This window comes from Halobacterium salinarum DSM 3754, assembly GCF_008124605.1.
GTDB classification, from domain to species: domain Archaea; phylum Halobacteriota; class Halobacteria; order Halobacteriales; family Halobacteriaceae; genus Halobacterium; species Halobacterium salinarum.
The window spans coordinates 110,327-165,449 of sequence record NZ_VRYN01000002.1; the positions used below are offsets into that span (position 1 = coordinate 110,327).

The 55,123-nt window shown below is 67.1% G+C and carries 59 protein-coding genes (1 of these 59 only partly in view); 23 read left to right on the forward strand and 36 right to left on the reverse strand.

Going from position 1 to position 55,123, the window contains the following annotated elements; all coding sequences use genetic code 11:
- A protein-coding gene (locus APQ99_RS05615) for a DUF7409 domain-containing protein (protein ID WP_136361096.1) crosses the window boundary here: on the reverse strand, positions 1 to 406 show its 5' portion. The gene continues 281 nt to the left of window position 1, outside the view; 406 of the gene's 687 nt are visible here — the first part of the coding sequence; it begins with the start codon at positions 404 to 406; the stop codon falls past the left edge of the window.
- An 85-nt stretch (positions 407 to 491) separates the two neighbouring features.
- Between APQ99_RS05615 and APQ99_RS05620 the strand changes: the two genes are divergently transcribed.
- A complete protein-coding gene (locus APQ99_RS05620) occupies positions 492 to 1,352 on the forward strand; it encodes a 3-hydroxyacyl-CoA dehydrogenase family protein (protein WP_010902470.1) in 861 nt (286 codons plus the stop codon).
- Between the two features lie 26 nt (positions 1,353 to 1,378).
- Here the strand turns inward: APQ99_RS05620 and APQ99_RS05625 are convergent, their stop codons facing one another.
- Positions 1,379 to 2,422: a phytoene/squalene synthase family protein gene (locus APQ99_RS05625; protein ID WP_012289210.1), complete on the reverse strand. Its 1,044-nt coding sequence runs from the start codon at positions 2,420 to 2,422 to the stop codon at positions 1,379 to 1,381.
- A gap of 134 nt (positions 2,423 to 2,556) precedes the next feature.
- On the opposite strand from APQ99_RS05625, the gene APQ99_RS05630 reads away from it, so the two are divergent.
- Genes APQ99_RS05630 through APQ99_RS05645 form a run of 4 tightly spaced genes read left to right on the forward strand, consistent with a single transcriptional unit; the run spans position 2,557 to position 5,641 of the window.
- Positions 2,557 to 3,699, forward strand: coding sequence for an acyl-CoA dehydrogenase (locus tag APQ99_RS05630; RefSeq protein WP_012289209.1), 1,143 nt, complete (start codon positions 2,557 to 2,559; stop codon positions 3,697 to 3,699).
- Between the two features lie 45 nt (positions 3,700 to 3,744).
- Entirely contained in the window at positions 3,745 to 4,032 is a 288-nt protein-coding gene (locus tag APQ99_RS05635; RefSeq protein WP_010902467.1) for a DUF7111 family protein, read from the forward strand.
- Between the two features lie 41 nt (positions 4,033 to 4,073).
- Positions 4,074 to 5,261 carry a thiolase domain-containing protein gene (locus tag APQ99_RS05640; RefSeq protein ID WP_010902466.1) on the forward strand — a complete coding sequence of 396 codons (1,188 nt, stop codon included), beginning with the start codon at positions 4,074 to 4,076 and terminating at the stop codon, positions 5,259 to 5,261.
- On the forward strand, positions 5,258 to 5,641 hold the full coding sequence (locus APQ99_RS05645; protein WP_010902465.1) for a Zn-ribbon domain-containing OB-fold protein: 384 nt from the start codon (positions 5,258 to 5,260) through the stop codon (positions 5,639 to 5,641). Before APQ99_RS05640 ends, APQ99_RS05645 begins: the two co-directional genes overlap by 4 nt.
- Here APQ99_RS05645 and APQ99_RS05650 read toward each other — a convergent pair.
- From APQ99_RS05650 to APQ99_RS05660, 3 genes are read right to left on the reverse strand one after another with little or no spacing between them, the layout of a single operon-like run.
- Positions 5,618 to 6,550, reverse strand: coding sequence for an alpha/beta fold hydrolase (locus APQ99_RS05650; RefSeq protein ID WP_010902464.1), 933 nt, complete (start codon positions 6,548 to 6,550; stop codon positions 5,618 to 5,620). The two genes, APQ99_RS05645 and APQ99_RS05650, sit on opposite strands and share 24 nt — an antisense overlap.
- A 57-nt stretch (positions 6,551 to 6,607) precedes the next feature.
- Positions 6,608 to 7,582: a methylmalonyl Co-A mutase-associated GTPase MeaB gene (gene meaB, locus APQ99_RS05655; protein ID WP_010902463.1), complete on the reverse strand. Its 975-nt coding sequence runs from the start codon at positions 7,580 to 7,582 to the stop codon at positions 6,608 to 6,610.
- A gap of 1 nt (position 7,583) precedes the next feature.
- On the reverse strand, positions 7,584 to 8,000 hold the full coding sequence (locus APQ99_RS05660) for a cobalamin B12-binding domain-containing protein (protein ID WP_010902462.1): 417 nt from the start codon (positions 7,998 to 8,000) through the stop codon (positions 7,584 to 7,586).
- A 121-nt stretch (positions 8,001 to 8,121) separates the two neighbouring features.
- On the opposite strand from APQ99_RS05660, the gene APQ99_RS05665 reads away from it, so the two are divergent.
- Together APQ99_RS05665 and APQ99_RS05670 are read left to right on the forward strand one after the other, a co-directional pair.
- Positions 8,122 to 8,730: a DUF420 domain-containing protein gene (locus APQ99_RS05665; RefSeq protein ID WP_010902461.1), complete on the forward strand. Its 609-nt coding sequence runs from the start codon at positions 8,122 to 8,124 to the stop codon at positions 8,728 to 8,730.
- 17 nt (positions 8,731 to 8,747) lie between these two features.
- Complete coding sequence (locus APQ99_RS05670; RefSeq protein WP_010902460.1) at positions 8,748 to 9,227, forward strand: hypothetical protein; 480 nt, start codon at positions 8,748 to 8,750, stop codon at positions 9,225 to 9,227.
- A 5-nt stretch (positions 9,228 to 9,232) separates the two neighbouring features.
- Here the strand turns inward: APQ99_RS05670 and APQ99_RS05675 are convergent, their stop codons facing one another.
- From APQ99_RS05675 to cyoE, 4 genes are read right to left on the reverse strand one after another with little or no spacing between them, the layout of a single operon-like run.
- Positions 9,233 to 9,982 carry an ABC transporter permease gene (locus APQ99_RS05675; protein WP_010902459.1) on the reverse strand — a complete coding sequence of 250 codons (750 nt, stop codon included), beginning with the start codon at positions 9,980 to 9,982 and terminating at the stop codon, positions 9,233 to 9,235.
- Positions 9,979 to 10,875, reverse strand: a complete 897-nt coding sequence (locus APQ99_RS05680; protein ID WP_010902458.1) for an ABC transporter ATP-binding protein — start codon at positions 10,873 to 10,875, stop codon at positions 9,979 to 9,981. The genes APQ99_RS05675 and APQ99_RS05680 overlap by 4 nt, the downstream gene beginning before the upstream one ends.
- 40 nt (positions 10,876 to 10,915) lie before the next feature.
- Positions 10,916 to 11,572, reverse strand: a complete 657-nt coding sequence (locus tag APQ99_RS05685) for a DUF7546 family protein (RefSeq protein WP_010902457.1) — start codon at positions 11,570 to 11,572, stop codon at positions 10,916 to 10,918.
- Positions 11,573 to 12,901, reverse strand: coding sequence for a heme o synthase (gene cyoE, locus APQ99_RS05690; RefSeq protein ID WP_010902456.1), 1,329 nt, complete (start codon positions 12,899 to 12,901; stop codon positions 11,573 to 11,575).
- 157 nt (positions 12,902 to 13,058) lie between these two features.
- Between cyoE and coxB the strand changes: the two genes are divergently transcribed.
- Positions 13,059 to 13,826 (forward strand): cytochrome c oxidase subunit II, encoded by a 768-nt coding sequence (gene coxB / locus APQ99_RS05695; RefSeq protein ID WP_010902455.1) that lies wholly within the window; start codon positions 13,059 to 13,061, stop codon positions 13,824 to 13,826.
- Here the strand turns inward: coxB and APQ99_RS05700 are convergent, their stop codons facing one another.
- Together APQ99_RS05700 and APQ99_RS05705 are read right to left on the reverse strand one after the other, a co-directional pair.
- Positions 13,827 to 14,675, reverse strand: coding sequence for a biotin--[acetyl-CoA-carboxylase] ligase (locus tag APQ99_RS05700; RefSeq protein WP_010902454.1), 849 nt, complete (start codon positions 14,673 to 14,675; stop codon positions 13,827 to 13,829). It abuts the gene before it with no gap.
- Positions 14,676 to 14,724: 49 nt separating this feature from the next.
- The gene (locus tag APQ99_RS05705) at positions 14,725 to 15,582 is read right to left on the reverse strand and encodes a cytochrome c oxidase subunit 3 (RefSeq protein WP_010902453.1); all 858 of its coding nucleotides are present in this window, start codon (positions 15,580 to 15,582) and stop codon (positions 14,725 to 14,727) included.
- Positions 15,583 to 15,724: 142 nt separating this feature from the next.
- Between APQ99_RS05705 and APQ99_RS05710 the strand changes: the two genes are divergently transcribed.
- The 3 genes from APQ99_RS05710 to ctaD all read left to right on the forward strand — a co-directional run bounded on the left by APQ99_RS05710 (position 15,725) and on the right by ctaD (position 18,263).
- Complete coding sequence (locus tag APQ99_RS05710) at positions 15,725 to 16,087, forward strand: DUF7541 family protein (RefSeq protein WP_070807656.1); 363 nt, start codon at positions 15,725 to 15,727, stop codon at positions 16,085 to 16,087.
- A 41-nt stretch (positions 16,088 to 16,128) separates the two neighbouring features.
- A complete protein-coding gene (locus tag APQ99_RS05715) occupies positions 16,129 to 16,356 on the forward strand; it encodes a DUF6684 family protein (RefSeq protein ID WP_010902451.1) in 228 nt (75 codons plus the stop codon).
- A gap of 125 nt (positions 16,357 to 16,481) precedes the next feature.
- On the forward strand, positions 16,482 to 18,263 hold the full coding sequence (gene ctaD / locus APQ99_RS05720) for a cytochrome c oxidase subunit I (protein WP_010902450.1): 1,782 nt from the start codon (positions 16,482 to 16,484) through the stop codon (positions 18,261 to 18,263).
- Positions 18,264 to 18,320: 57 nt separating this feature from the next.
- On the opposite strand, the gene APQ99_RS12935 is transcribed toward ctaD, so the two are convergent.
- Positions 18,321 to 18,446, reverse strand: a complete 126-nt coding sequence (locus tag APQ99_RS12935) for a hypothetical protein (RefSeq protein ID WP_012289206.1) — start codon at positions 18,444 to 18,446, stop codon at positions 18,321 to 18,323.
- A gap of 20 nt (positions 18,447 to 18,466) precedes the next feature.
- On the opposite strand from APQ99_RS12935, the gene APQ99_RS05725 reads away from it, so the two are divergent.
- Both APQ99_RS05725 and APQ99_RS05730 read left to right on the forward strand, forming a co-directional pair.
- Positions 18,467 to 18,748, forward strand: coding sequence for a DUF7520 family protein (locus APQ99_RS05725; RefSeq protein WP_012289205.1), 282 nt, complete (start codon positions 18,467 to 18,469; stop codon positions 18,746 to 18,748).
- A gap of 54 nt (positions 18,749 to 18,802) precedes the next feature.
- Positions 18,803 to 19,546: a GNAT family N-acetyltransferase gene (locus tag APQ99_RS05730; protein ID WP_010902448.1), complete on the forward strand. Its 744-nt coding sequence runs from the start codon at positions 18,803 to 18,805 to the stop codon at positions 19,544 to 19,546.
- Positions 19,547 to 19,550: 4 nt separating this feature from the next.
- Here the strand turns inward: APQ99_RS05730 and APQ99_RS05735 are convergent, their stop codons facing one another.
- The 18 genes from APQ99_RS05735 to APQ99_RS05820 all read right to left on the reverse strand — a co-directional run bounded on the left by APQ99_RS05735 (position 19,551) and on the right by APQ99_RS05820 (position 38,041).
- Entirely contained in the window at positions 19,551 to 21,254 is a 1,704-nt protein-coding gene (locus APQ99_RS05735) for a methylmalonyl-CoA mutase family protein (RefSeq protein ID WP_012289204.1), read from the reverse strand.
- A 129-nt stretch (positions 21,255 to 21,383) separates the two neighbouring features.
- Positions 21,384 to 21,533: a hypothetical protein gene (locus tag APQ99_RS05740; RefSeq protein ID WP_010902446.1), complete on the reverse strand. Its 150-nt coding sequence runs from the start codon at positions 21,531 to 21,533 to the stop codon at positions 21,384 to 21,386.
- A gap of 98 nt (positions 21,534 to 21,631) precedes the next feature.
- Complete coding sequence (locus APQ99_RS05745) at positions 21,632 to 22,450, reverse strand: CBS pair associated ParBc domain-containing protein (protein WP_010902445.1); 819 nt, start codon at positions 22,448 to 22,450, stop codon at positions 21,632 to 21,634.
- 31 nt (positions 22,451 to 22,481) lie between these two features.
- Positions 22,482 to 23,915 carry a DHH family phosphoesterase gene (locus tag APQ99_RS05750; protein ID WP_010902444.1) on the reverse strand — a complete coding sequence of 478 codons (1,434 nt, stop codon included), beginning with the start codon at positions 23,913 to 23,915 and terminating at the stop codon, positions 22,482 to 22,484.
- 67 nt (positions 23,916 to 23,982) lie between these two features.
- On the reverse strand, positions 23,983 to 25,470 hold the full coding sequence (locus APQ99_RS05755) for an NADH-quinone oxidoreductase subunit N (protein WP_012289203.1): 1,488 nt from the start codon (positions 25,468 to 25,470) through the stop codon (positions 23,983 to 23,985).
- The gene (locus tag APQ99_RS05760; protein WP_010902442.1) at positions 25,467 to 27,026 is read right to left on the reverse strand and encodes a complex I subunit 4 family protein; all 1,560 of its coding nucleotides are present in this window, start codon (positions 27,024 to 27,026) and stop codon (positions 25,467 to 25,469) included. Before APQ99_RS05760 ends, APQ99_RS05755 begins: the two co-directional genes overlap by 4 nt.
- Complete coding sequence (gene nuoL, locus APQ99_RS05765; protein WP_010902441.1) at positions 27,027 to 29,105, reverse strand: NADH-quinone oxidoreductase subunit L; 2,079 nt, start codon at positions 29,103 to 29,105, stop codon at positions 27,027 to 27,029.
- A 1-nt stretch (position 29,106) separates the two neighbouring features.
- Entirely contained in the window at positions 29,107 to 29,409 is a 303-nt protein-coding gene (gene nuoK, locus APQ99_RS05770) for an NADH-quinone oxidoreductase subunit NuoK (RefSeq protein WP_010902440.1), read from the reverse strand.
- Positions 29,409 to 29,717 carry an NADH-quinone oxidoreductase subunit J gene (locus tag APQ99_RS05775; RefSeq protein WP_012289202.1) on the reverse strand — a complete coding sequence of 103 codons (309 nt, stop codon included), beginning with the start codon at positions 29,715 to 29,717 and terminating at the stop codon, positions 29,409 to 29,411. The genes nuoK and APQ99_RS05775 overlap by 1 nt, the downstream gene beginning before the upstream one ends.
- Positions 29,714 to 29,974: an NADH-quinone oxidoreductase subunit J gene (locus tag APQ99_RS05780; protein WP_010902438.1), complete on the reverse strand. Its 261-nt coding sequence runs from the start codon at positions 29,972 to 29,974 to the stop codon at positions 29,714 to 29,716. The genes APQ99_RS05775 and APQ99_RS05780 overlap by 4 nt, the downstream gene beginning before the upstream one ends.
- A gap of 57 nt (positions 29,975 to 30,031) precedes the next feature.
- Positions 30,032 to 30,493: a NuoI/complex I 23 kDa subunit family protein gene (locus APQ99_RS05785; protein ID WP_010902437.1), complete on the reverse strand. Its 462-nt coding sequence runs from the start codon at positions 30,491 to 30,493 to the stop codon at positions 30,032 to 30,034.
- Positions 30,490 to 31,545, reverse strand: a complete 1,056-nt coding sequence (locus APQ99_RS05790) for a complex I subunit 1/NuoH family protein (protein ID WP_012289200.1) — start codon at positions 31,543 to 31,545, stop codon at positions 30,490 to 30,492. Before APQ99_RS05790 ends, APQ99_RS05785 begins: the two co-directional genes overlap by 4 nt.
- Positions 31,546 to 33,234, reverse strand: coding sequence for an NADH-quinone oxidoreductase subunit D (locus tag APQ99_RS05795; RefSeq protein ID WP_010902435.1), 1,689 nt, complete (start codon positions 33,232 to 33,234; stop codon positions 31,546 to 31,548).
- Positions 33,231 to 33,938, reverse strand: a complete 708-nt coding sequence (locus tag APQ99_RS05800; RefSeq protein WP_010902434.1) for an NADH-quinone oxidoreductase subunit B — start codon at positions 33,936 to 33,938, stop codon at positions 33,231 to 33,233. The genes APQ99_RS05795 and APQ99_RS05800 overlap by 4 nt, the downstream gene beginning before the upstream one ends.
- Positions 33,931 to 34,341: an NADH-quinone oxidoreductase subunit A gene (locus APQ99_RS05805; protein WP_010902433.1), complete on the reverse strand. Its 411-nt coding sequence runs from the start codon at positions 34,339 to 34,341 to the stop codon at positions 33,931 to 33,933. Before APQ99_RS05805 ends, APQ99_RS05800 begins: the two co-directional genes overlap by 8 nt.
- A gap of 125 nt (positions 34,342 to 34,466) precedes the next feature.
- Complete coding sequence (gene purE, locus APQ99_RS05810; protein WP_010902432.1) at positions 34,467 to 35,078, reverse strand: 5-(carboxyamino)imidazole ribonucleotide mutase; 612 nt, start codon at positions 35,076 to 35,078, stop codon at positions 34,467 to 34,469.
- The gene (locus tag APQ99_RS05815; protein WP_012289199.1) at positions 35,075 to 36,229 is read right to left on the reverse strand and encodes a 5-(carboxyamino)imidazole ribonucleotide synthase; all 1,155 of its coding nucleotides are present in this window, start codon (positions 36,227 to 36,229) and stop codon (positions 35,075 to 35,077) included. Before APQ99_RS05815 ends, purE begins: the two co-directional genes overlap by 4 nt.
- Positions 36,230 to 36,295: 66 nt before the next feature.
- Complete coding sequence (locus tag APQ99_RS05820) at positions 36,296 to 38,041, reverse strand: flippase activity-associated protein Agl23 (protein ID WP_227970913.1); 1,746 nt, start codon at positions 38,039 to 38,041, stop codon at positions 36,296 to 36,298.
- Between the two features lie 96 nt (positions 38,042 to 38,137).
- Here APQ99_RS05820 and ribH point away from each other — a divergent pair, with 96 nt between their 5' ends.
- Both ribH and APQ99_RS05830 read left to right on the forward strand, forming a co-directional pair.
- A complete protein-coding gene (ribH, locus tag APQ99_RS05825; protein WP_010902429.1) occupies positions 38,138 to 38,539 on the forward strand; it encodes a 6,7-dimethyl-8-ribityllumazine synthase in 402 nt (133 codons plus the stop codon).
- The gene (locus tag APQ99_RS05830; RefSeq protein ID WP_010902428.1) at positions 38,536 to 39,678 is read left to right on the forward strand and encodes a pyridoxal phosphate-dependent aminotransferase; all 1,143 of its coding nucleotides are present in this window, start codon (positions 38,536 to 38,538) and stop codon (positions 39,676 to 39,678) included. Before ribH ends, APQ99_RS05830 begins: the two co-directional genes overlap by 4 nt.
- 123 nt (positions 39,679 to 39,801) lie before the next feature.
- Here the strand turns inward: APQ99_RS05830 and gdhA1 are convergent, their stop codons facing one another.
- Positions 39,802 to 41,055: an NADP-specific glutamate dehydrogenase GdhA1 gene (gene gdhA1, locus APQ99_RS05835; RefSeq protein ID WP_012289198.1), complete on the reverse strand. Its 1,254-nt coding sequence runs from the start codon at positions 41,053 to 41,055 to the stop codon at positions 39,802 to 39,804.
- A gap of 69 nt (positions 41,056 to 41,124) precedes the next feature.
- Positions 41,125 to 41,961 (reverse strand): HpcH/HpaI aldolase/citrate lyase family protein, encoded by an 837-nt coding sequence (locus APQ99_RS05840; RefSeq protein WP_012289197.1) that lies wholly within the window; start codon positions 41,959 to 41,961, stop codon positions 41,125 to 41,127.
- 73 nt (positions 41,962 to 42,034) lie between these two features.
- On the opposite strand from APQ99_RS05840, the gene APQ99_RS05845 reads away from it, so the two are divergent.
- A complete protein-coding gene (locus tag APQ99_RS05845; protein ID WP_010902425.1) occupies positions 42,035 to 42,508 on the forward strand; it encodes a MaoC family dehydratase in 474 nt (157 codons plus the stop codon).
- Positions 42,509 to 42,512: 4 nt separating this feature from the next.
- Positions 42,513 to 42,944 (forward strand): DoxX family membrane protein, encoded by a 432-nt coding sequence (locus tag APQ99_RS05850; protein WP_081422747.1) that lies wholly within the window; start codon positions 42,513 to 42,515, stop codon positions 42,942 to 42,944.
- 18 nt (positions 42,945 to 42,962) lie between these two features.
- Here APQ99_RS05850 and APQ99_RS05855 read toward each other — a convergent pair whose 3' ends face one another.
- Positions 42,963 to 44,732, reverse strand: a complete 1,770-nt coding sequence (locus APQ99_RS05855) for an acyl-CoA carboxylase subunit beta (protein ID WP_049892595.1) — start codon at positions 44,730 to 44,732, stop codon at positions 42,963 to 42,965.
- 90 nt (positions 44,733 to 44,822) lie between these two features.
- Between APQ99_RS05855 and APQ99_RS05860 the strand changes: the two genes are divergently transcribed.
- The 5 genes from APQ99_RS05860 to APQ99_RS05880 all read left to right on the forward strand — a co-directional run bounded on the left by APQ99_RS05860 (position 44,823) and on the right by APQ99_RS05880 (position 52,145).
- On the forward strand, positions 44,823 to 45,851 hold the full coding sequence (locus tag APQ99_RS05860) for an NAD(P)/FAD-dependent oxidoreductase (protein ID WP_010902422.1): 1,029 nt from the start codon (positions 44,823 to 44,825) through the stop codon (positions 45,849 to 45,851).
- 183 nt (positions 45,852 to 46,034) lie between these two features.
- Complete coding sequence (locus tag APQ99_RS05865) at positions 46,035 to 46,937, forward strand: S49 family peptidase (RefSeq protein WP_010902421.1); 903 nt, start codon at positions 46,035 to 46,037, stop codon at positions 46,935 to 46,937.
- Positions 46,924 to 47,865, forward strand: coding sequence for a hypothetical protein (locus APQ99_RS05870; protein WP_136361095.1), 942 nt, complete (start codon positions 46,924 to 46,926; stop codon positions 47,863 to 47,865). The genes APQ99_RS05865 and APQ99_RS05870 overlap by 14 nt, the downstream gene beginning before the upstream one ends.
- Before the next feature lie 120 nt (positions 47,866 to 47,985).
- The gene (locus APQ99_RS05875; RefSeq protein WP_010902419.1) at positions 47,986 to 49,623 is read left to right on the forward strand and encodes a potassium channel family protein; all 1,638 of its coding nucleotides are present in this window, start codon (positions 47,986 to 47,988) and stop codon (positions 49,621 to 49,623) included.
- Positions 49,624 to 49,775: 152 nt separating this feature from the next.
- The gene (locus APQ99_RS05880; protein ID WP_197535906.1) at positions 49,776 to 52,145 is read left to right on the forward strand and encodes a methyl-accepting chemotaxis protein; all 2,370 of its coding nucleotides are present in this window, start codon (positions 49,776 to 49,778) and stop codon (positions 52,143 to 52,145) included.
- Between the two features lie 168 nt (positions 52,146 to 52,313).
- On the opposite strand, the gene APQ99_RS05885 is transcribed toward APQ99_RS05880, so the two are convergent.
- Entirely contained in the window at positions 52,314 to 52,565 is a 252-nt protein-coding gene (locus APQ99_RS05885) for a hypothetical protein (RefSeq protein ID WP_012289194.1), read from the reverse strand.
- Between the two features lie 386 nt (positions 52,566 to 52,951).
- On the opposite strand from APQ99_RS05885, the gene APQ99_RS05890 reads away from it, so the two are divergent.
- Entirely contained in the window at positions 52,952 to 53,146 is a 195-nt protein-coding gene (locus APQ99_RS05890; RefSeq protein ID WP_010902416.1) for a DUF7692 domain-containing protein, read from the forward strand.
- 137 nt (positions 53,147 to 53,283) lie between these two features.
- Here APQ99_RS05890 and APQ99_RS05895 read toward each other — a convergent pair whose 3' ends face one another.
- Together APQ99_RS05895 and APQ99_RS05900 are read right to left on the reverse strand one after the other, a co-directional pair.
- Complete coding sequence (locus APQ99_RS05895; RefSeq protein WP_012289193.1) at positions 53,284 to 53,679, reverse strand: hypothetical protein; 396 nt, start codon at positions 53,677 to 53,679, stop codon at positions 53,284 to 53,286.
- A gap of 352 nt (positions 53,680 to 54,031) precedes the next feature.
- Positions 54,032 to 55,012 (reverse strand): hypothetical protein, encoded by a 981-nt coding sequence (locus APQ99_RS05900; RefSeq protein ID WP_010902415.1) that lies wholly within the window; start codon positions 55,010 to 55,012, stop codon positions 54,032 to 54,034.
- Positions 55,013 to 55,123: the final 111 nt, after the last annotated feature.

Below are 55,123 nucleotides of genomic sequence, written 5' to 3' on the forward strand. Positions count from 1 at the left end.
CGTCCGACGTGTCGGTCTGCTCGGGGGGCGAACCACCCCCGCCACCGGCGACCGCGGCCGCCTGCCAGTCCGACTCCGCGGCCGCCGCGTCCCCGCTCCCGTCGGCCTCGGCGTCCACGCCGTAGCTCGCGGCGACCCACTGGCGTTCGTCGTCCTGCAACCCGCGGACCTGCTCGGCCCGCTGATCGAGGTCCGCGCCGCCCTCGAACGACCACTGCAGGGAGTGCTCGCGGCGGATCCGCGCCGCCACACCCGGATTGACGCCGTACTCGACGAGCTGTGCGTGCGAAACGCGTTTCCCGGTGATGTCCGCTGGCACCACGTCCGCGGCCGCCAGCGCGTCGGCTGTCGACGGCCCGACGAACCGAAGCTCGCGGAGGCGCGCCCGCAAGTCAGGAGCGGACACAGTTGCATCGAAGGTGCAACTGAAGCTGCTTGAGTGTTTCCACGTTTCCGGCACGCTTAGGTTCCGGCCGCACCCACCACCGCCCATGCGATCACTCGCAGACACGGAGACGATCGGCGTTGTTGGCGCGGGCACCATGGGCGCCGGAATCGCGCAAGTCGCGGCGACCGCCGGCTACACGGTCGTGATGCGCGACATCGAACAGGAGTACGTCGACGCCGGCTTCGACAGCATCGAATCCTCGCTCGACCGCTTCGTCTCGAACGACGACCTGAGCGAGGCCGACGCCGACGCCATCGTCGACCGCATCACGGGCACGACCGACCTCGCGGAGCTCGCCGACTGCGACGTCGTCATCGAGGCCGCCGTCGAGGACATGGAGATCAAGCAGGACATCTTCCGCGACCTCGACGACGCCCTGCCCGAGGACGTGGTGTTGGCGACGAACACGTCCACGCTGTCGATCACCACCATCGCGTCGGTCACCGATCGGGCGTCCCGCGTCGTTGGCCTGCACTTCATGAACCCGGTCCCGATCATGACCGGCGTCGAGGTCGTCGTCGGCGAGAAAACCGACGCCGACGTGGTGGCGTTCGCCCACGCCCTCGCCGAGGACCTCGACAAGGAGACCTGGGAGTCCGACGACAAACCCGGCTTCGTCACCAACCGCATCCTGATGCCGTGGATCAACGAGGGCGTCCGGGCGTTCGACGAAGGAGTGGCCAGCAAGGACGACATCGACACCGGAATGAAACTCGGCACCAACGTCCCCATGGGACCCCTGGAGCTCGCCGACCACATCGGCCTCGACGTCTGCCTGGACGCCAGCGAAACACTCCACGAGGAGCTCGGCGACCGGTACAAGCCCGCGTACCTGCTGCAGCGAAAGGTCGACGCCGGCGACCTCGGGAAGAAGACCGGTGCGGGCTTCTACACGTACGACTGAGTCGGGCACTCAGACAGCGCCGCGGGTCAGGACAGCGACTCGGTCGCGATCCGTTCGCGCACGCTGTCGATGGCGCTGCGGTCGAAATCGTCGGCGACCAGGCCGATGACGGCGTGCACTTCCTCGCGGTCGACTTTCACGTCCCCCTCGCGGACGACGTCGGCGGGCCGGTTCCCGAGCTCCCGCATCGTGCCGACCGCAAGCAGGAACGGCACCGCCCACGCGGCGAGCGTGTTGCCCTGGCTGGTCGGCATGACCTCAAGCCAGCGCTGGGCGTCGGCGACGTAGCCGCGGGCGCGGTCGGTGACGCGCTCGACGACGGAGGCCACGCGGCCCGCGTGTTCGGGGTCGGCGACGTCTTCCGGGGCGAGGTCGTGGTCGTCGAGCCACTCCTGTGGCAGGTAGACGTTGTTCTCCTCCTCGTAGTCCGGGCGGACGTCTTTGGCGACGTTCACGAGCTGCAACAGCAACGCGAACGACCGCGCGTTCTCGCGCATGGCGGCGGCGGCGTCGCTGGGCGCGTCGCGGGCCAGCAGCTCCGTGACGAGTTCGCCGACGGTGCCGGCGACGTACCAGCAGTACTCTTCGAGCTCGGTTGGTGATTGGATGCGGAGCCCGCCGGCGTCGGCGTACCGCTGTACGAACGACGCCATCCCGGTGGCCATCTCCCGGACCGTCGGCCGGATCGCGGCCTTGGCGGCGTCGTCCAGGGACTCGAACGCGGAGACGACGCGGGTGGTGTTGGCGACGACGCGCCAATCGGCGTTCGGCTCGCTGGGGACGTGGTCGCCGACGGCGGCCTGGAACTCCGCGACGGTCGTCCCGCAGTCGGGATCGAGCGCGGCGTCATACGTCTCCAAGAGCTGTGCTTGTTCGGTGGGCGGCATCGCGGTGGCGTCCTCGACGGTGTCGGCAACCCGGCACAGGAGGTAGCCAACGCAGATGCGCGTCGCCATCGGCTCTTCGAGGGCGTCGATGGTGAGCGCAAACGTACGTGAAACGTCCTGTACCGCGCTGTGGCACCACTCGCGGTCCGACGCGGTCGGCTGGTGGGACTGACGGCCGTCCATCACTCGTGGTCGGGCTAGGGTGGGGGAATACAAAAGAGGTTGGGGCGTCGACCCGTCGCCCACTGCGATCATCGCGCCCCGCGATGGGGTTCCGGGATGCCAACAGTAAAGGGCAGACCGACAAAGCATACCACATGGATTTCACGCGCTCCGCCGAACACGACCAGATCGCGGAGATGGTCGCGGAGTTCGTCGACGAAGAGGTCAAACCACGGGCCGCTACCATCGATAAGGCCGACGAGTTCCCCGCCGACCTGGTCGCGGAGATGAGCGATCTGGGACTGATGGGGATGCCGTTCCCCGAGGAGTACGACGGCGCCGGCCTCGACTACCACACGTACGCCACCGCGCTGTCGGAGATCGCGCGCGGCAGCGGCGGGCTGGGGACGGTCGTGGCCGCGCACACGAGCCTCGCGGGGAACATGGTCTACGAGTACGGCAGCGACGACCAGAAACACGACTACCTCGCGCCGCTCAGTCGCGGCGACGACATCGGCGCGTTCGCGCTCTCGGAGGCCGGCGCGGGCTCCGACGTGCCGGCCATGGAGACCACCGCACAGCGCGACGGCGACGCGTACGTCATCTCCGGGGAGAAGCTCTGGATCTCCAACGGCAGCGTCGCGGACACGGTGACGGTGTTCGCGAAGACCGACCCCGACGCCGGCCACCGCGGCATCTCGTCGTTCATCGTGCGGCCCGCCGAGGACGACGGCTTCATCGTGGCGGGCACCGAGGACAAACTCGGCGACAAGGGCTGCCCCACGGCGGAGCTCCGGTTCGACGACATGCGGGTACCCGCCGACCGCCTGCTCGGCGAGGAGGGCGACGGGTTCAAACACGCCCTGGAGACGCTGAACGGCGGCCGCATCACGATCGCGGCGCGGTCGGTGGGCCTGGCTCGCGCGGCGCTCGACGACGCCCGGGAGTACGCACAGGACCGCGACCAGTTCGGGCAGGCGATCAGCGACTTCCAGACCATCCAGCACAAGCTGGCGGACATGGACACCAAACTCCAGGCCGCGGAGCTGCTGATGCACAAGGCCGCGGACCTGAAGATCCGCGGGGAGTCGTTCATCAAGGAGGCCGCACAGGCGAAGCTGTACGCCTCGGAGATCTCCCGGGAGGTCGCCAACGAGGGCATCCAGATCCACGGCGGCTACGGCTACACCAAGGACTTCGACGCGGAGCGGTACTACCGGGACGCGAAGCTCAACGAGATCTACGAGGGAACGTCGGAGATCCTCCGGAACACGATCGCGAACGAGCTCCTCGAATAGCCCGAACCCACCTCGTTTTTGCCGGCGGCGTCCGTACGTGGGCGTATGACCGACGACCCCGCTGCGACCGCCGAGGCCGACGGCATCACCGCGCAGTACTACGAGACCGACGCCGAGCGCGTGCTGGCGTTCACCGTCGAGCGCGGCACCACCGCGGCCATCGCGCAGAACGTCGAGGGGTATGCGATGCTGAAAGTGCGGTCGTCGCCGGACGGCGACGAGCTCGAACGCTACTACGGGTTCGACATGGCGCTGGATCACGCCGCCGAGCGCCTCGGCGTCGGGAAACACGACCTCCCCGTGCCGGCGGGCGCGGCGGACATGGGGATGTAGGTTTCGGACTGTTTTTGAACCCGCTCGGAGTACGGTCGTGCATGACAGACGCGCGCGTAGCTGGCGTGGGGTTGACCCACTTCGGTGTGCATCCCGAGCGGACGAGCCGCGACCTGTTCGCGGAAGCCGGGCTGGCGGCGCTGGACGACGCCGGCGTCGCCCGCGAAGACGTGGCCGCCGTGCACTACGGCAACTTCATGGGGGAGTTGAGCGAGCACCAGGGCCACCAGGGGCCGCTGGTCGCGGAGGCGCTGGGCCTCGACGTGCCCGCAACCCGGTACGAGTCGGCGTGCGCGTCGAGCGGCGTCGCGCTCCGGCGCGCCGTCCGTGACGTTCGCAACGGCGAGGCTGACGTGGTGGTTGTCGGCGGCGCCGAGCGCATGAACAACCTCGAAACCGCCGAATCGACGGACGCGCTGGCGATCGCGGCCGACGGCTTGTACGAGGTGCGCGCGGGCATGACGTTCCCCGGCGCGTACGCCCTGATGGCGGCGTCGTACTTCGAGCAGTTCGGCGGCAGCCGGGAGGACCTCGCGCACATCGCCGTCAAAAACCACGCCAACGCGGTGGACAACGACCGCGCGCAGTACCAGCAGGCGATCACCGTCGCGGACGCCCTGGAGTCGCCGCCGGTCGCGGAACCACTGCATCTGTACGACGCGTGCCCCGTCACCGACGGCGCGAGCGCGCTCGTGCTCGTGAGCGAGTCGTACGCCGACACGCACGACGTCAGCGCACCGGTCGCGGTGACCGGCACCGGCCAGGGCGGGGACAAGATGGCGCTCCAGGACCGCCAGAACATGGCGACCTCGCCGGCCGCGACCGACGCCGCCACCGAAGCCTACGCGGACGCAGGGGTGTCCGCCGACGACGTGGACGTGGCGGAAGTACACGACTGTTTCACCATCGCGGAAGTGATGGCGACGGAGTCGCTGGGCTTTTTCGACCCCGGAGCCGGCATCACTGCCGCGCGCGAGGGTGTCACGACCAAAGACGGGCGGCTGCCGGTGAACCTCTCGGGGGGCCTGAAAGCCAAGGGCCATCCGGTCGGCGCGACCGGCACCAGCCAGGTCGCGGAGCTCACCAGGCTGCTGCGCGGCGACCACGTCAACAGCGAGCACGTCGCGGACGCACAGACCGCGGTCGCGCACAACGCCGGGGGCACGGTCGCCAGCGCCGTCGTGCACGTGCTTGAGACGGTCGCGGACACGGAGGCGGATGCGGCATGAGCGACCGCGTTCGGGACGACGGCTACGACGACGCCATCGACGCGCTGGCCGCCGACGAGGGGTACTATCTGGCGTGTCCGGACGGCCACGGGAGCCTGCCGCCGCGGCACGCGTGTCCGCACTGCGGGGCCCGGGAGCTGACCGAGACGGCGCTGCCGGAGACGGGCACGATCGACTCGTGTTCCACGCTGCACGTGGCGACGCCGGCGTTCGCCGACGACGCGCCGTACGTGCTTGCGGTGGCGTCGTTCGGCGCGGTGCGGCTGACTGGCCAGGTGCGGGCGGAGCCGGGAACGGTCGAGATCGGCGACGAGGTGGCGGCGACGGTCGGCGAGTCGGCGACGACCGGCGACCGGCTAGTGGTGTTCGAGTTGCGGTAGCGCCGCGCCGAGCGCGTCGCAAAACGACGCCGGGTGTTCGACGTGTGGCACCGCGCCCGCGTCGTCGAGGACGGTCAGCCGCACGTCGGCGGCGTCCGCGAGCGCGCGGCCGTCCGCAAGCGGCGTGATGCGTGCCTCCCGCCCCCAGACGAGGGTGACCGGGGCCGGCACCGACTGGACTGCGTCCACGAGATCGACTGCCGGGTCGAGCATGCCGCCCGCGAACGACGCCGGTGCCAGCCGTGCGTTCGGCTGGTGGCTGGTCCGGTGTTGGTAGTCGAGCAGTCCGGCGGGGACGTTTGCGGACTGGTAGAACGCGTGGCGGTTGGTGAAACACCGGAGGCCGCGGCGGCTGACGAGCGCGTTGAACACGGCGGTGCCGACCACCGGCGTGCGGAGCAGGCGGCGCACGGCCGGGCGTCGCTGCCCGGTGTCGGCGATCGGACACACCAGCGCGAGCGCGGACACGGACGTGTCAGCGGCCGCCATCGCGGCCCACGCGCCGGTCAACGAGGACGCGACCACGGCCGGATCGTCGGCGACGTCGCCGATGAACGACGCGACGAACGCCTCGTAGAGCGCGCTTGTGTACGCGATCGACGGCCGGTCGGTGTGGCCGAACCCGGGGAGGTCGGGGGCCAGCACGTGGTAGTCCTCCGCGAGAGTGTCGACGACACCGGCGAACGCGCGACTGGACGCCGCCGCGTGAACGCCGTGTAGAAGCACGAGATCGGGGTCGTCGGGATCGCCGGCCGTGGTGTACGACACGTCGAAGCCGCGCCAGCGCGTGGTCGTCCGGGTGCCGGGAAGCGGGTCGGGGGGCTGCTCGTCGGCGCGCACCAGCCGGTTGGCTGCGGCCGTGGCGGCGGTGCCCCCGGCCACGCCAGCCAGCAGTCTGCGGAGTGTCATACGTGAGGGCGATGAGGGCCAGTGGTTTAGCCGTTGTGTCGCCGCGCCGGTGCGCGGTCAGTCCTCGCGCAGCGCGTCCCGGATCGGGTCGAGCACGTCGGCGGCGACCTCGTAGGGCGTGGTCGCGCCGCTGTCGATGCGCGCGACCAGCTCGTCGACCCCACCGCGGTCGGCGAGCTCGGCCTCAAGCACCTCGTTTGCGTCCGCCCGCAGCAGCGTTCGGAGCTCCTCGGCGTACCGCGTGCGGCGCTTCTCGGTGCGGCGGCCGGATTCGTCCAGCCAGGTGGTGTGGGCGTCGAACACGTCGAGCAGGTCGGTGACGCCGGTCCCGCGTTCGGCGACCGTCTCCGTGATCTCCGGGCTCCAATCGGTGTCGTCGTCGGGGTCGCGGAGATCCAGCATGTTCCGGAGTTCGGTGACCGTCTTGTTCGCGCCGTCGAGGTCGGCCTTGTTCACGACGAACACGTCGCCGATTTCGAGGATGCCGGCTTTCAGCATCTGCACGTCGTCGCCCGATGACGGCGGCACGAGCACCGCGACGGTGTCGGCGGTCTTGACGATGTCGACCTCGTTCTGGCCGGCACCCACGGTCTCGATGATGACCTTGTCCTTGCCGAACGCGTCCAGGGCTTTCACCGCGTCCGCGGTCGCCGTCGACAACCCCCCGAGGCTGCCGCGGGCGGACATCGACCGGAAGAACACGTCCATGTCCGTCGCGGTGGACGCCATGCGGATGCGGTCGCCGAGCACGGCTCCGCCGGTGAACGGCGAGGACGGATCCACGGCGATGACGCCGACGGTCAGGCCGCGCTCGCGGTACTGGCTGGCCAGCTTGTCCACGAGCGTTGATTTCCCCGAGCCGGGACTGCCGGTGATCCCGATCACGTCGGCCTGTCCCGTGTGTGGGTACAGCGCCGAGACGATGTCGCGGTAGCCGTCGTTCCGGTCCTCGATTTTGGTGATGGCGCGGGCGAGCGCTCTGTGTTTGCCCGCGAGCAGATCCGCAACGAGGTCGGGCTGATTGGCCGGCATCTCAGTCACGGTGTGGGGCGTTGGATTCGATGAACGAGATCGTGTCCGCCATCGGCGTCCCCGGGCCGAAAATGGCGTCCACGCCCGCGGCTTCGAGGTCCGCGCGGTCCTCGTCGGGGATGATGCCGCCGACGATGACGAGCGTGTCCTCGGCGGCGTCGTACTCGGCCAACCCCTCGATGATCTTGGGCACGAGGGTGTTGTGCGCCCCCGAGAGGATCGAGATCCCGAGCACGTCGACGTCCTCCTGGACGGCGGCCTGCACGATCTCGTCGGGTGCCTTATGCAGCCCCGAATAAATCACCTCGAAGCCGGCGTCGCGGAACGCACGCGTGATCACGTGCGCCCCACGGTCGTGGCCGTCGAGTCCGACTTTGGCCACGAGACACCGGACGTTCCGTGTGGAGTCCTCACTCATGGCGGAACCATCATCGCAGGCCGGCTTCACTCTAACGGACTTGTATGATAGTTCCGCACACACCGCGGCGGTGGCGGCGTGAAGCGAAAACGGGTTGCCACTCCCCCACTAACCACGGCGTATGGTATCTGTCCGCGCCGCCAGCTACGCGAAAGCCAACCCGGGACGGGTCACCATCGTGTTGTCCGTGCTCGGGTACGCGCTCGTCGCCGGCGCATTCACCGACGTCGTTGCGTTGTTCCCGCCCCTCGATGATCCGACGGTGTTGCTGTTCGCGGACCTCATCGCAGTCGTGAACACGCTCGCGCTCACCAGCCTGCTGGCCGGCGTCGCGTTCATCAAGCGCGGCGCGGTCCGCAAACACCGCGCGGCGATGCTCACCGCGTTCACGCTCATCTGCGTGTTCCTCGTGTTGTACCTCTGGAAGGTCGGCGGTGGCTTCGAGAAATCCATCGTCATCACCCAGGGGATGTTCCTCGGGCAGTTCGCGGGCGTCGTCAAGGGCGCGTACCTCCTGATGCTGGCGGTACACATCCTGCTGTCGGTCGTCTCGGTGCCAGTCGTGCTGTACGCGATCGTCCTGGGGCTGACGCATTCGCCCGCCGAGCTCAAGCGCACCAGGCACGCGACGTTCGGCCGCATCGCCGCCACCGCGTGGTCGCTGTCGCTGTTCCTCGGCGTCGTGACGTACGTCATGCTGAACCACGTCTACGCCTGGGTGCCCAGATAACACCACACGTCCACCCGATGTCACGCAGCGACGAGACGGCGACCGAACCCGCGACGGAGCCGGCCGCCGACGACACGGACCGCTGGCGGTGTGAGGACTGCGGCGCGGTCCAACGGACACCCGAGCCACCCTGCGAGCGCTGTTGGGGGACGACGCTGTCCCCGTTGACGGACGCCCCCGACGACGGCGCGCGTGGCACGCAGGCGCTGCTGGGGCATTCACCGCCGCCACAGGACGCCACGACGGACACGCCGCCGCGGCTCGCACACGTCACCGCAACGTCAACACGAACGGCCGTGGTTGCCGGTGGCGGTGCCCTCTGCCTGGGTGGCCTCGCCACCGTCGTCTCCGGCACCCCGGTGTTGGCGTCGATACCGTTGCTTGCACTCCTGTTGTGGGCCGGGACCGTCGTCGCCGCCGGGATCGCGGTCCTCGGCGTGGCCATCGCCGCCACGGCGTTCGCCGCCGCCCGCATGCGAGCCACGGACGGGGCGTGACCGCCTCACTCCGTCCACGGGATCAGGGCGGCTCCCACCCCGAACGCGACGACGGCCAGCACCAACACCACGCCGGCGTTGAACACGACCCCGTCGCCGCCGGTGAACGTCGCCGCGCGCACGCCGCGCGCGAAGTACACGAGCGGCGACGCGTTCAACAGCGGCCGGAACCACGCCGGGAACAGCGCCGGCTGCACGAACGTCTCCGAGAGGAACAACAGCGGCAACGCGATGCCGTTGCTGGCCGCGATCGCGCCGTCCTGGCCGTCGGCAAGGCTCCCGAGGATGGCGCCGATCCCGCAGAACAGCACCGACGCCGCCGGCACGAAGAACGCCAGCCACGGCGACACCGTGAAGTTCGCGCCCGTCAACAGCAACGCGACGACCAACACCGCCGCCGCGAGCACGATCAACACCACGTTCACCAGCGCGTGCGCGGCCAGCCACTCGGCCCGCGACAGGGGTGTGGTGGCGAGCTTCTCGAAGCGGTTGTCCGCGCGGTACCGCGCCACCTCACTGCCGACGCGCGACAGCGGCGTGAACAACACCACGGTTGCGAGGTACGCGGGCAGGTAATACCCCGTGGGCTGCGAGAACAGCCCCGCGCTGCTGCCGCCCTGTGTGCGCACCAGGCCGGCGAAGATCACGATCAACACCACCGGGAAGAAGAAGGTGAAAAACACCGCCGTGCGGCGCCGGAGGAACGTCCGCATCGCGCCTGTGGCTTCCGCTCGCACGCGGCCCGCCGCGCTCATTGCACCACCTCCCCGCGCTCGGCGTCACCGGCGAGCGCCAGGTAGGCGTCCTCCAGGCTGGGCTCGCGCCACGACAGCGCGTCGAAGGCCACGTCCGCGTCGTCGAGCGCGGCGGCGATCTCGCCCACTGCGGTGGGGTCGACGCCCTCGAAGACGAGCCCCGCATCGGTGCGCGTGCAATCGAAGCCGGCAAGCTCTGGGTCGGCGTCGGTGTCGACGACCAGCCGCGGGCTGCCGGCGTGCGCCGCCACGAGGTCCGCGGGGGTTCCGGTGGCGGCGATGTCGCCGTCGGCGAGCAGGCCGACGCGGTCCGCGAGCGCGCTCGCCTCGGCCATGTCGTGGGTCGTCAACACGATCGTCGTGCCGTCGGCCGCGAGCCCCTCGAACACCGACCAGAGGGCGTGTCGGCCCGCCGGGTCGACGCCCGTCGTGGGTTCGTCCAGGAACAACACGTCCGGGTCGTTCACCAGCGCGGCGGCGACGCAGGCTCGGCGGCGCTGTCCGCCGGAGAGATCACCGTACCGGGTCGCGTCGTCGGGGTCGAGGCCGACCGATTCGAGCACGGCGTCGGGGGCGCGGCTGTCGGCGTACAGCCCCGCGTAATACCCGACGAGCTCGGCGGCGGTCAGGCGGTCCGGTGGCGAAAACGACTGCGGGAGCAGCCCCAGGCGCTGTTTCTGCGCGTCCTGGGGTGGCTCACCGAGCAGTTCGACGCGCCCGCCGTCGGGCGTCGTCGTGCCGGTCAGGCACCGCACGAGTGTGGTCTTCCCCGCACCGTTCGGGCCGACGAGGGCGAACACCTCCCCCTCGGAGACGGACAACGATACGCCACGAAGAGCGGCGGCGTCGCCGTACGACTTGGCCACGTCGTCGGCAACCAGTACCGAGTCCATACCGAGAGATCTAGCCCGGGCACTCAAATGAGTGTGGAAGTCACCAGGACGGACGCCACAGCAACACGACCACGGACGACACGAACACGACCGTAGAGACCCCGTATGGGTCGGACTCCGCGATCGTCACGGCGGCCGACGTGCTCCCGAACAGGCCCGCGAGGAGCGTTCCGAGGACCGGCCACGCGCAGCTCACACAGGACGCCAGCCCCACGAGACCCGCAACCCCCGTGCGGGCGGCGTCGGCGACGGCGGCGGCGACGAGGTACGCCAGCGTCGCGTAGCCGACGAGCTTGAACGGGATCAGGCTCACCGTCACCGCGGTGCCGCTGTACACCAGCGCCGGCCCCCAGCCGGGGGACAGCCACGCCACGCGCGCACCCAACCCCGCCCCCTGGAGCATGTACAGCCCGCCGACGCCGCCGAGCAACAGGAAGTAGCCGACGCCCACGCCGGCCGCAACCGCTGCCTGGCGGCGGGACGCCACGGACGGCACGCCCACGCGGCGGACCGCCCACACGGCGACGTTGATCCAGACGAACGGGTACACGATCGCGACCGTGTCGGTCGGGGTCGCCGTGGTCAGTGCAAAATACAGCAGGACAGCGACGAGCTCGCCGTTCAGGACGGCCGCCCACGTGAGCAGTGTCTCCCGGCTCGGGCGGACCACACTGGTCGAGACGGTCCGTGTGGGCATTCAGACCACCATCGTGTCGAGCACGACAGCGACCAGCAGACAGCCGAGGTAGGCGTTCGACGCGTGGAACGACCGCATCGCGGCGCGGCGGTCGCGCTCGCGGTGCAGCCGGATCGCGAAGTAGAGGAACACGGCCCCGAGCAACACGGTGGTTGCGGCGTACAGCGGGCCGAGCCCGGTGAGTTCTGCGAGCACGACGGCGGACGCCAGCGTCGCGCCGATGTAGTAGACGATGTGGCGGCGGGTCTTCGCCTCGCCCTCGACGACCGGCATCAGCGGGAACCCGCCGCGCTCGTAGTCGTCCTTGTACGCGAGCGCGAGGTTGTAGAAGTGCGCCGGCGTCCACAGGAAGATGACGCCCGCGAGCACGACGCCGCCGACCCCCACCGCGCCGGTGACGGCGACCCAGCCGATGAGCGCGGGCAGCGCGCCCGCGGCACCGCCGATGACCGTGCTCTGCCTGGTGTTGGGTTTCAACACGAGCGTGTACACGATCGAGTAGAACGCGATGGCGGTGAGCCCGAGCACGGCCGTCAGGAGGTTCACGGCCGCGAATGCGGCCAGTGAGGCCACCCCCAACACGACGCCGAACGCCAGCGCGTTCCGGGGTGGGATGCGGTCCGTGACCACCGGCCGGTCGTCGGTTCGCGCCATCTTCTCGTCCTGCTCGCGCTCCAGGACGTGGTTGAACGTTCCCGACGCGCCGATCGAGAGGACGCCACCGCCGAGCGTCAGCACGACGGTGGCCGCCGAGAGCTGCTGGCCGGCCCCGAGTTGGCTGCTGGCGAGCGCCATGCCGGCACCGGCGACCAGACACAGCAGCCACATCAGCCGCGGCTTCATGAGCTGCACGTACGCGCGGACGATGCCCGGCTGGGTGGGGTCGCCGTCGTCGGTGTGACGGGGTTCGCCCTCCCACTCCGCGGACGGGAGGTCGCCGGTCTGCGCGTCAAGCGTCCAGGCGAGGGCCACGACGAGCGACGCGAAGATCCCCACGCCGAGCGTCAGATGCACGCCGGTGAACGGCGCAGCGCCCGCGGACATGGCTGTGTACGCGCCGATGACGACCTGGACGGGGTAGAGTGCGAGCGCGAGCGTGACCGCCGTGCGGACGCGCCGGGACGCCCCAGTGCGCCACGCGAGCACGGCCGCGCCGACCACGGCGAGCCCGGTGAGCGCGGCGGCGGTCCGGTGGCCCCAGACGACGACCAGGTCAAGCGACTGCAGTGCGAACCACTGCCCGTTGCAGGACGGCCACGTCTGGCACGCGCTCGCGGCCCCCGTCAGCGAGGTGGTTGCGCCGAGCACGAGCAGCGAGTACACGCCCATCGCGGCGGCGGCGAGCACGGCGACGAACTGGGTGGCGGTGTTTCTGCTCACTGCGGTTCTCAGCCGGAGCTTACGGGTCGGGACACTTAGCCTATCCGACTCGCAGCGCCCCCCATTCAGCACCTATTTATGGAGCCACTCCCTACCGTCAGTCAGTATGAGAGGGAAGCGGCTTGTACCTGTTCTCGTCGCTGGCATCGCGGTCCTCGTGGCGTTCGTGGACCCGGCTGCCGCGTCGTCCGGGTACCAGTCGGCGACCGAGGAGCTCATCCGCAATCTCAACAGCCAGCTGGTTGCCGCCGCCATCACGATCACGCTGCTCGTTGAGGGGATCCTCGTATACACCGTCTGGAAGTTCCGGAACGCCGACGAGGCGAAACCGACCAAGGAGAACCGCCGGCTCGAAATCACGTGGACAGTCGCGACCGCGGTCGTCCTGCTGTTCGTCGGCGTGTCGGCCTACAGTGCAATGGGGACACCGTACTTGTTGTCCTCCGGGGACGACGTCCAGGCCGCGATGGCCAACGAGGACAGCGCCACCGTCACCGTCGAGGGCGTTCAGTGGTACTGGAACTACGACTACGCGGGGTCGAACGTCTCGATGAGTTCGGGTGCCGGCAACGACACGGTGGTTGGCAACCAGCCGCTGGTGTTACCGGCGGACACGGAGGTCACCATACAAACCGAATCCAACGACGTCATCCACGCGTTCCACGCGCCGGAGCTGGGGCTGAAAATGGACGCGCTGCCCGGCCAGCAGAACCACCTCGTCACGAACGACCTCGATGAGGGCACTTACCAGCTGTACTGCGCTGAGTTCTGTGGCGCGGGCCACTCGAAGATGCTCAGCAAGATCCACGTCGTCGACCGCGACACGTACGACGCGTACATCAACGACCCGGAGAACGTCTCCGTCGGCGCCTGACTACGCGCGCCGCAGTCGCTGACACACTCCTTCTGTTACGTGCACGCGCGCTCCGTCGGGTCGCTCCACGACGAGCGCGCCACGGTCGTCGATCGCCACGGCAGTGCCGGTGACTGGGTCGTCGTCGAAGCGGGTCACGCGCACCCGCTTGCCCAGCGTCGCGCTGCGTTCGCGGACCGCGGCGACGGCGTCGTCCATCCCGCCCGCTGTTTGGACGCGCGACACCCACGTTCGGAGGTGCTCGTGCAGCGTCGCCGCCACGGCCGTCGGATCGACAGCGCCACGCTCCGCTCGGAGCGTCGTCACGGCGCGGTCGAGGTCACCGAGCGAGTCGGGGTCAAGCGCCGCGTTCACGCCGATGCCGAGCACCGCAAACGACATGTCGGCGTTCGCAGGGTCGGTCTCCGGAAGCACACTCCCGACGGGCTTGCCGGCGACAGGGACTTCGTCGATGACCGCCTCAGTGAGCACGCCACACAGCTTCGACTGGTCGCTGCCGTCGGCGGCCGCGACCACCACGTCGTTGGGCCACTTCAGCCGGGCGTCGACGCCGAACGACGCGGCGGTGTCGGCGGCGGCCAGCCCGCCGGCAAGCGTGAGTCGTCCCACGTGGCTGGCTGCGATGTCGGCGCGAACGACGGTGCTCGACCAGACGCCACCGGGCGGGCTCGCCCAGGCGTTGCCGGTGCGCCCGCGGCCCGCCGTCTGTTCGTCCGCGATCACGAACGTGCCGTCGGTGGCCCCTGCCCGCGCTTCGGCGCGCGCGATGTCGTTCGTGCTCGGGCACGTCTCGCGGTGGACGACCGGTGCCGACACCTGGCGCTGGAGCGCCGCGGGATCAACAGTCATACGGCGGCGTTCGCAACGCCAGCGAAAAAGACCAGCGGGTTCGCCGTGGTTAGGCGACCGACCCGGCGTACAGCACGACGACCAGGAAGATCCAGACGATGTCGACGAAGTGCCAGTACATCGACACCGTGCTCACCGACGTGTGGCGGTCAGCGGAGTACTGCCCCCGAAGCCCGCGGACCATGATGATGCCAATGAGCACCGCGCCCATCGTGACGTGCAGTCCGTGTAGGCCAGTGAGCCCGAAGAACGCGCTCTCGAAGAGGCCGCCGGAGAGCGTGAACCCCTCGTGGGCGATGAACTCGTAGTACTCGTAGACCTGGCCGCCGATGAAGACGACACCCAGGACGAGCGTGGACACCAACAGCGCCAGGAACCGAGACCGGTTGCCCTTCCGGAGCGCGACGTGTGCGAAGTGGAGGGTGAAACTCGACACCACGAGGATGGCGGTGTTCACAACGACCAGGGAGCCCAGGAACCCGTCCGGAATGGCGCTGGCCGCGGTGCTCCACTGGGTGCCCGCGCGGATGAAGAAGTAGTACGCGAACCCGGCACCGAACGTCGCGATCTCGGAGCCCAGGAACCCGATCATCCCCCACCGGAGTGCGGTGCTGCCGCCGCCGTCGTTGCTCCAGTAGGCGGCCACGAAGGCGTGGTACACCCAGCCGTAGAGCCCGGCAAGGAAGGCGAACGTGCTTGCGATGAACACGCCCGGCCCCACCATCGGACCCACGAGTGCGCTCTCGCCGCGGCCAAGCACGTAGAGTGCGGCGCCGATGTAGAAGCCCGCAGCGCCAATGGCAGTGATGAAGGGCCACCAGCTGGCCTCCCCAAAGCCCTTCGGCCAGTCCTCCACGGCCGGCAGGTGGTGGCCGTGGTCGTCGGTCGAGTCGTCCGCTACGCTCATACAACGGGGTTACGGAGCGAGTATTAAAAACCCATCCAACTGCGGCGGCCAGCCAGCGCGTCCGAGGCGAACGTGTGGCTGGTGTCCCAGGACGACGGCGTGAACCGGTGGGTTTCTAATGCTGTCACCCCAAGGCGTGTGCATGGCTGAACGAACTGAGCCGGGGCTCAGCGACCAGTACACGCGAGCCAGCCCGTGGCCGATCCCGCTCGTGATCGGGATCGTCGTCACCGAGGTCGGACTCGTGTTCGAGGGGTTGACCCCGGTCGCGGTCAGTGGCATGCTGTTGTTCGCCGCCTGTGTGGTCGGGATCACTCGCGAGTCGGCGTTCGCCGACACCCTCTGGCGGCCGGGCGTCGCCGTCGGCGTGCTGTTCGCCGTGCTCGGGGCGGTCATCTACACGGGGACGACCGCCACCACCCGCGGGATCGCGATGCTCGGCACGAGTGTGCTCGTCTGGGCGGCGTCTGCGGTGGCGTTCCTCTACGAAACCCAGCGGCTCTGAACTAGCAACGTATATCAGTCAGCCACACTCACTACACACCAATGTCAGCGCGACTCTTCGACCGGGATACCATCCTGGACATCACGGTGAACCTCGTTCCCCTGGCGATTCTCGGGTTCTTCTTCGTGGTCTTCATGGTGTTGAACCCGTGGGACGGTGGGCTCACGCTGAAACGCATCATCCAGTTCGTGCTCATCGGCTGGATTTTCACCGCGCTCGCGGTGCTGACGTACTTCGCCGCCAAGGCCATCGAAGGCCCGGAGACGTAGGCACCGCCCGCCGCGCGGCGACGCCGCACAGTCTCGTGTCGACCGCTGACTTGGTGGCGTGGTCGCGCCGACATTTCCGTGGACAATCCTAAGCTTTCTTTACCGTCGAATCCTGACTAGGAGGCATGGCTACAGCAGCGTCATCGATTACACTCACTGTGCTGATGGGCGTGTTGCTCGTCGGCGTGGTCGCTGTCCTCGCGCGACTCGAGGACTGGCGGTCGTACACGCCCCTCAGCGACGTGGGCGGTGGGCTCGGGGAGCGCACCGGCTACACGCACGAGGAGAAGCCTGGGGGCATTATCCGCTGGTTCACGACGGTCGATCACAAGGACATCGGGATCCTGTACGGCGTCTACGGCACCATCGCGTTCGCATGGGGCGGGGTGTCGGTGCTCCTGATGCGGACTGAGCTTGCGACGAGCAGTGAGACGCTGATCAGCCCGTCGCTGTACAACGGGCTGTTGACGAGTCACGGGATCACGATGTTGTTCCTGTTCGGGACGCCGATGATCGCGGCCTTCGGGAACTACTTCATCCCGCTGTTGATCGACGCCGACGACATGGCGTTCCCGCGCATCAACGCGATCGCGTTCTGGCTGCTGCCGCCGGGCGCGATCCTCATCTGGTCCGGGTTCCTGATCCCGGGGATCGCCACCGCACAGACGTCGTGGACGATGTACACGCCGCTGTCGCTCCAGATGTCGAGTCCCGCGGTGGACATGATGATGCTGGGGCTGCACCTCACCGGCGTGTCCGCGACGATGGGTGCGATCAACTTCATCGCGACAATCTTCACCGAGCGCGGTGAGGACGTCGGATGGCCGGATCTGGACATCTTCTCGTGGACGATGCTCACCCAGTCCGGACTGATCCTGTTCGCGTTCCCGCTGTTCGGCAGCGCCCTCATCATGCTGCTGCTCGACCGGAACTTCGGAACGACGTTCTTCACGGTCGCCGGCGGGGATCCGATCTTCTGGCAGCACCTCTTCTGGTTCTTCGGCCATCCCGAAGTGTACGTGCTCGTGTTGCCGCCGATGGGGATCGTGTCGCTGATCCTGCCGAAGTTCTCGGGGCGGAAGCTGTTCGGGTTCAAGTTCGTCGTCTACTCGACGCTGGCGATCGGCGTGCTGAGTTTCGGGGTGTGGGCCCACCACATGTTCACGACGGGCATCGACCCGCGGATTCGGTCGAGTTTCATGGCGGTGTCGCTGGCGATTTCGATCCCGTCGGCGGTGAAGGTGTTCAACTGGATCACCACGATGTGGAACGGGAAACTGCGCCTGACCGCGCCGATGCTGTTCTGCATCGGGTTCGTGCAGAACTTCATCATCGGCGGTGTGACCGGCGTGTTCCTCGCGGTCATTCCGATCGACCTCATCCTGCACGACACCTACTACGTGGTCGGTCACTTCCACTTCATCGTCTACGGTGCGATCGGGTTCGCGCTGTTCGCGGCGTCGTACTACTGGTTCCCGATGGTCACGGGCCGGATGTACCAGAAGCGCCTGGCGCACGCGCACTTCTGGACGGCGCTCGTCGGCTCCAACGCGACGTTCCTGGCGATGTTGTGGCTCGGCTACGGCGGGATGCCACGGCGGTACGCGACGTACATCCCGCAGTTCGCGACCGCACACCGGCTCGCAACAGTGGGGGCGTTCCTGATCGGGGTGTCGACGCTGATCTGGCTGTTCAACATGGCGACCTCGTGGCGTGAGGGGCCACGCGTCGACTCCACTGACCCATGGGACCTAGAGGAGACCGACCAGTTCACCAACGACTGGGCGTGGTTCCGTGCGAAAGAGGAGACGACCGTGCTCCCCGACGGCGGTGACGAAGCGCAATCCGAGGCGGACGCGGTGACTGACGGCGGGCAGCCGGCCGCGGACAGCGACACCGAGTCGTAGCCGCCGTCAGCGACGTTTTCTGCGGGTTCGGGCGGCGTACGCCCAGCGACGGAGCTGTCAGGCGAGTACCAGCACGAACCCGGTGATGAACATGAGGACTGCGATCCCGCCGAACAACAGCAACAATACGACTTTGTCTTCCATGGCGCTGCGTTGGGCGTGACACCGCAAAAGGCTACTCACTGCGCCACCAACGACCGGCCGTGAGTGACACCGAGAGCAGTGGGCGTCGCATCGTGTTGTGGATGTACGCCGGCGCGATGGGGACGGCCGGCGTCTTCGGCTACGTGCTGGGCGTGATCGTGTACGGCAACGGTGGCGCGGCCGGCCCGCTCGCGACCGGGCCGTCCCCGGAGTACGGAAGCCTCGGCCCGATCGTCTTCGAGTTGACCCCGTTGAACCTCGCCGTGTTCGGGGTTTGTGCCGTGGGTGCGCTGTTGGGGGTCGGGTTGGCGGCGATCATCTTGGTGTCGAACCGCGAGTGACCACGGCGACGGGTAGCAGGCACGTATATATGCGTGGCATCCGAACAAACGATCATGATAGTTCGGGAGGCAACCCACGCCGACGGCGACGCCGTTCGTGCGGTCGCAAACGCGTCCTTGGAGGCGTCGTACGCCGATCCGTTGGGCGACGACATCGTGCACACCGCGGCCACCGAGTGGTACGACAGCGACCGCCTGGCCGACCGCCTGGACACCGACGCCGTGCAGTATCTGGTCGCTGAACGGGACGACGCGGTGGTCGGGTTCTCGGAGAGCGAGCGCGACGGGGACGTGGCGGCGATCCAGTGGCTGCACGTCCACCCGGACGCCCGGGGTGACGGGGTCGGCGGCAGCCTGCTCAGTGACACCGAAACACACCTGCTGGAACACGGCGCGAGCCGGATCGAGGGGCGGGTGCTCGCGGCCAACGAACCCGGCAACGACTTCTATCAGGCACACGGCTACGCGCGGAGCGGCACCCGGGAGCTGGCGATCCGCGACGACACCCACACCGAGCACCTGTACGTCAAGCTCCCGGCGGCCGCGAGCACGGCCGCGATGACCGAACGGCGCGAGACCACGGTCGGCGACCTCTGGGTGGCGCTGGACGAACGCGAGCGCGGCTCTGACGCGCCGTTTTACGCGGCGTACCGGGACGCGGATCGGGAGACGAAATACGGGTTTTACTGTGCGGCCTGCGAGCACGCCGACACCGCGATGAACACGATGGGGCGAGTGGCATGCAACAACTGTGGGAACGAGCGCCGGGAGACCCGGTGGGACGCGGCCTACCTCTGAGTGGTCACGCGGCGGCGGCCGTCTCCTGGTAGCCGCCGAACTCGTCTTTGAACACGGCCATGATCTCGCCCATGGTGGCGTACGCCTTGACCGCGGCCACGATGTACGGGATGGTGTTCTCGTCCGCGCGGATTCCGGCCCGAAGCTCGGCCAGCGTGGCCTCGACGGCGTCGTCGTCGCGCTCGGCCTTGACGTCGCTGAGGCGGCCGAGCTGCCGGTCCCGAGTGGCCTCCGCGTCGACGTGAAGCGTGTCCGGGCTGGTGTCGGCGTCCATCTCGTGTTCGTTGACGCCCACGACGGTTTCCTCGCCGTCGTCGACACGGGACTGGTACTCGTAGGCGGACTCCTGGATCTCGCGGTGGAAGTAGCCGTCCGCGATGCCGGCCAGCACGCCGTCGCGGACGCTGCCGTCGCCCAGCTCCTTGATCTCGGTGAGGTACGCCATCGCCTCGGCCTCGATCTCGTTCGTGAGCGACTCCACGGCGAAGCTGCCACCCAGTGGGTCAACGATGTCCGCCGCGCCCGACTCCTCGGCGATGATCTGTTGGGTCCGCAACGCGACCCGCACCGCCTCCTCGCTGGGCAACGCGAGTGCTTCGTCGAAGGAGTTCGTGTGAATGCTCTGGCTCCCGCCGAGCACCGCGGCCAGCGCCTGGAGCGTGACGCGGGCGATGTTGTTCTTGGGCTGTTGGGCGGTGAGGCTCTGCCCGGCGGTCTGGGTGTGGAACTTCAGTTGCGTTGCGGCGTCGGCCTCGGCCCCGTACCAGTCGTCCATGAGGGTCGCGTAGATCCGGCGGGCCGCCCGGAACTTCGCGACCTCCTCGAAGATGGCGTTGTGGGAGTTGAAGAAAAACGAGAGCTGTGGCGCGAACGCGTCGACATCCAACCCACGGTCGATGGCGTCCTCGACGTACGCGAACCCGTCGGCGAGCGTGAACGCCAGCTCCTGGACCGCGGTCGAGCCGGCCTCGCGGATGTGGTAGCCCGACACCGAGATCGGGTGGAAGTTCGGCGTTTCGGCGACGCAGTACTCGACGACATCGGTCACCAGGTCCAGTGACGGTGTGGGCGGCACAACCCACTCTTTCTGTGCGATGAACTCCTTGAGCATGTCGTTTTGGAGGGTGCCACGGATGTCCTCACGGGGGACGCCTTGCTGGTCGGCCAACGCTAGGTACATCGCGTAGATGACCGGCGCGCTGGGGTTGATGGTGAAACTCGTCGAAACCGCCGCGAGGTCGATGCCGTCGAAGAGGATCTCCATGTCTCGGAGGGTGTCGACGGCGACGCCCTCCTTGCCGACTTCCCCGAGGCTCATTCGGTGATCGGAGTCCAGGCCCATGAGCGACGGCATGTCGAAAGCCGTCGACAGCCCGGTTTGGCCGTTGTCGATGAGGTAGTGGAAGCGCTCGTTTGTCTCCTCGGCGGTGCCGAAGCCGGCGAACTGGCGCATCGTCCACGTCCGACCCCGGTACCCCGTGGGGTAGACGCCGCGCGTGTACGGGAACTCGCCCGGGAACCCGAGGTCCTCGTTGTAGTCGGTGTCGGCGACGTCGGCGGGCGTGTAGAGCCGATCGACTTCCATGTTCGAGACGGTCGCAAACCGGGCTTTGCGCTCGCCGTACGCGTCCTGCACCGGCCCGAGCGTGGTTTCGGTCCAGTCGTCGCGTGCCTCCCGGATGTCCGCGAGGTCGTCGTCATCGTACATGTGTGACACACTCATTCAGGAAGATTCATTAAGGAACCGGTGGGCATCGGGTTCGAATAGTGGGTGGTCGGGCGTGGCCATGCGGCAGCACCGAGCGGGACTGTGGGCACGTGACTGGCGGACAGCCGGTCAGTAGTGGCCCATGACGCCGTCTCTGCGCGCCCACCGCTGGCAGTAGTAGAACGCCACGTCCCCGGCGGCGAGGTAGCCGAGGGCGGTCACCACGAGCACGGTCAACTCTCCGAGGGGGAGCCCGCAGAGCGCGACGCCGTCTGCCATTGCGATCTGGAGCAGTTGGCTGCCCTGTACGCGGCTTTTTGCGTTGTTGACGCCCAGCGTGTCGAGCGGTCGATCGCGGTAATAGCAGTCCGTGGACCCTACTGGAGGCGTTCGATCGTTTCGACCAGCGGATGGCGCGCGTAATCGACGACATCGATGTCCGCGATGGAGTCCAGGCCCTCGGTCCGGGCGGTCCGCGCCATCCCGAGATCGACCGCGCGCTCCAACACGATGACGTACGCGTCCATCTCCGCGACGCCGGCGCGTTCGGCGGCCATCACGCGGTGGTGGCCGTCGGCCAACAGCAGACTGCCGTCGTCGCCGGTGCTGCCGTTGTCGATCACCACGAGTGGCTCCGCCAGCCCGTTTTCGAGCTCGTAGCGGCGGCCTTCGAGTTCGTCGGCGTACACCTTCCCCTGGGTCGGAACGACGTCGCTGATCGTGACCGTGCGGCGCTCCTCGGTGATCGAAACGCCGTGTATCGTCTCCAGCGTTCGCATGAGCTTGCCGACTTTCTCGGGGGTCGCGCGCTCGATCTGGGAGCGGATCACGTCGGCGTTCGTGATGATGCCCACGAGGTTGCCCGCGTCGTCGACCACCGGGAGTTTCTGGATGCCAGAGCGCAGGATGACCCGTGCGGCGTCGGTCACGTCCATCTCCGGGTGCGCGACCACCAGGTCCTCGGTCATCACCTTGAACAGCAGTTCGTCGGGATCGGCCAACAGGAGGTCGCGCGCGGAGACGAACCCTTCGACGTGTCGGCCGTCGGTCACCGGGAACCCGTTGTGATCGCTCTCGGAGATCCGGGCCGCAACGTCCGAGACCGTGTCGTCTGCGGACACGGTCGCGACGTCCCTGGTCATGTAGTCCCCGACGGCCGGCGTCTCGCCGTTGGCGTGCGCTAAAGCCTCGTCCATACAGGGACTACGCCGCCGCCGCAGAAATAGCTCACTCACCCTGTTGGATGCCGGAGGTGCCACCGTGGACCTCCTCGAAGAACCGCGACGCGACCACCTCCTCGATCATCTCGGTGAGCGTCGTGGCTGCATCCTCACCGACGGCGTCGAACAGCCCCAGGGGGAGCTGTGCACCCGCCATGTCGGCGTGGCCGCCGGCCGACCCGAGGTCGTCGAAGGCCGACCGGAGCACCGCACCGAGATCCAGGTCCTTTCGGCGCGACCGCGCGGAGACGTAGATCGTGCCGTCGAAGTAGCCGTAGACGAACGTGACCGCCACGCCCCGCATCGCCAACAGGCGGTCGGCGGTCTGTGCGAGCGTATCCCTGGCGGTGATCTGCCCCACGCAGGACGCCAACACGGACCCATTGAGCTGCCGGTTGCGGATTCCGGCGGCGATGGTGTCGAACGTGTCCGCGCTCAGTGACGGGGCTTCGATGCGTTCGAGCACGTCGGTGTCGGCGTTGGGCAACAGCCACGCGGCGGCCGTGAAGTCACGCGGCGTGATCTCCCGCGCGAAGTCGTCGGTGTCCACGCGGATGCCGTACAACAGTGCTGTCGCCACCGCGGTCCGGACGTCGATCCCGTAGCCACGCAGGTACTCCACGAGGATCGTGCTGGTCGCGCCGGTGTCCGGCCGAATGTCGGTGAACCCGGCGTCGACATCGGTCGTCGGCGGATGGTGGTCGATGACGATGTCCACGTCGGTGTCGGGGGCGAGCTGGTCGTTGACCCCGGGGCCGGAGTGGTCGACCAGCGCCACCGCGTCGAATTCGGCGTCGGACTGTGTTTCGACGTTCCGCAGGTCGAACTCCAGGAGGTTCACGAACGCCCGGTTTTCCTGGTGTGAGATCTCCCCGAAGTAACAGGCCTGGCTGTCGACGCCGGCGTCCTCGGCGATGCGCTGGAGGCCGACGGCGGCCGCGATCGCGTCGGGGTCGGGGTTGTCGTGCATGAACACCCCGAGGCGGCCGTCGATCCCTTGCAGGGTCTGGCGCAGCGCCTGGAGGCGCTGTGATGCGCCCGATTCGGTCAACGAGTTGGCGTGCGACAGCAGCTCCGCGCCGGGATCGACGACGCGATCCGCGACCGAGTCGATCCGGTGGCGGTCTTTCGGCGTCGCGTCGAACCCCAGATACACCACCAGCCCGGCGTCGGGATGCGCCGCGTCGGCGGCGATCGCGGCCAGCCGGTTCCGGTCGGCGCGCTCCCCGGCAACGACGACCATGTCGACCGACCGATCCGGGAGCGTGATCGCCGCCGGATCGGTGACGTCCCGGACTTCGGCGGCGACGGACTCGTTGCGGAGGCTGTCCACGCGGCTCTCGTCGCCGTCGAAGACGAACAACTCCCCGCGTCGGTCCGCCAGCGAGCCGATGACAGCGTGCCCGACCGTTCCGCAGCCAAGCACCAGCCGAGAAACCATTCGTTGCCATGCCTTACCCACGAGCCTGTTAAAAAGTACCGCTGTGGAACCGCGCGCGAACTCCGGATCAGCCAGCGAACAGCACGTCAGCGGCGTGCGTTGCGGTCTGCGCGACGGGATCGAACGCCACCAGGAGCGCGATCGTGCCGACCGCCGCAGCCAGCACGGCGACGTAGAGGCCCGTCGGCTGCCCCGAAAGCGACAGGTCGTCGCGTGGGTCCTCGATCCACAGCGCCTTCACGACCCGCGAGTAGTAGAACAGCGACAGCGCGCTGTTGATGGCTGCGATGCCCGCCAGCCATGCGAACCCGGACTGGACCGCGCCCGCGAACAGGACGTACTTCGAGAGGAAGCCAGCGCCGACCGGCAGGCCAGCGAGACTGAACATGAACACGGTCATCGCGACACACGCGACGGGCGCGCGCTTCGAGAGGCCGTTGTAATCCTCGAACGTCCGGCCCACGTCCCAGTACTCCGCGAGCGCGACGAACAGGAACGCGCCCGTGTTCATGAAGCCGTAGACGAGCAGGTGCATCATCGACGCCCCCAACACGAGGGAGTTCTGTGCGCCGCCGCCGCTTTGCAGCGCGGCGAGGCCGATGAGCACGTAGCCCGCGTGGCCGACACTGGAGTACGCCAACATCCGCTTGACGTTCTCCTGGGTGGCCGCCGCGAAGTTCCCGAGTGTCATCGTGACCACCGCCAGCGCCGCGAACAGCAGCGACCAGTCGATGACCGTGCCGGCGATGACGTCCAGGGGGAACGCGGTCGTGAACACGCGGAACAGCACGGCGAACCCGGCGGCTTTCGACGCCGAGGAGATGAACGCCGACACCGGCGCGGGCGCGCCCTCGTAGGCCTCCGGCGCCCAGAAGTGGAACGGCACGGAGGCGGTCTTGAACGCGAACCCGGCGACCAGCATCACGATCCCCAGCCCCAGCACGCCAACGAAGTCGGTGCCGGCGGTGATCGTGTCCGCGATCGCGGGCAGCCCCATGACGCCGGTCGCGGCGTACACGAGGCTGATGCCGTAGAGCATGACCCCCGACGACAGCGCGCCGATGAGGAAGTATTTCAGCCCGGCTTCGATGCTGCCGCGGTCGCGTTTCAGATACGACACCAGCACGTACGACGGGAGGCTGGCGAGTTCGAGGCTGATGAACACCGTCACGAGGCTGTTGGCGGCTGCCATCAGCGTCATTCCGGTGGCGGCAAGCAGTGTCAGCGCGTAGAACTCCGCGACGCTGTCGGCGTCGTCGAGGTAGTCGTGGCTGGCCATCACGACCAGCGTGCCGACCGAGCCGACGACGACCACGAAGAACAGCGACAGCGCGTCGACGATGATCGCGCCGTCGAACTGCACGAACTGCGCGTCGCCGGTGCCCGCCGACAGGAACCACGCAGCCGTCCCGGCGGCGAGCAGCGTGCCGGCGGTCGCGATCCCGGCGAGCAGCGTGTTGTTGTCGCGGTCCGGCAACAGCGTGTCGACACCGAACACGAGCAGTGCCGCTGCGACCAGCACGAACTGCGGTGTCAACGGCGGAAGCTCCGTCACAGGAACACACCCCCGGTTGACACCACGACAGCACTCGCAGACGCCGCGGCGTCCACCACCGGCGTCACGGCGTCCTGGATCATGCCGTAGAACACGTTCGGGACGGTTCCGGCCACGATGACCAACAGGAGCAACGCGACGATCGGCACGGTGTCGTGGAGCGCCGCCGGCACGATGTCGTAGTCAGTTTCGGCGGCGAACGGCCCGAACAACACCCGCTGCATCGCGAACAGCAGGTAGCCGGCGACGATCACGATGCCGAACATCGCCAGCGCCGTGAACAGCTGGGCGTGCGCGAAGTCGGCGCCGAACCCGCCGAGGAAGATGAACAGCTCGCCGGCGAACCCGGCCATCAGCGGCAGGCCCATGTACCCGAACGCGGCGGCGATGAACACCGCTGCGGTCACCGGCATCTTGTCCGCGATGCCGGAGAGGTCACCGACCATGCGCGTGTGCGCGGTGTTGTAGATGACACCGACACACATGAACATCAGGCCGGAGATGAGGCCGTGAGCGACCATCTGGAAGGTCGCGCCGCCGACCCCGTAGTAGTTGTACGCCACCAACCCGAGGATGACGTACCCCATCGAGGACACCGACGAGTACGCGACGATGCGTTTGAGGTCGCGCTGTGCGAGCGCGAGCATCGCCCCGTAGATCACTGAGAGCACCGCCAGCGCGGCGATCGGGACCGCGTACTGCTGTGCGATCCCCGGCATCATCGTGAAGTTGAACCGCAGCAACGCGTACGTCCCCATCTTCAGGAGGACGCCCGCAAGCATCACCGACGCCGGCGTCGGGGCCTGCACGTGGGCGTCGGGCAGCCACGTATGCAGCGGGACCGTCGGCACCTTCACCGCGAACCCGATGAACATCGCGAAGAACGCCACCGTCTTCAGCGTCTCCGCGCCCAGGCCGTACGTCGTCCCGAACTGCCCGGCGTGGATCGCTTGCGCGATCGCGGGCATGTCCATGGTGGTGACGTCAAGCCCGAACACGAGCGCCATGAACCCGATGAACATCAGCAGGCTCGCGACGTTCGTGTACACGAAGAACTTGATGGCGGCGTACTTCCGCCGGGGGCCGCCCCAGATGCCGATGAGGAAGTACATCGGCACCAGCACGAACTCCCAGAACACGAACCACACGAAGAAGTCAAGCGCCGTGAACACGCCCAGGAGGCTGGCCTCCATGAGCAACATCAACGCGTAGAACTGGCTTTGGCGCTCGTCGATGGGCGTCCACGCGCTCGTGATGGCGAGCGTGGTGAGGACCGTCGACAACACGACCAGCGGCATGCTGATGCCGTCGATGCCGACGTGCCAGTTCAGCGTGTACGGCCCGATGGTGATCCAGTGTGTCATCGTCTCGAACGCGAGCGAGCCGCCCTCAAGCAGGGCGTTCCCGCTCCCGTCGAACTGTACGAACATCCACACGCTCCCCACGACGGGAAGCAGGCTGAGGCCGGCGGCGAGCTTCCCCGCGATGCGGTCCGGGGCAAGCATCACGACGAGCGCCGACAGCAGCGTAACGCCGAGTAACGCTTCTATCATCATCTAAAACCACCCCCCTGTGACGCCGAAGACGACAAGCAACGCGACCAAGCCGAGCGTGAGCATCGTCGCGTAGTGGCTGACGATGCCGTCCTGGATGCGGCGAATGCGGCCGCCGGAGAACAGGCTGATGCTGCTGACGGCGTTGACGATGCCGTCGATGACGCCCTGGTCGAACGTGTCCGCGCCGCGAGCCAGGGGCAGCGTCACGCCCTTCGCGAGCCAGACCTGGTATTCGTCCTGATAGTAGTTGTTGTACAGTAGTGTTCTCGCTGCGCCGAGTTTCTCGGTGTGCTTGGTGGGTGCTGGGCCGCTGTACAGCAGCCACGCGAGGCCGGCACCGCCGAGCGCGAGCGCCAGCGAGACCGCCGCGGGAACGAACGGCGCGATGTCCGCGGCGTGGTAGCCGGCGAACGACTCCAGGAGGTGATGGTAGTGTTCGTAGCCCAGCGCCGAGAACGCGGTGCCCTCGGGGCCGGCAAGCCACGTGTGGAGGAACTCGATGTGGAGGCCCGTCGCTTCCGCGACCGGCGTCATGTTCACCAGCCCCACCGTGGCCGCAAGCACCCCCAACACGACGAGCGGGAATTTGACGTTCCACCGCACGCCGTGTGGGTCCTCTGCGGTGTCGGAGCGGGGCTCACCGTGGAAGGTGAGCACCACCATACGGAAGGTGTAAAACCCGGTGAAAAACACCGCGAGCAGCCCCATCGCGTACGCCGCAAGCAGGATCGGACTGTCGCCGGCACCGTAGATGAGTGCCTCGTAGAGGATCTCGTCTTTCGACCAGAAACCCGCGAACGGCACGATCCCCGCCAGCGCGAGGCTCCCGGAGAGGAACGTGTAGTAGGTGACCGGCATCTTCTTGCGGAGACCGCCCATGTCCCACATGTTCTCGTTGTGGTGCATGGCGATGATCACCGATCCCGCCCCAAGGAACAACAGCGCCTTGAAGAACGCGTGCGTGAGCAGGTGGAAGCTGGCGGCGATATATCCGCCGGTCCCCAGGCCAAGCATCATGTAGCCGTACTGGCTGATGGTGGAGTACGCCAACACCTGCTTGAGTTCGTCTTTGACCACACCCATGGTCGCGGCGAACAGCGCGGTGAACCCGCCGACAAGCGCGATGATCGCCAACACGGTCGGCAGCAGCGCGTAGAAGCCGTACATGCGCGCGACCAGGTAGACGCCGGCCGCCACCATCGTGGCGGCGTGGATGAGCGCCGAAACCGGCGTTGGACCCTCCATCGCGTCGGGCAGCCAGGTGTGCAGCGGGAACTGCGCGGACTTCCCGATGACGCCGCCCAGAACCAGCAGCCCAACGACGCTGAACCACTGTTGGGCGCTCATCCCGACCACGTCGAGGAAGTGTGCGACGTGTGCGGGCATCGTGCCCTCGCCGCCCACCGCGGCGAGCGCCTGCTCGGCCATGTGGGGGAACGCGTGTGCGCCCTCACCGGTCGCGACGAACCGCGCCGTGCCGAACGTCGCGAACACCGCCACCACGCCGATGAGGAAGAAGTAGTCACCGAAGCGCGTGACGAGGAACGCCTTTTTGGCCGCGCTCGGCGGCCCCTGCTGGCGGAAGTGGAAGCCGATGAGGAGGTACGAACACAGCCCCACCAGCTCGAAGAACATGAACGCCATCAGGAGGTTGTCCGCGACGACGAACGCGAGCATCGAGAACGTGAACAGGCCAAGCCCGGCGTAATACCGGTGGAGTCCGCCCTCGCCCTCGTCGTTCATATACCCGAGGCTGAACACGTGCACGAGGAACGCCACCAGCGAGACGATGACGAGCATCATCGCGGCCAGCGGGTCAACGAGCACGCCGAAGTGGAGGCTGAACGCGTTCGGGGCCGCCACCCACGTGTAGATCGACTCGGCAATGTATTCGCCCTGGCTCACGGTGACGAACGCCCACACCGAGACCACCAGTGAGCCAGCGGTCGCTACGATACCCGGAATCGCGCCGCCCTTCGGGAGCAGCTTGGGTGCAAAATAGCCCGCAAGCAAGGCAACGAGGAACGACGCGAACGGCAACAACGGAATCGCCGGAATGAACTCTAATGCACCTGCCATCTTACCACCTCATCGTCGTCGCGTTTGTCACATCGATGTCATCGAAGTTACGATACAGCGTCAGGATGATGCCGAGACCGACCGCGACCTCGGCGGCGGCAAGCGCCATCACGAACAGCGTGAACGCCTGCCCCGAGAGGTTCCCGTGGAACCACGAGAACGCCACGAGGTTGATGCCCGCCGCGTTCAGCATCAACTCGACGGACATCAGGAACAGCAACGCACTGCGGCGCGTCAGCACGCCGAAGACGCCGATACAGAAGACGGCAGCGGACAACAGGAGGTAGTACTCCATGGGCACCATCACTGGTCACCTCCCTGGCTGCTGCGGTTTGCGAGGAAGACGGCGCCCGCCAGCGCCGCGACCAACACGACGTCGATGATCTCGAACGCAGCGAGGAACCCCGGCGTCGCCTCCGCCAGCGCCGTGCCGTTGAGGTCCATGAGTACGTAGCCGAGGCTCGCCGTGACGGAAACGTCCGCCGGGAACCCGGCGGTCGCCGACTCGAAGCCCGCACCGACGAACACGACGGCCATGACAGCGAACAGCGCGACTGCGGCCAACCCGGAACCGAAGTTCAGGTCGCCCGCGAACTCCGGGCGCGACGTCACGAGGACGTCACCCCCGGTTGTTTCTTCGTGAGCATCACGGCGAACGTGATGAGGATGAGCACTCCACCGACGTACACGAGGATCTGCATCGCCATGAGGAACGGCGCCTGCAGCATCACGTAGTGGACGCCGATGCTGAGCAACGCGATGCCCAACAACAGCGCGGAGTGCCACACGTCCCGCACGAGAACGACACCGAGGCTGCTCGCTACCGTGAGGGCAGCGAACAACGCGAACGCGAGTGTCTCGTATGGCATTGATTTGGTCACCTGATGGATTGAGAGAGCGCCCTATGTAGGTTTCGAGACGCTCGTCTACTGGTAGTCGACTTCGCCCTCGCCGTCACCGATCCAGGCGCCGCGGTCGGGTTCGCGCGAGGCAACCGGGTCGATATCGTTGTACCACGGTACGTTTTTCAGCTGCTCTTTGTTGAACACGAGATCGTGTTTCGTGTCCCCGGTGAACTCGAAGTTCTCCGTGAGCAGGATGGCGTCCACGGGACAGACTTCCTCACACAGCCGGCAGTAGATGCACTGGCCGACGTGGAGGTTGTACTGTTCGCCGTTGCGCTGGTTGTCCGTCACGATCTGGATGGTGTCGTTCGGACAGACGTTCTCGCATTGCCGACACCAAATGCAGCGTTCCTGGCTGAACTTGTGGACGCCGCGGAAGCGCGCCGACACTTCGGGCGCTTCCTCGGGATACTCGACGGTGAACGTATCACCGCTGAGCGCGTGTTTCATCGTCGTCGCCATCGATTTGAGGAGGCCTATCATAGTCCAGTCACCCCGAGTGCAGTCGCGGTGAGCACGAGGTTCGCGAACGACAACACGAGCAGTCCCTTCCAGCCGATGCCGATGAGCTGGTCGATCCGCACGCGTGGGATCGCGGACCGGCACCACTGCGTGAAGAAGTACACGGCCCAGATCTTGATCGTGAACCAGACGAACCCGGGCAGGAACGGCCCGCCAGGGCCGCCGAGGAACAGCGTTGCGATGATCGCACCGCCCAGGAAGATGTGGATGAACTCGCCGAGGTAGAACAGCACGAAGTACGCCGACGAGTACTCCGTCTGGTAGCCGGCGACGATCTCGGTCGGTGCTTCCGGCGTGTCGAAGGGGTTGCGGCCGACTTCGGCGAGGTTCGCCACGACGAACAGCACGAACGCGAACGGGTTCACGAACGCGAACCACGCCGGGATGCGGACGCCGGCGATGGTCGCAAGCGTGGTGTTCTGTTGGATGGCGACGATCTCGCTGAGCTGCAGGGTCCCCGTGAACAACACGACTGACGCCGCAGTGAGCACGAGCGGGATCTCGTACGCGATGTTTTGCGCGACGGCGCGCAGGCCGCCGAGCAGGCTGTACTTGTTGTTCGACGCGTAACCGCCCATGATCAGCCCCAGGCTCGCGATCGACGCGATGGCGAACACGAACACGAGTCCGACTTCGGGGTCGGCAAGCTGGATGCCGTTGCCCATCGGGATGACGGCGAACGCGAACAGCGCCGACCCCGCGAGCACGATCGGTGCGAGGTCGTAGGCGGGCCGGTCGACGCCCTCCGGGATCACCAGCTCCTTCGAGAGCAGGCGCACGGAGTCGACGACGATCGTTCCGAGCCCCCACGGGCCGACGCGGTTGACCGAGATGCGGTCGGTGAACGCCGCGGTGATCTTCCGCTTGGCCCACGGGCCGGCGAACGCGGTCATCGTGAGCATGATGGTGCCGACGAGCGCGGCGGCGACCAGCATCGAAACCGCGTCCCCGAGGAACCCGCCGACACCGAGGAGGTCCGAGATGATGTCCGGCAGGGGTGTCTGCGTGGCCATCTATCTGTCCACCTCCCCAAGGATCACGTCGAGGCTGCCGAGGGTCGCAACGAGGTCGGGGATGTACTCCCCGGTGGACATCTCCTTGAGCGCGGAGAGGTTCGAGAAACACGGGCTGCGGATCTTGAACCGGCCGGGCTTCTCGGTGCCGTCGGCGCGGATGTAGACGCCGAGCTCGCCTTTGGCGCCCTCGACGGTCCGGTAGGTCTCGGTGCCCGCCTCGGGCTTGAGCGTGCGCGGGACGTTGGCTTGGATGTCGCGTTCGTCCTCGGGCCAGCCCTCCAGCAGGTCGACGCACTGCTCGATGATGCGGGCCGACTGCTCGACTTCCTCCATGCGCACGAGCAGCCGCGAGTAGTTGTCGCCGCCGTCCTCGGTGACGACGTCCCAGTCGAGTTCGGGGTAGTAGCCGTAGGGGTCGTCGCGGCGAACGTCGTAGTCGACGCCGGAGCCGCGAGCCACCGGGCCGGTCACGCCGTAGTCTTTGGCGGTCTCGTAGTCGAGAACACCGGTGTTGACCGTTCGCGCCTGGAAGATCTCGTTGCTGGTGATGAGGTCGCTGTACTCGTCGAGGCGCTCGGGCAGCTCGTCGAGGAAGTCCCGGACGCTCTCGAAGAACTCCGCGCGGGGCTCGGGGATGTCCCAGACCACGCCGCCGAGGCGGAGGTAGTTGAGCATCATCCGCTGGCCCGTGAGGTCTTCGAGGATGTTCTGGACGACTTCGCGGTCCCGCATCGCGTACATGAAGATGGCGGTGAAGTCGCCGTAGATGTCCAGACAGAACGTCCCCAGCGCGAGCATGTGGCACGCGATGCGGCACAGCTCGCCGCCCATGGTGCGCAGGATCTGTGCGTACTCGGGGACGTCGATGTCCGCGAGGTCTTCGGCGGTGCGGGCGTACGCCCACTCGTTCAGGATGCCGCCCGGGCCGTAGTCCCAGCGGTCCGGATACGGCATGATCTGGTGGCGGTACGTCCCCTTCTGTGCCATCTGCTCCTCGCAGCGGTGGAGGTAGCCGATGTCGGGGTTGACGTCCGCGACCTGCTCGCCGTCGAGGACGGTTTCGACGTGGAGCACACCGTGTGTTGCGGGGTGGTGTGGGCCGATGTTGAGGAACATCGTGTCCGAGTCATCGGCGGCCTGCTCGTGGCCCTCCAGTGGGTTCTTGTGCTCGTCGAAGGTGACGATCTGGGGTTTGTTCTGGTTGTAGTCCAACCCCAGGGGATGGCCCTGCCAGGTGTCCGGCAGCAGGATGCGTTCGAGGTTCGGGTGGTCGTCGTACTCGACGCCCACGAGGTCGTAGGCCTCGCGTTCGTGCCAGTCGGCGGTGCGGAAGACGGGCTCCGCCGTCTCGCTGACGGGGTTGTCCCGGCTGGTGGGCACGATGATCGAGACCTCCTGTGTGGGGTCGTCGTACTTCCGGAGGTGATAGATGCTCTCGAAGCGGTCCTCGTGCTCTTCGGCGGTGACACAGGACAGGTGGTCGAACCCGGCCTCCGTTTTGAGCGTCGACAGCACGTCCTGGACGGCGTCGGCGCGGATGACGAACCCGGGCGCGTTGAGGTGGTCCTCGCGTTCGAGGACGTGGTCCTCGATGAGCGCCTCGAGCGCTGCGGGACTGCCGGATGCCGGCGTCGCCGGAGCGGCGTCGTCGACGTCCGGCGTGTCGTCTTCTTGCTGTGTGCTCATGGTGAATCAGCCCAGTTGTACCGCATGACGAGCGACTCCTCGTCGATGTCGGCGGCGAGCTTGTCGACGATCTCGTCGCGTTCGAGGTCGCCGAACTCTTCGAGTTCGTATGGCTTGACCGTGACCGGCGACGATTCGCCGTTGGCGATGCGTTCCTGGAGCTTCGCGACGCCGTAGACGAGCGCTTCCGGGCGCGGCGGGCACCCGGGGATGTGGATGTCCACGGGGATGACTTCCTCGGCGCCCTTGACGACGTTGTACCCTTCCTGGAACGGGCCGCCGGACGTCGAACAGTTGCCCATGTTCACGACGAACTTCGGCTCGGGCATCTGGTCGTAGACGCGCTTCATGCGCGGCGCGAACTTCGAGACGATAGTGCCGGGCACGATCATCACGTCAGCCTGCCGCGGGGATGCCCGGGGGACCCCCGCGTGGAAGCGGTCGAGGTCGTGTTTGACCGAGTACGTGTGCATCATTTCGATGCTGCAACAGGCGATCCCGAACTGCAGCATGAACATGCTCGATCCCCGGACCCAGTTCATGAACTTGTCGAACTTCGTGAGGATGAACGGCGTGGAGCCGAACGCCTCGCGGAGCCGGGAGTTGAATCGATCGTCGACGCCATCCCCCATGCGGGCGTCACGAGTCGATGTCAACGGGTCACTCGTGTCGGTGATACTGTCTCTTGGTTGGTCACTACTCATGTGTGGTCCTTTGTTCGTGTGCCGGGGTCCGCATCCACTGCACGACGCCCTTGCGCCAGGCCCATGCGAGGCCGACGACGAGAATACCGATGAAGACGAGCATCGGCGCAAGCACGTTCGTTAGGCCGATCCCGTCCATCGCGAGCGCGTCGCGGTAGATGACGGTCCACGGGAAGATGAGCACGGTTTCGATGTCGAAGACGAGGAACAGCAACGCGACCATGTAGTACTGCGTGTTGAACTGGAGTCGCGCGTTCCCGGTCGGCACCTCCGCGCTCTCGTACGTGGCTCGTTTTCCCTGCTCGGATACGCTGGGCCGGATCAGTGACGAGACGCTCAGCATCCCTGCGGGGATGAGAACGGATACGAGCGCCAGCATACCGATGGCGATCCATGGATTCATAGGATTATCTCCGTGACGGCTGGGAGTTTGAACCGCACACTCATAAACGTTGATTTATGGCCTTACGGGCAGAGGAACGCGTTATCCGGAGTTTCAGGCCCCTAGCCGCAGTCGGGGTGGCGCGGTTAGTTCTGGGGGCTGCGAAGGCTGTCGGTTCCCTGGCTGTGGAGGCGCGCGGAGACATCGGCGACCCCCTCCTGGCGGGCGGCCTGGAGGTCGCGCAGTCGGTCGGCGAGCGTGGGGTCGTCGGTGGCGAGGAACTGGGCGGCAGCGAGGCCGGCGTTGTAGGATTTCCCGGCGTCGACGGCCGTGATCGGCGCGCCGGTCGGCATGCCGATCACTGATGGCACGGATTTCTCCTGGACGGGCACCCCAACGACCGGAATGGGGTAGGCGAGCGACGCGGTCATGTTCGGGAGGTCGGCTGATTTCCCGCCCGCGCCGGCGATGATGACGTCCAGTCCCCGGGCGGCGGCTGTGCGCGCGTACGCGTCCATGAGTGTCGGCGTCCGGTGGGCGGAGACGACCCAGGATTCGAACGTGTATCCGGTCGGCGGGTCGTCGTAGTCGGTGAGCTCGGTGAACCCGAGGTCGGTGAGCGCGTCGTGTGCGCCCGCCATCACGTCCAGGTCGCTGTCGCTGCCCATGATGACGCCGACGTCGGGCGTTTCGTCGGGCGGATGGTCGGCTGCTGCTTCGGTCTCGAACAGGTCGATGAGGTCTGAGACGGTTGTCATGAGTGGTGGGTGTCGGTGAACGAGACGGCATCGCGGGCGGCGCGCGCTCTCGCCAGGCGGTCGTCGCCGCCGCTGACGGTGACGTGGGCCATCTTCCGGTGCGGGCGGAGCTGTCGTTTCCCGTACCAGTGCAGCGCCACGCCGGCGTCGCGGAACGCGGCCGGGACGCCGGCGATCGTCGCCGGATGTGGATCGACATCCGGGTCGCCGATGAGGTTCGCCATGACGGTCGGTTCGCGGAGCGTCGTGTCCCCCAGCGGGAGCCCGAGGACGGCGCGGATGCACTGTTCGAACTGGGAGGTCCGACACCCCTCGATGGTGTAGTGGCCGGAGTTGTGGGGGCGGGGTGCGATCTCGTTGACGAGCACGCGCCCGTCGACGGCGAAGAGTTCGACGCCGAAGACGCCGCGACCGTCGAGGGCGTCGAGCACGTCCGCGGCGACACCGGTGGCGTCCTCGCGGACGGCTGGGCTGGTGCGCGCCGGGACGACCGATTCCCGGAGGATCTCCGCCTCGTGGAGGTTTTCGGCGACCGGGAACGTGGCCGTCTCGGCGTCGCCGCGGGCGGCGATGACCGAGAGTTCGCGCTCGAAGTCGACGAGTTCCTCGGCGACGAACCCGCCGAGGTCGCCGCCGAACTCCGCGCGGGCGTCGGCGACGGAGTCCACGGGGGCGTTCCCGCTGCCGTCGTACCCGCCGGTGCGGCGTTTCAACATCAGCGGCGCGCCGAGCTCCTCGAAGGCCGCGCGCAGGTCGGCCGCGTCGTCGACCGCGCGGAACGCCGGCACGGGGATGCCGGCGTCGGCGAGCGCGCGGTTCTGCACGAGTTTGTCCTGGATCGTGCGCAGGGTCTCGGGCGAGGGGTGGACCGCCACCTCGTGTGCCTCGGCGGCGTCGGCGAGCACGTCGGGGTCCGCGAGTTCGATCTCGTAGGTGAGCACGTCCGCGCGCGCGGCGAGTTCCCGGACGCCATCGGGGTCGTCGAAGTCGGCGCGGATGTGGTCGGTTGCGGGCTGTGAGGCGGGGCAGTCCGGCGTCGGGTCGAGGACGATCACGTCGACGCCGAGCGGGCTGGCGGCGTCGGCCAGCATCCGGCCGAGTTGGCCGCCACCCACGACGCCGATCGTGGAACCGGGCACGCGTGTCATCACCGACACCTCCCACCTACACCTGCATAAGAATTGCCCAGTTGGACCGAGAAGTATACACGAACCTGGTTACTTGTTGGGCGTTGGCGGTTCGTATCCGGGCGCTGTCGTGTCCACGAACACCACGATGATCGGCCCATCGGCGTCGAGTTCGTAGGTGACGCTATCGTAGCCGCGGTCACCGAGCGTGGGTGCGAGTTCGTCGTAGTGGGTGGCGGGCGCGATCACCACGGGCGCGTCACAGAGCGAGGCGGTGCCGGCGGCCGTGTCACACGACACGACCGCGTCGGGGCGGGGCGTCGACGTGACGGTGGCGTTGGCGCGCTCGAGATACCACGGTAGCGGGAGGCGGTCGAACCACGACGTGCCCGCAACGCGTGCGGGGTCTCCGCGGTCGAACGGCGACGAGACGGCGAACTGGTCGCCGACGTACACGACACCGGCACCGCGCTCGGCCGCCGGGTCACCGCGGGTCGACGGCCCCAGCACCGACGCCGCCGATTCCAGGCCCGGGTGCATGTCGCTGGTCGGTTGGCCGGGCTGCACCAGCGGGTTGTCGCCGGCCTGTGGCGTCACGTAGCTGGTTTCGGCCGCCACCACGCCGACCTGTGCGACGGCGGCCAGCAACACCAGGCCCGCGAGCGCGGCGTTCACCGTGTCCCGGGACGCAACCGCGCTGTGTCCCGTGCGGACGACGGCGGCGATGCCGACGGCCGCCGGGATCGCGAGCGGCACCACCGCGTGGGTCACCGACCACGCGCCCGCCACGGTCGTGATCGCGGGGTACACGACGACCGAGGCGAGCCCCCAGTAGCCCGCGAACAGCACGAGCGGCCGGGGAGTGTCGGCGGCGTACCGCTCCGCGAGGAACCCGAGCACGCCACCGCCCGCGACCACGACGGCGGTCGTGGCCAGCGTGCGCAGGGCGGCCACCAGGTACGCGATGTAGCTGTGGTCGCGGTCGACCCCGTCGACGACCCACGTCTGCCAGAGGGCGTGGGCGGCGTCGGCGGACCCGGCGGCGACGGCGGACGGAAGCCGGGTGGGAGCAGCGCCGAGTCCGCCCGCGACCGGCCGAGGGGTGTAGAACGCGACGAACACGGCACCCGCAACCACCGCGGACGCCGCGAGCGTGCGCCGCCACGCCCAGAATCCGCGGGCGGCCCGTGTGACACCGGCCTGCAGCGACTGCGTCCAGGACAGCCCCCGGGGGTTGGCGGTGAGCAGCCGGCGATCCGCGACGAGCGCGCCCGCCCCCGCGAACATGGCGGCGTAGACGAGGGCGTTCTCCTTGGCCGTGAGCGCGAGCGCGAGCCACCCCGCGGCGACCGGGAGCAGCCAGCGGCGTCCGGTGTCGTGGGCGCGGACCGCGAACCCGACCGCAGCGAGGCTGAACGCCGCCACGAGCACGTCGCTGCGCATGAACCGCGAGTAGTACACCAGCGTGGGGGTGAACGCGAGCAGGCCGGCGAGCGCGATGACCTCGGTGTCGTCGAGTCGCCCCCGGAACAGCCACGCGACGCCGGGCAGGAGCCCGCCGACGACCGCCACCGGGGCGCGCGCGACCGCGTCTGACGCCCCGAACAGACCGAACAGCGCGTCGTTGACGTGGAACAGGAACGGCCCGTGAACGATCGGCCGATACGACCACGCGCCGGTCGCGTGGTAGTCGAGGATCCAGTACCCGACGCGCGCCTCGTCGGCGTGGAACGGCCGCGCGCCCAGCCCGGCGAGGCGCGCGGCGAGCGCACCCGCAACCACGGCGGCGACCGCGCCGGCAACCACGACACGGCGGTCGCGTCCCGTCGAGTCCATGTTGTCCGTGGGACGGATCGGCGCGCATACAAGTGTTGCGTGTTGCTGGAGGGCGGGAGCGGTAGGCATTAGTCCACGCCCGAAGATAGGACTGGTATGACACGGCTCGGGCTGGTGGTTGCGGAGTTCAACCGCAGCGTCACCGAACGGATGGAGGCGGCGGCGCGGGAGGCGGCCGCCGACGCCGACGCGGCGATCACGGACACGGTACACGTGCCGGGGGCGTACGATTCGCCGCTGGCGGCCGACCGGCTCGCGCGCCGCGACGACATCGACGCCGTGGCGGTCGTCGGCGCGATCGTCACCGGCGACACGGACCACGATCACGTGATCGCCAGCGCGACCGCCGACACGCTCACCGACGTGAGCCTCGAACGCGACACGCCCGTGACGTTCGGCGTGTCCGGCCCCGGCATGTCCGGCGCGGAAGCCCGAGAGCGTGTGGAGAAAGGCGCGGCGGCGGTCGAAAGCGCGGTCAGTCTGACCCAGGAACTATGAACTTCAGCACCAGAGTCACGAGCGTTGAACCGAGCGCAACCCTCGCGGTGAGCACTCTCGCGAGCGAACTGGAAGCCGACGGCGTCGACGTGGTCGATCTGTCCGTGGGCGAACCCGACTTCGACACGCCGGAGAGCATCGTGGACGCCGGGAAGGCGGCGATGGACGCCGGCCACACCGGCTACGCGCCGTCCAACGGCGTGCCCGAACTCCGGGACGCGATCGCGGAGAAGCTGCAGGGCGACGGCCTCGACTACGAGGCGGGCAACGTCATCGTGACCCCGGGCGCGAAGCAGGCGCTCTACGAGACGTTTCAGGCGGTCGTCGACGAGGGCGACGAGGTCGCGTTGCTGGACCCGGCGTGGGTGTCCTACGAGGCGATGGCGAAGCTCGCGGGCGGCGAGCTGAACCGCGTCGACCTCGCGCCCCACGACTTCCAGTTGGAGCCGGCACTCGACGACCTCGCGGACGCGGTCTCCGACGACACCGAGTTGCTGGTGGTGAACTCCCCGAGCAACCCGACGGGTGCGGTGTACTCGCGGGCGGCCATGGAGGGCGTTCGCGATCTCGCCGTCGACCACGACATCACGGTGATCTCCGACGAGATCTACCAGCGCGTCAACTACGGCCCGGCGCACGTGAGCCTCGCGGGCCTCGATGGAATGTTCGAGCGCACGGTCACCATCAACGGGTTCTCGAAGGCGTACTCGATGACCGGGTGGCGACTCGGCTACCTCGCCGGCCCCGAGGCGCTCGTCGATCAGGCCGGGAAGGTGCAGTCACACTCCGTCTCGTCGGCCGCGAACTTCATCCAGCGCGCCGGCGTCGAAGCCATCCGGCACACCGACGACGCCATCGACGAGATGGTCGCCGCCTTCGAATCGCGGCGGGACCTGCTCGTGGACCTGTTCGCCGAGCACGGCACCGACGTCTCGACGCCCGACGGCGCGTTCTACCTGATGCTGCCGGTCGCCGACGACGACCAGGCGTGGTGCCAGGACGCGCTCAAAGACGCCCACGTCGCAACCGTGCCCGGATCGGCGTTCGGCGCGCCCGGCTACGCGCGACTCTCCTACGCGGCGAGCACCGACCGCCTCGAAGCGGCAGTCGATCGGCTCGCGGCCGAAGGCTACCTGTAGCGGCCGCCGCTGTGCGCCCGGGTATCGGCGTCGCTCCGGTCGCCGGCCCAGTTATGCGACACCCGGAAGCGCGCCGGACACGGACAGGGACGCCGCGGACGAAGCTGGTAGTTACGGCCGTTCTCAGGGCCAGCTACCGCTGCCCTCGTAGGCGTCGACGACGCGCTGGACGGCGACCACGTAGGCGGCGGTGCGGAGGTTCGGCGTGCCGGCGTCCTCGTGGGCGTCGGTCATCGCGTCGAAGGCGTCCGTGATGATGGCCTCAAGCTCCTCGTTGACGCGGTCCTCGGTCCACTGGAAGCGCTGGCGGTTCTGCACCCACTCGAAGTACGAGACGGTGACGCCGCCCGCGTTCGCGAGGATGTCCGGGACGACGGTGACGCCGCGCTCGGTGAGCACGTCGTCGGCGTCGGGGGTGAGCGGGCCGTTGGCCGCCTCGACGACGACGTCGGCGTCGACGTCGTGGGCGAGGTCCTCGTCGATGGCGTTTTCTAGCGCCGCGGGCACGAGGAGATCGACGTCCATCGTGAGCAGGGCCTCGTTCGAGAGCTCCTCGGTGGCACCCTCGTAGCCGGAGACACTGCCGGTCTCCGTCTTGAATGCTTTGACCGCGCGCGTGTCCAGCCCGTCGGGGTTGTGGACCGCGCCCGAGGAGTCCGAGACGGCGACCACGTCCGCGCCCTGGTCGGCGATGAGCTTCGCGGCGACGCTGCCGGCGTTGCCGTAGCCTTGGACGGCGACGGTGGCGTCACTGAGGTCCCGATCGAGGTAGTCGAACACCTCGCGGGCGGCGAACATCGTGGAGCGCCCGGTGGCGTTCACCCGGCCCTCGCTGCCGCCGTTCTCAAGCGCCTTCCCCGTGATGACACCGGGCGCGGTGGTGTCTTCGAGGGTTTCGTAGGTGTCTTTGATCCAGTTCATCTCGCGCTGGCCCGTGTTCACGTCGGGTGCGGGCACGTCTTTGTCCTCGCCGATGAACGGGCGGAGTTCCGTGGCGAACGCGCGTGTGATGCGTTCGAGCTCGCTGTCGGAGTACTCCTCTGGGTCGAGGATGATCCCGCCCTTCCCGCCGCCGTACGGGATGTCTGCGACGGCGGTCTTGTACACCATCCATCCCGAGAGCGCTTTCACCTCGTCGCGGGTGACGCCCGGGTGGTAGCGAATGCCGCCCTTGTAGGGGCCGCGGTCCCCGTTGAACTGCGAACGGAAGGCTTTGAACGTCTCAATCGTCCCGTCGTCCATCTCCACGGAGAGCGTCGTTTCGAGGACGCGCTCCGGGTGTTTCAGGCGTTCGAGAACGTCCGCGTTGACGTCGAGGAACTCGCCGGCGTCGTCGAGCTGTTCCTGCAGGCTCTCGAATGGGTTGGCTTCCGGCATATCTAAGCCACTTTCAAACTCAACGAATAAGCATGACGGATCATCCCCGCCGGAAGCGTCAGCGCCCAATCAGTTGTCCGCGGCCCGCGCCCGTCGCATGATTCGTTCGGCCTGCGCGATGAGCGGCGCGTCGATCATCTCGCCGTCCACGCGGAACACCCCCGCGTCGGAGTCGGCTGCGGCGTCGAGCACGCGGGTCGCCCACGCGGTGTCGGCCTCGGTGGGCGTGTACGCGTCGTTGATCGGGTCGACCTGCGCCGGGTGAATCGCCAGCTTCCCGTCGAACCCCAGGTCGGCCGCGAACCGCGCGTCGGCGGCGACGGCACTGGGGTCCTCGATGGCAGTGTGAACGGTGTCGATGGCGTCCACGCCAGCCGCGCTCGCCGCGAGCACGACGCGCTCGCGGGCGTACAACACCTCCGTCCCCTCGTCCGTCCGGGTGGCCCCGATGTCCGCAGAGAGGTCTTCGGCACCGAACACCAGCGCGTCCGTGGGGCCTGCGGCTGCGATCTCGTGGGCGTTCAGCACGCCCGCCGCCGACTCCACGAGCGCGAGCACCGGCGATGTGGCGTCGTGCTCGGCGAGCAGGCTGTCGACCGTCGCCACGTCGTCGGCGTCGGTCACCTTCGGGACCACCACCGAATCGAAGCCGCCCCCCGAGAGGACCGCGTCCACGTCGTCGCCCGCGCCCGATCCGACGGGGTTGACGCGCACACAGACCTCACAGTCGGGGTCGAAGTCGGCGGCCGTGAGCAGGTCGCTGACCGCGCGCCGCGCGTCGCCTTTGCGGGCTGGCGCGACGGCGTCTTCGAGGTCGAAAACCACCACATCGGCCCCCGTGGTCGGTGCCTTCCGCATCAGGCTGGGCTGGTCGCCCGGCGAGAACAGCACGCTGCGTCGGGTCATGTGCACGACGACGGCGGCCCCCATCTTGTACGTTTCCGGAGCGACTTTGACGGGTGGCGTCCACCTCCCGGGCATGACAGGCCGCTACTACGAGGGCTTCGAGGTCGGGGAGACGATCGAGCACGCCACCCGGCGCACGGTCTCGGAGGCGGACAACCAGGAGTTCTGTGACATGACGATGAACCAGCAGCCGCTGCATCTGGACGCCGCGTTCGCGTCCGAAACGCAGTTCGGCGAGCGAATCGTCAACGGCCTCTACACGATGAGTCTGGCCGTCGGCATCACCATCCCCGAAACGACCGACGGCACCATCGTCGCGAACCTCTCCTACGACGACGTGGAGCACCCGGCGCCGGTGTTCCACGGCGACACCATCCGAGTGCAGTCGACGGTCACCGACAAGCGCGAGACCAGCGACGGCGAGCGCGGCGTCGTCACGATGCGCGTCGAGGTGTTCGCCGTCAACCGCGAGGACGAACCGCTGGTCTGCGAGTTCGAGCGCACCGTTCTCTCGCTGAAGCGCGCACACGACGCGACCGGGGACTGAACCCGTGACTGCACGCGACCGCGCCGACGCGCTCGGCGGCCGCGCGAGCAGCCTCGCCGAGCGCGCACCCGCACCGGCGACGCTCGCCCGCGTGGGACTGGGCCTCATGCTCGTCGCGGCGGGCGCGCACAAACTCATCGACCCCGCGGGCTGGACCGTCTACGTCACGGACTGGCTGGCCCCCCTGCTCGTCGTCTCCTCGACGACGTTCATGCTGGCGAACGGCTACCTCGAACTCGGGTTCGCCGCGCTCCTCCTCGCGGACCGCTGTACGGCGTTCGCGGCGCTCGTCGCGGCCGGCTCGCTCGCCGTGACGACCGTGTACCTCGCCGTCGTCTGGGTCGACACGGGGCTGTTCGGGGACGTGGTCGCCCGTGACGTGGGGCTGACCGGGCTTGCGCTGGCGGTGCTCGTGGGCGCACTTCGAGGCGAGTAGGCGGCCGGACAGTGCCGACTACAGGATGGTGCCGTGTTTCTTCGACGGGCGGTCTTTCTCCACGTCCTCGTAGAAGCTGAACCGGTTCGAGAGTTCAGTCCGGAGTTCGGAGGGCGGCACGATCTCGTCGATGACCGTCTCGGAGGCCATCCGGTGGGCGTCGATGTCCTCGCGGTACGCCTCGCGGAGCTCCTGCTCGCGCTGTTTGCGCTCCTCGGGGTCGTCGATGGCGTCGAGCTTGTTCGCGTAGACGGCGTTGATCGCGGCTTCGGGCCCCATGATCCCGATCTCGCCGGATGGGAGTGCGATGGTGGACTCGGGGTCGTAGGCGGGCCCGGACATCGCGTAGATGCCGGCGCCGTAGGCCTTCCGCACCACGACGGACTGCTTCGGGACGGTGGCCTCGCTGGTGGCGTAGATCATCTTCTTGCCTTTCTCCAGGATGGCGTCTTTCTCGACGGACGACCCCGGCATGAAGCCGGGCGTGTCACAGAGGTACAGCAACGGGATGTTGTAGGCGTCGGACTTCCAGACGAACTCCGCGGCCTTCTCGGCGGCGTCCGGGAAGATGGCGCCGGCGCGCTGGGCGGGCTGGTTCGCGACGATGCCGACCGTGCGGCCGTCGATGCGCGCGTACCCCGTCAGGATCTCGGCACCGTACTCGGGCCGCAACTCGAAAAAGGAGTCCTGATCGACCACGCGGCCGATGAGGTCGTGCATGTCGTAGGCGCGGTTCGGTGCCTCCGGGATCAGGCCGTCGATGCCCTTGGGCGGCTTCGCTGGCGGCTTCGCCGGCTGACTGGGCGGTTTCTCGTCGCTGTTGTCGGGGAGGTACTGCACGAGGTCCGCGACCAGCTCGCGGGCGTGGTCCTCGTCGCGGGCGACCAGGTCGGCGCTGCCGGACTGCTCGGCGTGCACCTGCGGGCCGCCGAGGTCCTGCATCTCGATCTGCTCGCCGGTCACCATCTCCACCATCCGGGGGCTGGCGATGGCCATCGCGGACATCCCCTCGACCATGATCGTGAAGTCCGCGAACACCGGCGTGTACGCTGCCCCGGCGATACAGGGGCCGTACAGCACGCAGATCTGGGGGACGCGGCCGGAGAGCCGGGAGTGATTGAAGTAGTATTTGCCGATGCCTTCGCGGTTCGCGAAGAACCCCGACTGCTGGTCGATGCGCCCCCCCGAGGAGTCCATCAGGTACAACACGGGTTTGCCGGTCTTGAGCGCGCGCTGCTGCATGCGGAGGAACTTCTCGACGCCGCGCTCGGCCATCGACCCCGCTTTCACGGTGAAGTCGTTGGCCATGAAGTGGAGGTCCCGGCCGTCGAAATCCGCCGCGCCCGTGATGAGCCCGTCGGCCGGGACCCGAGTGCCGTCGTCTGCCTCGTCGACATCGGGGCTGTTGGGATGCCAGCCGTCGAAATGCGCGAACCTGCCGTCCTCGAAGAGGAGATCGTCGTCGCCGTCGTCGTCGTCGCCGAACCAGAGGGCGAGGCGGTCGCGGACGAACAGTTTGTCCTGCTCGGGCAGGCGCTGTTTGTACTTCTCGGGGCCGCCGTCGAGGATGTCCGCGATCTCCTCGCGGAGCACCTCCTCGCGCTCGGTCGGCCCGAGGTCGTCGGCGTCGGCGCTGTCGTCGGCAGGGGGCTCGGGCTCGTGGACTGCTGCCGGCTCGTCGGCGTCGCCCAGATACACCGCAACGTCGTCGCTGACGTGTGCCGCGAGTGCGGCCGCGACCGCGCTGGCCTCCGCGTCCGTCGCACCGACGCCGATTCGTACTTTCATGATCATCGGTGACAGGAGGCTCCCCCATACCGTTTTCTCTTCTGACCATTGGCTGCCTGGGTTTTTGACGGGCGAGCGCCAACACAGCGTATGGATTCGCTGGCAATCGTCGGCGCTGGTCCCGCGGGCGCGGCGGCCGCGTACGGGCTCCGGGAGGCTGACCGCGAGATCACCGTCTTCGAGAAGTCCCGGGGCGTCTGTGGGCGGGCCGCGACCCGGCGCAAGGACGGCTGTCGCTACGACCACGGTGCGAACTACGTGAAACCCGGTGACGGCCCGGTCGCGGAGCTCGTCCACGCGCTCGGTGACGACGGACTCGTGGACGTGACCGCGCCTGTGTGGACGTTCACTGGGGACGGCGAGCTCTCGCCGGGGCGGGGCGACGACGACCCGAAGTGGACGTGGGAGGCGGGCATCACACAGCTCGCAAAGCGGCTGTTCGCGGCGACCGACGCCACCGTCCAAACGGAGACACGCGTCGAGACGCTCGCACGCACCGACGACGGCGACTGGACCGTGGCGACCGACGGCGGAACTCGACACACTGGCTTCGACGACGTGTTGCTGACGCCGCCCGCCCCACAGACAGCCACGCTGCTGTCGAGCACCGACTGGGCGGACGACCGCCGGGACGCGCTCCGGGCGGCGGCCGCCGACGTGTCCTACCGGAGCATCGTCACCGCCGTCCTACACTATCCCTTCGAGCTGGACCGGGAGTGGTACGGACTAGTGAACACCGACGACGGCCACGACATCGGGTGGCTCTCACGGGAGGCCTGCAAGGCCGGCCACGTTCCGGACGGCGAGGAGATCCTGATCGTGCAGATGGCTCCCGACTGGTCGCGGGAGCACTACGACCACCCCGCCAGCAAGCAGGCTACGGTGGCGGCCCGCGCCGCCGGCGTCCTGCTCGACGACGACCGGCTGGCCGACCCCGACTGGACGGACACCCAGGGGTGGCGGTACGCGATCCCCAACGACGCCGTTGCGGGCGCGCCCGTGGACGCCGCCCGGGAGGCGGGGCTGCACGTCGCGGGTGACTGGGTGGCCGGCGACGGCCGGGTCCACGCCGCCGTCGAAGCCGGGCTCGCCGCTGCCGACCACATCACACGGGGGTAGCCGCGGTCAGAGTGCCGGCCCGCGTGGCCGGTGGCTCCCGCCCGCTGAGACGGGGGTATATGATTGTGACGGACCGGCGTCGGGTTTGCAGGTCCTGCGAGCCGGTGGGCGCGTTTAAGACAGTTGGCCGTGTTGGACGGAGTGAACGCCGTCTTGGTTTCGACAGACGGTGCATCGACTACAATGACGAATCCAATCGACAAACACGCAAAAACGCTTGCGACCAGTTGGACGTTCATCATCGTCGTCGCCGCCATCGTTGGCGGCGTCGGCGGGGTTGCGCTCCAGTCGGGGTCCGACAGTGGCCCGGAGAACTCGGTCGCGGTCGTTAACATCGAATCGGCGATCACTGGTGGGACAGGCGACGCGGTAGCCAAGGAACTGCGATCGATCCGTGGAAACGACTCGATCGACGCGGTCGTGCTCCGGGTGTCCAGCCCGGGCGGCGCTGTCTCAGGCAGCGAGGTGCAGTACCGCGCGGTGAAACGGCTCGCACAGGAGAAGCCGGTCGTGACAAGCGTCCGAGGCCCGGCAGCCTCGGGCGGCTACTACACGATCGCGCCGACTGACAAGATCTACGTCACGCCGAGCTCGCTCGTTGGCAGCGTTGGCGTGATCAGTTCCGTGTCGGAGAACAACGGCGTCCCCTCGCGGTGGAAATCCGCGCCGGACAAAGGGACGACCGGCCCGGCTGACAAGGCTCGCGCGCGTGCCGCGACCTTCCGGCAGTCGTTCCTCGACGTGGTGATGAACGAGCGCGGCGACGACCTCACGGTCGACCGTGAGACGATCGGCCGGGCGCAGATCTACGCCGGCAACAAGGCCGTCGAGATCGGGCTCGCCGACGAGATCGGCGGCCTCGACGCGGCGATCGCGGACGCCGCCGACCGCGCGAGCGTGCAGAACTACGGCGTCGTGTACCGGAGCCCGGGCGGTCTCGGCGGGCTCCTCAGCATCATCGGCGGCAACTCCGATACGGGGGCGGCGAACGCCGTCTCGGCGTCGGAGTTCTGTACCAACGAATACCTTGCATACGCTCCACAGGCGGGGCCTGACCTGGAGGTGATCCAAAATGCGTCCTGCTGATATGACATCTCGGATCGGCGCGTTCGTGCTCGTCGCGGTCATCGTTGCGGCGGCCATCGTGGGGCCGAGCATGATCGCTGGCGGTAGCGGATCGTTCTCCGCAGGAGAGCTGTCGGTGCCGGGCCACGACTCGCCGAACATCGCCACGCAGCCCGTCGAGGAGGGGCAGATCGAGATGTCGGCGACAACCAGCGGGAAAGTCGTCGTCATCGACGAAGCCCACGGGAACGGCGTCGGCGAGTTCCAGCTGCGGCCACTGATCAACACGCTCACCGAGAACGGCCACGAGGTTCGGTTCTACGGGCCCGACCGTGGGCCGAGCGGCGAGCAGCTGAACAAGACGCTTCGGGGCGCCGACGCGTTCGTTTCGCTGGCCCCCGATAACCGGTTCAAGCCGGCTGAGGCCGACGGCGTGTCGGCGTTCGTGGACGCCGGTGGTCGCGTGCTTGCAGCGGGCGAACCGGAGTCCGGCGGTGGCGGCGGACTGCTCGGGATCGGCGGGTTCGGTCGGTCCGGCCGGTCGGCGGCCGAGTTCACGCCGGTGTTGTCGCAGTACGGGCTGACGGTCGGCTCCGGGTACCTGTACGACACCACGGACAACGTGAACAACCACGCGAACATCGACGCCGCTCCGACCGGGAGTAGTGACCTCACCGCGGGTGTCGACAGCGTCGTCGTGCATCAGGCGGCACCGGTCACCGGCAACAACGTGTTGTTGCAGACCGACTCGGAGACGGAGTTGACGACCACCCGGGACGCCGACGCGTACGGCGTGCTGGCGCGGACCGGCAACATCGTGGCGCTCGGTGATTCGTCGGTGCTGGATCCGGACTGGACGTACGTCGCCGACAACGAAGTGCTGGTGGGCAACCTCGCGGACTACCTGGTGACGGGTGACCGCGGGCGGATGCCGGCGCCGAGCGAGTAAGCCGGCGAGTCGGTGCGGTTCGCTGTGCGGTGTTCTTTATTGCGGGGAGCCGACACCGGAGGCGCCGTCTGTGACTGCGTTCTCGGTGGCGTTTAATGGGGTGGGTGTGACGACACGTGCATGAACAAGTGGCAACGGCGCACCGCCGCCTACTCGCTCGGCCTGCTGGGGTTGATGGCGGCGTTCGCTGTGGGCTACTACTACGGGATGCGGCTGTTCGAGGGCGACCCGAAGACGTTCGTGCATTCGTTCCGGGTGGTGGTGGAGACGTTCACGACGACGGGGTATGGGTCCGACGCGCCGTGGGCGACCCCGGAGATGAACGTGTTCGTGGCGGTCATGGACCTCACCGGGGTCGCGTTGATCTTCATGGCGCTGCCGGCGTTCGTGTTCCCGCTCATGGAGGACGCGTTCGCGACGACGGTGCCACAGACGGTGGTCGACGACTACAGCGATCACGTGGTCGTGTGCACGTACACGTCTCGGGCGGGCGCGCTCGTGGCTGATCTCGAATCCCGGGACGTGGCGTACGTGATCGTCGAACCCGACCGCGAGCAGGCGATCGAGCTCTACGAGGACGGGGTCGACGTTGTGCACGCCGATCCGGAGTCGGTGTCGGGGCTGCGTGGCGCTGGCCTGGCGTCGGCGCGCGCACTCGTGGCCGACGTGTCCGACCGCGTCGACGCCAGCATCGTGCTCGCTGCCCGGGAGGCCAACGAGGATGTACCGATCGTGAGCGTCGTGGAGGATCCCGACCGCATTCCCTACCATCGCCTCGCGGGGGCTGACGACGTGTTGTCCCCGCGGCCGCTGCTGGGGCGGAGTCTCGCGTCCAAGGTGACGATGTCGGTGTCGATGGACGCGGCGGACGCCGTCGAGATCCGGGACGGCTTCGAGATGGCGGAGTTCCCGGTGCATCCGGGCAGTGAGCTACAGGGGACGACGCTCGCGCGGAGCGGGATCCGCGAGCGAACGGGTGTGAACGTCGTGGGTGCGTGGTTCAACGGCGAGTTCGAAACCCCGCCGGACCCCGAGACGCGGCTCACTGACGGCACCGTGCTGTTGGTGACCGGGCGGAAAGACCAACTGGAGGCGCTCATGGAGATCACGCAGTCGGAGTTTCGGCGCTTCGAGCGCGGGGAGACGCTCGTAATCGGGTACGGCCACGTCGGCAAGTCGATCGCCGACGAGTTGGATACCGCGGGGGTGCCACACACCGTCGTGGATGCCAGCGCGGACGTTGATGGCGTCGATGTGGTGGGGAACGCGGTGGAGCCGGAGACGCTGCGTGCGGCGGGCATCGAGGACGCGCGGTCGGTGATTCTGGCGCTGCCCGACGACACGCTCACCGAGTTCGCGACGCTGGTGATCCGCGAGCTGAGCCCGGCAACGGAGGTGATCGCGCGGGTCGAGGAGTCCGGCAGCATTCAGAAGATGTACCGTGCGGGCGCGGACTACGTGCTGTCGTTGGCGGCTGTCACGGGCCGCATGATCGCGTCGACGGTCATCGACGGCGAGGACGTGCTGGCGCTTGACCGCCAGATCGAGGTGGTCCGGACCGCAGCACCCGGGCTCGTGGGGACGCGCATCGGTGATGCGTTGGTGCGAACCCGAACCGGCTGCACGGTCGTGGCGATCAACCGGGACGGTGCGCTCACCACTGAGGTCGGCCCGAACAGTCGCGTCCGGGACGGGGACAAGCTGGTGGTGGCTGGCACCACCGAGGGCATCCGAGCGTTCACCGACGCGTTCGTGTGACCCCGGTACGGCGGTCGACGAGCGGGTGATCGTGCGCGACAGCGTGGCGACCCCAGGCGCGCCGTCGGTGATGTGTTTATCAGTCCGCCGCCCATGAGTGCGTGTATCATGGGCACAGACAGAGTGGGCACCAACAGCGAGGGGTGTCGCGCGTGACGCTCGAAGACACGCTCCCGGACTGGGTGCGGCGGAGCTACGTCCGGAAGTTCAGCGTGCTTGCGGCCGTCTTGATCGTTAGCATCGTCGTCACCGGTGTCGTCACGCAGACCGCGGTCTCGAATCAACTCACCGACCAACAACAGGCAACGCTGCTGACGAACGCCGACCAGGAGGCCGGATCGCTAGAGCAGTGGGTGCAATCCCAGCGCTCGACGGTCCGCACGCTCTCGAAACACCGCGGCCTGACCGCCGACAGCAACGCCGCGGTTCGCCAAACGCTCGCCACGGAGCGGGAGTTCCTCCCGCCGGAGGTCGCACACCTCCACTACGTCGGCCGGCAGAACGGCAGCATACGCGCCAGCACCGACCGGCAACTCGAGGGCGCGGGCATCGCCGCCACGAACATCGTCTGGCCACAGGAGCAGGCGTTCTCGGACGTCTCGTTTGAGACGCCCGACGCGGTCGTTCAGACCTGGATGTACACCGACGACGGCACGCCGTCGGTCGCCTACGCGTCCCCGGTCCCCGAGGAAGACGCGTTGCTCATCGCGGTGGTTCGGACCAGCGAGCGCGCACAGCGGTTCACGAGCGCGATCAACGGCACCAAAACCACGGCGGTCGGCGACACCACCGGGGACGTGTTGTTCGACCGCAACGAGTCGGCGTTCCTCACGCAGTACCAGAGCATCGGCGGCAGTGGGGTCATCGAAACCATCGAGTCCCAGGACCGTGGCACGGTCGTCACCGAGGACACGATCATCGCGTTCGCGGCCGTCCAGGACGACGCCACCAACTGGGTTGTCGTCAAGGAGACACCCAAATCGGACGCGCTGGCCATCGCGAACAACGTGCAAACGAACATCTGGGTGCTGTTGGGGCTGACCCTCGTCGGTCTCGTCGGCTTCGTCGCGGTGGTCCGGGCGGGCTTGATCGGCTCGCTGCGCGAGATCACCACCCAGACGGCCGCGATCGCCGATGGGAACCTCGACCAGGAGATCCAGGACAACGGCCGCATCGACGAGATCGGGCGGGTTCGGTCGGGGTTCCGCGACATCAAATCGTACCTTCAAACCGTCGAAGGGCAGGCCATCGCGCTCTCCCAACAGGACTTCGACAACGACGTGCTCGACGACGAGGTGCCCGGAACCCTCGGAGAGTCGCTCACGGCGATGCAGACGGATCTGGAAACGTTCATCGAAGACCTCACCGATGCCCGCGAGGAGGCCGAGCGCTCGCAGCGAGACGCCGAGCAGTCCCGCGAGGAGGCCCAGGCGCTTGCCGATTCGCTGGAGCGCCAGGCCGAACGCTTCAGCACGCAGATGCAGCAGGCGGCCGACGGCGACCTCACACAGCGCCTCGATACGGACGTCGACCGCGAGTCGCTGGCGCAGATCGCCACGGCGTTCAACGACATGCTCGTGCAGCTGGAAGCCCTTGTCGACCGGATCCAAGCCACGGCCAACGCCGTCGACGACAGAACCCACGCGATGTCCGCATCAACCGACGAGATCGAACAGTCCAGTATGTCGGTGGCGAAAAGCATCGAGCAGATCTCCGCCGGCGCGGAGAACCAAAACGAGAAGCTGACCGCTGCCGCCGGCGAAATGACGGACCTCTCGGCGACCGTCGAGGAGATCGCGTCCTCCTCGAACAACGTCGCCCAGCAGGCCGAGGACGCGGCGGCGATGGGCCAGGACGGACAGGCAGCCGCGACGGACGCCATCGCGGAGATGGACGCCATCGAATCCAAGGCCACGCAGACCGTCGAAGAGATGCAGTCCCTCCAGGAGGAGGTCGGCCGGATCAGCGACATCGTCACGATGATCGACGACATCGCGTCCCAGACGGACATGCTCGCGATCAACGCGTCCATCGAGGCCGAGAACGCGAGCACCAGCGGGGACGGGTTCGCAGTGGTCGCCGACGAGGTCAAATCCCTCGCCGAGGACACTGCGACCGCAACCGACGAAGTCGAATCCCTGATCGCGGAGGTCGAGGCATCGACGAGCGCGCTCGCCGAGGACATGTACGAGATGCGCGACCGCGTCGGCGACGGACAGGACACCATCACGGACACCGCCGCGCTGCTGGAGGACATCGTCGATCGCGTCGAAGACGCCAACGCGGGCATCCAGTCGATCAACGACGCGACCGAAGACCAAGCGGCGTCCGTCCAGGAAGCCACACGCATGGTCGAGGAGGTCGCCAGCGTGAGCGATCAGACGGCCGGCGAAGCCAGCAACGTCTCGGCCGCCGCCGAAGAGCAGACCAGCGCCATCCAGGAGATCTCCCAGAGCGCGCAGTCACTGCAAACCCAGGCCACGGAGCTCCTGGATCGAGCCGAACAGTTCGACACCTCGTAAGCGGCGGCGGGCGTGCGCCCCGTCCCTATGGGGGGTCACGCTCCCCACCGCGGTTGGATCGCGGCCACGGCGTCTCCGAGGCGGGCCTGCCGTTCCGTCCCGACCGGTGCGATGCGGGATCGCCCCGACACAGGGCGACCCCGAGAGGCCACTGCACAGGGAGGTGTCTCACGCCCAGTGGAGGAGATAGAGCAGATAGCCGCTGGCGCCGGTCACGAGTATCCCGACGGCAGCGAAAGCCACGGCAGCCAAGCCAGTTGTGTGGAACGCCAGCTGTACCGCTTGGAGGCCAACGAGAACCGTGAAGGCGGCCAGTATCGTCCAGAAAACGGTCGAGACGAGGGACAGCCCCGCGTCTGCCACCCCCTGTCTGACAGCGCGCCGAACGCCGGCTTCGGTGAGATCATCGGAAGTTCCCATGTGAGGGGCCAGACTCGCGATCCACTAAAACTCCCCCGGTGAAGTGCTGGGGTAATCACACCTTCACCCAGTGGTGGACCGGACGAGTCGCCGTCCGAGGGGCACGGAGACGCCGAGTTGTCGTACGAGCAGTGCACTTGGCTCGTCGAGCGCCCACAGGACACTCTAAACGAGTCTGGGAGTTATGTACAGAGCCCAGAGCAGCCCGTAGGCTCCCTTCGAGTTGAGTTCCGCTACTTGCTCGCTCTTTCTGTAGATCACGACGTGATCCAATCTTGGCAGGCAATCACCACGATCGAGTCCGGAGTGTAATCTGGGACGTGATTAGTAGTAATAGAAAAAGAAGCTTCCACGATCTCTGAGAAAGTACTCTTGACGAGGCTGCGATGGACGCCCTTGACGAGAACACAAAGACCGCCGCGGTCCTAGCTGCCTGCGAGCACGCACGTCAGGACCGCCGGGCGAAGGAGAAGGCGTTGGAGTATCCCGATATGACGCCGGAGCTTGCTAAGGTTTTGAGCACCCAGATGGTCAGCCTCAACTACTGTGTAGAAACGAAAATCGACGTGGTACAGAGCTAAGATTTGGGGTCGTCCAGATGGCTCTCTAAGGACTCAATTGCTCTTTTCTGGGCCTCCGCCAGCTTCTCAATCTGTTCCCGAAACATCTCATTCCGACTCTGAGGGCTTTTTTCCGTACTTTCCGAGCGTCACCGTCCTCACCAGCCACCGTTGGAGTCTGATAGATTGATGAAAATAAGTTTCAAGAGCACCCTCAAGAGGCCGATTTTCGATGTATTTAACTCATAGATTTTGTTGGGTGTTGCAATTCCCAATACGCTATTCCCTACCGAGTAGTTCTCCGTGAGGCTCTCGAAATACTGGATTTTGTAGATCTCCTCGTACAGCGCTCGCCGAAGGGCGTGTACCTCTCTCTTATTCTCTTCCTCTTTGGGCTTCAAACGGCTCTGTCGATCTTTTTCAGTTTCGCTGACGAGTTTTTCTGTTTGGTCGGCATACTGCGCAGTCAGGGAAGCGAGCAAGACTGTTGCGGAGGCCGCACAGATTGAAGCTATCTGCCCTGCTATCTCGAAGAGTCCTCCTATGGCCGCCACTATTGCAAGAATCCCCCTCCCGGCAGTGAGCAGAAAAGCCGTATACCGAAGATATCGCTCCTTAGGGCTCTTCTTGCCATATTTTCTGTCCTGAATTTATTAGAATACTACATGTCAAGTTACCGTAGTTTGCTAACAGGACTTAATGAATCTATCCTCTCTTGGAAATTTTTCTACTTTAACTCTCACAGTAGGTCTCCAATCAATAGCTTCGCCTACTGGGTAGCTTGATGCTTACCGCGACCATGCCAGCGATACGGTGGCGGCCGAAGCACGTCGCGTCAATGGCCCGATTCGGTCGGGATAAAATATCTAATCTATAGGAATGAAGCCAGCGTTCCTGCCCCTTAATTCACTTCCGAGCAGAATCCGTACCAAACAGTTCTTCCAGAATTTGCGTCAGCCTCGCTCTCATGCCGTCAAGTTCCTCTTTTGTAGCTTCTCCCGACTTGTGGTGGCCCATCCATCGTCTCTCGGCTCTATTGAGCGACTTGATCCTCGAGATCGACTTCTGCGATAGTTCGCCAGTGTCCTGTACCTCGCCCAGAATCGAATTGCCCGAAGCGAAGTAGTAGAGATCGCCATTCTTCTCCTGCTGTATGATATCTACGTCTTCTTTCTCTTTAAGGAACGAGATGAGTGCCCACTCTATCGCGTGAATATAGCTGGAGAGAGCGGGATGGAGCAAGCTGTTTCTATAACACTCGTCGCCCTCGTGAAGATGGTGTCTTACTTCTTCGCCCCATTCAGCTGACTGAAGTTCAGAAACAAGCTCAGTTGGTAGAGGTTCGAGACCCGGGGTAGAGCCACCATCCTGCATTGATTGGATGAACGACTCAATTCTAGAGACATTGTGCCGATCTTGAGGAGTATCGTGATGGGTCACCTCGTAGTAGGGGATGATTGGATTGTCCCCAGCGAACGTCTCAATTACAACCCGGTCAGATAATGCCTCAAAGCGGATTGGGCTGGGCGTATACTTGTTCTTCTCCTTATCAGAAGTCCCCGCACCAGGCCGTTTGGTGACCTGCTGGATAATATCTCCTGAGATGTCTACGTGGAACGAGTGGCTCGAATCACGGGGTTTCTCTTCTAGAAAGAAGCTAGTGAGTTTGGAGTGCTGTTTCTCATCCAATTCCATGTAGAGATAGACATCTTTCGTGTGCCTACTGGAAATCTCGTCTTTCTCTTTCTGATATTCAAATTCCCACATATTGTCTTCTGGGTTTACTTTTATATCACAAACATGAAGTATATGCGGCCTCTCATCGAAAACTCGATGTCCGGGGATGAAATTATCTGACCTAATCGAGACCTGCTTCGTGATACCCATACAGTGTATTCTAGCGCTGGTCTTTTAAATCATGTCAGTCGTCTATGTGATAGAGCGTCCGTGATGCCGACTTTCGCCTGCTGCGTATCTCGATGCTCCCCGCCCCCGTGC

Coding starts and splice junctions, on each gene's coding strand:
- APQ99_RS05620 (WP_010902470.1), top strand. CDS start 492: ATGCGATCACTCGCAGACACGGAGACGATCGGCGTTGTTGGCGCGGGC.
- APQ99_RS05625 (WP_012289210.1), bottom strand. CDS start 2,422: ATGGACGGCCGTCAGTCCCACCAGCCGACCGCGTCGGACCGCGAGTGG.
- APQ99_RS05630 (WP_012289209.1), top strand. CDS start 2,557: ATGGATTTCACGCGCTCCGCCGAACACGACCAGATCGCGGAGATGGTC.
- APQ99_RS05635 (WP_010902467.1), top strand. CDS start 3,745: ATGACCGACGACCCCGCTGCGACCGCCGAGGCCGACGGCATCACCGCG.
- APQ99_RS05640 (WP_010902466.1), top strand. CDS start 4,074: ATGACAGACGCGCGCGTAGCTGGCGTGGGGTTGACCCACTTCGGTGTG.
- APQ99_RS05645 (WP_010902465.1), top strand. CDS start 5,258: ATGAGCGACCGCGTTCGGGACGACGGCTACGACGACGCCATCGACGCG.
- APQ99_RS05650 (WP_010902464.1), bottom strand. CDS start 6,550: ATGACACTCCGCAGACTGCTGGCTGGCGTGGCCGGGGGCACCGCCGCC.
- meaB (WP_010902463.1), bottom strand. CDS start 7,582: ATGCCGGCCAATCAGCCCGACCTCGTTGCGGATCTGCTCGCGGGCAAA.
- APQ99_RS05660 (WP_010902462.1), bottom strand. CDS start 8,000: ATGAGTGAGGACTCCACACGGAACGTCCGGTGTCTCGTGGCCAAAGTC.
- APQ99_RS05665 (WP_010902461.1), top strand. CDS start 8,122: ATGGTATCTGTCCGCGCCGCCAGCTACGCGAAAGCCAACCCGGGACGG.
- APQ99_RS05670 (WP_010902460.1), top strand. CDS start 8,748: ATGTCACGCAGCGACGAGACGGCGACCGAACCCGCGACGGAGCCGGCC.
- APQ99_RS05675 (WP_010902459.1), bottom strand. CDS start 9,982: ATGAGCGCGGCGGGCCGCGTGCGAGCGGAAGCCACAGGCGCGATGCGG.
- APQ99_RS05680 (WP_010902458.1), bottom strand. CDS start 10,875: ATGGACTCGGTACTGGTTGCCGACGACGTGGCCAAGTCGTACGGCGAC.
- APQ99_RS05685 (WP_010902457.1), bottom strand. CDS start 11,572: ATGCCCACACGGACCGTCTCGACCAGTGTGGTCCGCCCGAGCCGGGAG.
- cyoE (WP_010902456.1), bottom strand. CDS start 12,901: ATGGGCGTGTACTCGCTGCTCGTGCTCGGCGCAACCACCTCGCTGACG.
- coxB (WP_010902455.1), top strand. CDS start 13,059: ATGAGAGGGAAGCGGCTTGTACCTGTTCTCGTCGCTGGCATCGCGGTC.
- APQ99_RS05700 (WP_010902454.1), bottom strand. CDS start 14,675: ATGACTGTTGATCCCGCGGCGCTCCAGCGCCAGGTGTCGGCACCGGTC.
- APQ99_RS05705 (WP_010902453.1), bottom strand. CDS start 15,582: ATGAGCGTAGCGGACGACTCGACCGACGACCACGGCCACCACCTGCCG.
- APQ99_RS05710 (WP_070807656.1), top strand. CDS start 15,725: ATGGCTGAACGAACTGAGCCGGGGCTCAGCGACCAGTACACGCGAGCC.
- APQ99_RS05715 (WP_010902451.1), top strand. CDS start 16,129: ATGTCAGCGCGACTCTTCGACCGGGATACCATCCTGGACATCACGGTG.
- ctaD (WP_010902450.1), top strand. CDS start 16,482: ATGGCTACAGCAGCGTCATCGATTACACTCACTGTGCTGATGGGCGTG.
- APQ99_RS05730 (WP_010902448.1), top strand. CDS start 18,803: ATGATAGTTCGGGAGGCAACCCACGCCGACGGCGACGCCGTTCGTGCG.
- APQ99_RS05735 (WP_012289204.1), bottom strand. CDS start 21,254: ATGTACGATGACGACGACCTCGCGGACATCCGGGAGGCACGCGACGAC.
- APQ99_RS05740 (WP_010902446.1), bottom strand. CDS start 21,533: ATGGCAGACGGCGTCGCGCTCTGCGGGCTCCCCCTCGGAGAGTTGACC.
- APQ99_RS05745 (WP_010902445.1), bottom strand. CDS start 22,450: ATGGACGAGGCTTTAGCGCACGCCAACGGCGAGACGCCGGCCGTCGGG.
- APQ99_RS05750 (WP_010902444.1), bottom strand. CDS start 23,915: ATGGTTTCTCGGCTGGTGCTTGGCTGCGGAACGGTCGGGCACGCTGTC.
- APQ99_RS05760 (WP_010902442.1), bottom strand. CDS start 27,026: ATGATGATAGAAGCGTTACTCGGCGTTACGCTGCTGTCGGCGCTCGTC.
- nuoL (WP_010902441.1), bottom strand. CDS start 29,105: ATGGCAGGTGCATTAGAGTTCATTCCGGCGATTCCGTTGTTGCCGTTC.
- nuoK (WP_010902440.1), bottom strand. CDS start 29,409: ATGGTGCCCATGGAGTACTACCTCCTGTTGTCCGCTGCCGTCTTCTGT.
- APQ99_RS05780 (WP_010902438.1), bottom strand. CDS start 29,974: ATGCCATACGAGACACTCGCGTTCGCGTTGTTCGCTGCCCTCACGGTA.
- APQ99_RS05785 (WP_010902437.1), bottom strand. CDS start 30,493: ATGATAGGCCTCCTCAAATCGATGGCGACGACGATGAAACACGCGCTC.
- APQ99_RS05790 (WP_012289200.1), bottom strand. CDS start 31,545: ATGGCCACGCAGACACCCCTGCCGGACATCATCTCGGACCTCCTCGGT.
- APQ99_RS05795 (WP_010902435.1), bottom strand. CDS start 33,234: ATGAGCACACAGCAAGAAGACGACACGCCGGACGTCGACGACGCCGCT.
- APQ99_RS05800 (WP_010902434.1), bottom strand. CDS start 33,938: ATGAGTAGTGACCAACCAAGAGACAGTATCACCGACACGAGTGACCCG.
- APQ99_RS05805 (WP_010902433.1), bottom strand. CDS start 34,341: ATGAATCCATGGATCGCCATCGGTATGCTGGCGCTCGTATCCGTTCTC.
- purE (WP_010902432.1), bottom strand. CDS start 35,078: ATGACAACCGTCTCAGACCTCATCGACCTGTTCGAGACCGAAGCAGCA.
- APQ99_RS05820 (WP_227970913.1), bottom strand. CDS start 38,041: ATGGACTCGACGGGACGCGACCGCCGTGTCGTGGTTGCCGGCGCGGTC.
- ribH (WP_010902429.1), top strand. CDS start 38,138: ATGACACGGCTCGGGCTGGTGGTTGCGGAGTTCAACCGCAGCGTCACC.
- APQ99_RS05830 (WP_010902428.1), top strand. CDS start 38,536: ATGAACTTCAGCACCAGAGTCACGAGCGTTGAACCGAGCGCAACCCTC.
- gdhA1 (WP_012289198.1), bottom strand. CDS start 41,055: ATGCCGGAAGCCAACCCATTCGAGAGCCTGCAGGAACAGCTCGACGAC.
- APQ99_RS05840 (WP_012289197.1), bottom strand. CDS start 41,961: ATGACCCGACGCAGCGTGCTGTTCTCGCCGGGCGACCAGCCCAGCCTG.
- APQ99_RS05845 (WP_010902425.1), top strand. CDS start 42,035: ATGACAGGCCGCTACTACGAGGGCTTCGAGGTCGGGGAGACGATCGAG.
- APQ99_RS05855 (WP_049892595.1), bottom strand. CDS start 44,732: ATGAAAGTACGAATCGGCGTCGGTGCGACGGACGCGGAGGCCAGCGCG.
- APQ99_RS05860 (WP_010902422.1), top strand. CDS start 44,823: ATGGATTCGCTGGCAATCGTCGGCGCTGGTCCCGCGGGCGCGGCGGCC.
- APQ99_RS05865 (WP_010902421.1), top strand. CDS start 46,035: ATGACGAATCCAATCGACAAACACGCAAAAACGCTTGCGACCAGTTGG.
- APQ99_RS05870 (WP_136361095.1), top strand. CDS start 46,924: ATGCGTCCTGCTGATATGACATCTCGGATCGGCGCGTTCGTGCTCGTC.
- APQ99_RS05875 (WP_010902419.1), top strand. CDS start 47,986: ATGAACAAGTGGCAACGGCGCACCGCCGCCTACTCGCTCGGCCTGCTG.
- APQ99_RS05885 (WP_012289194.1), bottom strand. CDS start 52,565: ATGGGAACTTCCGATGATCTCACCGAAGCCGGCGTTCGGCGCGCTGTC.
- APQ99_RS05890 (WP_010902416.1), top strand. CDS start 52,952: ATGGACGCCCTTGACGAGAACACAAAGACCGCCGCGGTCCTAGCTGCC.
- APQ99_RS05900 (WP_010902415.1), bottom strand. CDS start 55,012: ATGGGTATCACGAAGCAGGTCTCGATTAGGTCAGATAATTTCATCCCC.